General features: G+C 55.1%; 59 protein-coding genes, 1 tRNA gene and 1 pseudogene (2 of these 61 only partly in view). 24 read left to right on the top strand and 37 right to left on the bottom strand.

What is annotated here, in order from left to right; translation table 11 throughout:
- Positions 1-894 carry the 3' portion of a CPBP family intramembrane glutamic endopeptidase gene (locus tag SYN7336_RS26195; protein WP_051039824.1) on the top strand. The gene continues 15 nt to the left of window position 1, outside the view, so 894 of the gene's 909 nt are visible here — the last part of the coding sequence; its start codon lies beyond the left edge, outside the window; it ends in the stop codon at positions 892-894.
- A 5-nt stretch (positions 895-899) separates the two neighbouring features.
- Here the strand turns inward: SYN7336_RS26195 and SYN7336_RS26190 are convergent, their stop codons facing one another.
- Complete coding sequence (locus SYN7336_RS26190) at positions 900-1,151, bottom strand: hypothetical protein (protein ID WP_017326877.1); 252 nt, start codon at positions 1,149-1,151, stop codon at positions 900-902.
- Between the two features lie 243 nt (positions 1,152-1,394).
- Between SYN7336_RS26190 and SYN7336_RS15555 the strand changes: the two genes are divergently transcribed.
- The 4 genes and pseudogenes from SYN7336_RS15555 to SYN7336_RS15535 all read left to right on the top strand — a co-directional run.
- On the top strand, positions 1,395-2,279 hold the full coding sequence (locus SYN7336_RS15555) for an oxygenase MpaB family protein (RefSeq protein WP_017326876.1): 885 nt from the start codon (positions 1,395-1,397) through the stop codon (positions 2,277-2,279).
- Between the two features lie 292 nt (positions 2,280-2,571).
- Positions 2,572-2,712: a hypothetical protein gene (locus SYN7336_RS31005; RefSeq protein ID WP_156820171.1), complete on the top strand. Its 141-nt coding sequence runs from the start codon at positions 2,572-2,574 to the stop codon at positions 2,710-2,712.
- A gap of 38 nt (positions 2,713-2,750) precedes the next feature.
- Entirely contained in the window at positions 2,751-2,966 is a 216-nt protein-coding gene (locus tag SYN7336_RS15540) for a type II toxin-antitoxin system HicB family antitoxin (RefSeq protein ID WP_017326874.1), read from the top strand.
- A gap of 995 nt (positions 2,967-3,961) precedes the next feature.
- Positions 3,962-4,132 (top strand): annotated as a pseudogene (locus SYN7336_RS15535) (Uma2 family endonuclease); the annotation flags it as partial.
- A 35-nt stretch (positions 4,133-4,167) separates the two neighbouring features.
- Here SYN7336_RS15535 and SYN7336_RS15530 read toward each other — a convergent pair.
- Positions 4,168-4,587, bottom strand: a complete 420-nt coding sequence (locus tag SYN7336_RS15530; protein ID WP_017326872.1) for a heavy metal-responsive transcriptional regulator — start codon at positions 4,585-4,587, stop codon at positions 4,168-4,170.
- 40 nt (positions 4,588-4,627) lie between these two features.
- A complete protein-coding gene (gene ilvA, locus SYN7336_RS15525; protein ID WP_017326871.1) occupies positions 4,628-6,139 on the bottom strand; it encodes a threonine ammonia-lyase, biosynthetic in 1,512 nt (503 codons plus the stop codon).
- A gap of 326 nt (positions 6,140-6,465) precedes the next feature.
- On the opposite strand from ilvA, the gene SYN7336_RS15520 reads away from it, so the two are divergent.
- Positions 6,466-6,927: a hypothetical protein gene (locus SYN7336_RS15520; RefSeq protein WP_162139114.1), complete on the top strand. Its 462-nt coding sequence runs from the start codon at positions 6,466-6,468 to the stop codon at positions 6,925-6,927.
- A gap of 119 nt (positions 6,928-7,046) precedes the next feature.
- On the opposite strand, the gene SYN7336_RS15515 is transcribed toward SYN7336_RS15520, so the two are convergent.
- The 4 genes from SYN7336_RS15515 to SYN7336_RS26175 form a co-directional block, all read right to left on the bottom strand.
- Positions 7,047-7,340 carry a YggT family protein gene (locus tag SYN7336_RS15515; RefSeq protein ID WP_017326869.1) on the bottom strand — a complete coding sequence of 98 codons (294 nt, stop codon included), beginning with the start codon at positions 7,338-7,340 and terminating at the stop codon, positions 7,047-7,049.
- A gap of 172 nt (positions 7,341-7,512) precedes the next feature.
- Positions 7,513-7,830 carry an addiction module antidote protein gene (locus SYN7336_RS15510; RefSeq protein WP_017326868.1) on the bottom strand — a complete coding sequence of 106 codons (318 nt, stop codon included), beginning with the start codon at positions 7,828-7,830 and terminating at the stop codon, positions 7,513-7,515.
- Positions 7,823-7,966, bottom strand: a complete 144-nt coding sequence (locus SYN7336_RS32355; RefSeq protein ID WP_017326867.1) for a type II toxin-antitoxin system RelE/ParE family toxin — start codon at positions 7,964-7,966, stop codon at positions 7,823-7,825. Before SYN7336_RS32355 ends, SYN7336_RS15510 begins: the two co-directional genes overlap by 8 nt.
- 370 nt (positions 7,967-8,336) lie before the next feature.
- The gene (locus SYN7336_RS26175) at positions 8,337-10,274 is read right to left on the bottom strand and encodes a glycosyltransferase family 39 protein (protein ID WP_202951111.1); all 1,938 of its coding nucleotides are present in this window, start codon (positions 10,272-10,274) and stop codon (positions 8,337-8,339) included.
- A 442-nt stretch (positions 10,275-10,716) separates the two neighbouring features.
- On the opposite strand from SYN7336_RS26175, the gene dut reads away from it, so the two are divergent.
- Both dut and SYN7336_RS28130 read left to right on the top strand, forming a co-directional pair.
- Positions 10,717-11,145, top strand: a complete 429-nt coding sequence (dut, locus tag SYN7336_RS15495; RefSeq protein ID WP_038026028.1) for a dUTP diphosphatase — start codon at positions 10,717-10,719, stop codon at positions 11,143-11,145.
- A gap of 84 nt (positions 11,146-11,229) precedes the next feature.
- The gene (locus SYN7336_RS28130) at positions 11,230-14,568 is read left to right on the top strand and encodes an intein-containing ribonucleotide reductase (RefSeq protein WP_017326864.1); all 3,339 of its coding nucleotides are present in this window, start codon (positions 11,230-11,232) and stop codon (positions 14,566-14,568) included.
- An 18-nt stretch (positions 14,569-14,586) separates the two neighbouring features.
- Here the strand turns inward: SYN7336_RS28130 and SYN7336_RS15485 are convergent, their stop codons facing one another.
- The 5 genes from SYN7336_RS15485 to SYN7336_RS32350 form a co-directional block, all read right to left on the bottom strand.
- A complete protein-coding gene (locus tag SYN7336_RS15485; protein ID WP_017326863.1) occupies positions 14,587-15,174 on the bottom strand; it encodes a Uma2 family endonuclease in 588 nt (195 codons plus the stop codon).
- 117 nt (positions 15,175-15,291) lie between these two features.
- Positions 15,292-16,392, bottom strand: a complete 1,101-nt coding sequence (locus SYN7336_RS15480) for an ArsA family ATPase (protein WP_017326862.1) — start codon at positions 16,390-16,392, stop codon at positions 15,292-15,294.
- A gap of 64 nt (positions 16,393-16,456) precedes the next feature.
- Positions 16,457-16,810 carry an HU family DNA-binding protein gene (locus SYN7336_RS26165; RefSeq protein WP_017326861.1) on the bottom strand — a complete coding sequence of 118 codons (354 nt, stop codon included), beginning with the start codon at positions 16,808-16,810 and terminating at the stop codon, positions 16,457-16,459.
- 67 nt (positions 16,811-16,877) lie between these two features.
- Positions 16,878-17,072 (bottom strand): cytochrome b6f subunit family protein, encoded by a 195-nt coding sequence (locus SYN7336_RS15470; protein WP_017326860.1) that lies wholly within the window; start codon positions 17,070-17,072, stop codon positions 16,878-16,880.
- 155 nt (positions 17,073-17,227) lie between these two features.
- A complete protein-coding gene (locus SYN7336_RS32350; protein WP_227498520.1) occupies positions 17,228-17,398 on the bottom strand; it encodes a hypothetical protein in 171 nt (56 codons plus the stop codon).
- Here SYN7336_RS32350 and SYN7336_RS29025 point away from each other — a divergent pair.
- On the top strand, positions 17,351-17,947 hold the full coding sequence (locus SYN7336_RS29025; protein WP_227498681.1) for a type III pantothenate kinase: 597 nt from the start codon (positions 17,351-17,353) through the stop codon (positions 17,945-17,947). The genes SYN7336_RS32350 and SYN7336_RS29025 overlap by 48 nt on opposite strands.
- Here the strand turns inward: SYN7336_RS29025 and SYN7336_RS15465 are convergent.
- Positions 17,904-17,990 (bottom strand) — tRNA-Ser (locus tag SYN7336_RS15465). The genes SYN7336_RS29025 and SYN7336_RS15465 overlap by 44 nt on opposite strands.
- Positions 17,991-18,127: 137 nt before the next feature.
- A complete protein-coding gene (locus SYN7336_RS15460) occupies positions 18,128-18,769 on the bottom strand; it encodes a 1-acyl-sn-glycerol-3-phosphate acyltransferase (protein WP_017326859.1) in 642 nt (213 codons plus the stop codon).
- 300 nt (positions 18,770-19,069) lie between these two features.
- Between SYN7336_RS15460 and phoU the strand changes: the two genes are divergently transcribed.
- Both phoU and SYN7336_RS15450 read left to right on the top strand, forming a co-directional pair.
- Positions 19,070-19,711: a phosphate signaling complex protein PhoU gene (gene phoU / locus SYN7336_RS15455; protein ID WP_017326858.1), complete on the top strand. Its 642-nt coding sequence runs from the start codon at positions 19,070-19,072 to the stop codon at positions 19,709-19,711.
- A gap of 88 nt (positions 19,712-19,799) precedes the next feature.
- Entirely contained in the window at positions 19,800-22,109 is a 2,310-nt protein-coding gene (locus SYN7336_RS15450) for a ribonuclease R family protein (protein WP_026101049.1), read from the top strand.
- A 71-nt stretch (positions 22,110-22,180) separates the two neighbouring features.
- On the opposite strand, the gene SYN7336_RS15445 is transcribed toward SYN7336_RS15450, so the two are convergent.
- Positions 22,181-22,960, bottom strand: a complete 780-nt coding sequence (locus SYN7336_RS15445; protein ID WP_017326856.1) for a DUF3318 domain-containing protein — start codon at positions 22,958-22,960, stop codon at positions 22,181-22,183.
- 382 nt (positions 22,961-23,342) lie between these two features.
- Between SYN7336_RS15445 and SYN7336_RS15435 the strand changes: the two genes are divergently transcribed.
- The gene (locus SYN7336_RS15435; protein ID WP_017326854.1) at positions 23,343-24,014 is read left to right on the top strand and encodes a response regulator transcription factor; all 672 of its coding nucleotides are present in this window, start codon (positions 23,343-23,345) and stop codon (positions 24,012-24,014) included.
- 171 nt (positions 24,015-24,185) lie between these two features.
- On the opposite strand, the gene SYN7336_RS15430 is transcribed toward SYN7336_RS15435, so the two are convergent.
- Entirely contained in the window at positions 24,186-25,325 is a 1,140-nt protein-coding gene (locus SYN7336_RS15430) for a citrate synthase (protein WP_017326853.1), read from the bottom strand.
- Between the two features lie 291 nt (positions 25,326-25,616).
- Here SYN7336_RS15430 and SYN7336_RS15425 point away from each other — a divergent pair, with 291 nt between their 5' ends.
- Both SYN7336_RS15425 and SYN7336_RS15420 read left to right on the top strand, forming a co-directional pair.
- Positions 25,617-27,320 (top strand): DUF3352 domain-containing protein, encoded by a 1,704-nt coding sequence (locus tag SYN7336_RS15425; RefSeq protein ID WP_017326852.1) that lies wholly within the window; start codon positions 25,617-25,619, stop codon positions 27,318-27,320.
- A gap of 82 nt (positions 27,321-27,402) precedes the next feature.
- Positions 27,403-27,582: a PCP reductase family protein gene (locus tag SYN7336_RS15420; protein ID WP_017326851.1), complete on the top strand. Its 180-nt coding sequence runs from the start codon at positions 27,403-27,405 to the stop codon at positions 27,580-27,582.
- A 140-nt stretch (positions 27,583-27,722) separates the two neighbouring features.
- On the opposite strand, the gene SYN7336_RS15415 is transcribed toward SYN7336_RS15420, so the two are convergent.
- Entirely contained in the window at positions 27,723-28,451 is a 729-nt protein-coding gene (locus SYN7336_RS15415) for a heme oxygenase (biliverdin-producing) (protein ID WP_017326850.1), read from the bottom strand.
- A gap of 370 nt (positions 28,452-28,821) precedes the next feature.
- Positions 28,822-29,112, bottom strand: coding sequence for a DUF2470 domain-containing protein (locus tag SYN7336_RS15410; protein WP_017326849.1), 291 nt, complete (start codon positions 29,110-29,112; stop codon positions 28,822-28,824).
- A gap of 105 nt (positions 29,113-29,217) precedes the next feature.
- On the opposite strand from SYN7336_RS15410, the gene SYN7336_RS15405 reads away from it, so the two are divergent.
- Complete coding sequence (locus tag SYN7336_RS15405; protein ID WP_017326848.1) at positions 29,218-30,798, top strand: glucose-6-phosphate isomerase; 1,581 nt, start codon at positions 29,218-29,220, stop codon at positions 30,796-30,798.
- A gap of 310 nt (positions 30,799-31,108) precedes the next feature.
- Here the strand turns inward: SYN7336_RS15405 and SYN7336_RS30995 are convergent, their stop codons facing one another.
- Both SYN7336_RS30995 and SYN7336_RS32345 read right to left on the bottom strand, forming a co-directional pair.
- Positions 31,109-31,300, bottom strand: a complete 192-nt coding sequence (locus tag SYN7336_RS30995) for a hypothetical protein (protein ID WP_017326847.1) — start codon at positions 31,298-31,300, stop codon at positions 31,109-31,111.
- A complete protein-coding gene (locus SYN7336_RS32345) occupies positions 31,276-31,635 on the bottom strand; it encodes a helix-turn-helix domain-containing protein (RefSeq protein ID WP_369791861.1) in 360 nt (119 codons plus the stop codon). Before SYN7336_RS32345 ends, SYN7336_RS30995 begins: the two co-directional genes overlap by 25 nt.
- 134 nt (positions 31,636-31,769) lie before the next feature.
- Here SYN7336_RS32345 and SYN7336_RS15395 point away from each other — a divergent pair, with 134 nt between their 5' ends.
- Positions 31,770-32,297: an adenylate kinase gene (locus tag SYN7336_RS15395; protein WP_026101048.1), complete on the top strand. Its 528-nt coding sequence runs from the start codon at positions 31,770-31,772 to the stop codon at positions 32,295-32,297.
- 24 nt (positions 32,298-32,321) lie between these two features.
- On the opposite strand, the gene SYN7336_RS15390 is transcribed toward SYN7336_RS15395, so the two are convergent.
- A complete protein-coding gene (locus tag SYN7336_RS15390; protein WP_017326845.1) occupies positions 32,322-32,963 on the bottom strand; it encodes a microcompartments protein in 642 nt (213 codons plus the stop codon).
- Between the two features lie 149 nt (positions 32,964-33,112).
- On the opposite strand from SYN7336_RS15390, the gene SYN7336_RS15385 reads away from it, so the two are divergent.
- Together SYN7336_RS15385 and SYN7336_RS15380 are read left to right on the top strand one after the other, a co-directional pair.
- Complete coding sequence (locus SYN7336_RS15385; RefSeq protein ID WP_017326844.1) at positions 33,113-33,709, top strand: Uma2 family endonuclease; 597 nt, start codon at positions 33,113-33,115, stop codon at positions 33,707-33,709.
- A gap of 264 nt (positions 33,710-33,973) precedes the next feature.
- Positions 33,974-35,257: an S-layer homology domain-containing protein gene (locus SYN7336_RS15380; RefSeq protein WP_038027161.1), complete on the top strand. Its 1,284-nt coding sequence runs from the start codon at positions 33,974-33,976 to the stop codon at positions 35,255-35,257.
- 77 nt (positions 35,258-35,334) lie between these two features.
- On the opposite strand, the gene SYN7336_RS15375 is transcribed toward SYN7336_RS15380, so the two are convergent.
- From SYN7336_RS15375 to pcrA, 7 genes are all read right to left on the bottom strand, one after another.
- Positions 35,335-35,556 (bottom strand): hypothetical protein, encoded by a 222-nt coding sequence (locus tag SYN7336_RS15375; protein WP_051039823.1) that lies wholly within the window; start codon positions 35,554-35,556, stop codon positions 35,335-35,337.
- Between the two features lie 295 nt (positions 35,557-35,851).
- A complete protein-coding gene (locus tag SYN7336_RS15370) occupies positions 35,852-36,223 on the bottom strand; it encodes a septal ring lytic transglycosylase RlpA family protein (protein ID WP_017326841.1) in 372 nt (123 codons plus the stop codon).
- Positions 36,224-36,337: 114 nt separating this feature from the next.
- Positions 36,338-36,727: a RidA family protein gene (locus SYN7336_RS15365; RefSeq protein ID WP_017326840.1), complete on the bottom strand. Its 390-nt coding sequence runs from the start codon at positions 36,725-36,727 to the stop codon at positions 36,338-36,340.
- A 6-nt stretch (positions 36,728-36,733) separates the two neighbouring features.
- Entirely contained in the window at positions 36,734-37,927 is a 1,194-nt protein-coding gene (locus tag SYN7336_RS15360; RefSeq protein WP_017326839.1) for an amino acid ABC transporter permease, read from the bottom strand.
- Between the two features lie 3 nt (positions 37,928-37,930).
- A complete protein-coding gene (locus SYN7336_RS15355; protein ID WP_017326838.1) occupies positions 37,931-39,103 on the bottom strand; it encodes an amino acid ABC transporter permease in 1,173 nt (390 codons plus the stop codon).
- A gap of 13 nt (positions 39,104-39,116) precedes the next feature.
- Positions 39,117-39,260, bottom strand: a complete 144-nt coding sequence (locus SYN7336_RS30990; protein ID WP_017326837.1) for a hypothetical protein — start codon at positions 39,258-39,260, stop codon at positions 39,117-39,119.
- Positions 39,261-39,299: 39 nt separating this feature from the next.
- On the bottom strand, positions 39,300-41,672 hold the full coding sequence (gene pcrA, locus SYN7336_RS15345) for a DNA helicase PcrA (RefSeq protein WP_017326836.1): 2,373 nt from the start codon (positions 41,670-41,672) through the stop codon (positions 39,300-39,302).
- Between the two features lie 169 nt (positions 41,673-41,841).
- Here pcrA and SYN7336_RS15340 point away from each other — a divergent pair, with 169 nt between their 5' ends.
- Positions 41,842-42,552: a hypothetical protein gene (locus tag SYN7336_RS15340; protein WP_017326835.1), complete on the top strand. Its 711-nt coding sequence runs from the start codon at positions 41,842-41,844 to the stop codon at positions 42,550-42,552.
- On the opposite strand, the gene SYN7336_RS26160 is transcribed toward SYN7336_RS15340, so the two are convergent.
- From SYN7336_RS26160 to SYN7336_RS15315, 5 genes are all read right to left on the bottom strand, one after another.
- Complete coding sequence (locus SYN7336_RS26160) at positions 42,528-43,151, bottom strand: Uma2 family endonuclease (RefSeq protein ID WP_017326834.1); 624 nt, start codon at positions 43,149-43,151, stop codon at positions 42,528-42,530. The genes SYN7336_RS15340 and SYN7336_RS26160 overlap by 25 nt on opposite strands.
- Before the next feature lie 11 nt (positions 43,152-43,162).
- Positions 43,163-45,091: an NACHT domain-containing NTPase gene (locus SYN7336_RS15330; protein ID WP_017326833.1), complete on the bottom strand. Its 1,929-nt coding sequence runs from the start codon at positions 45,089-45,091 to the stop codon at positions 43,163-43,165.
- 303 nt (positions 45,092-45,394) lie between these two features.
- The gene (locus SYN7336_RS15325; RefSeq protein ID WP_017326832.1) at positions 45,395-45,967 is read right to left on the bottom strand and encodes a pentapeptide repeat-containing protein; all 573 of its coding nucleotides are present in this window, start codon (positions 45,965-45,967) and stop codon (positions 45,395-45,397) included.
- Between the two features lie 30 nt (positions 45,968-45,997).
- Positions 45,998-46,129 (bottom strand): hypothetical protein, encoded by a 132-nt coding sequence (locus tag SYN7336_RS32710; RefSeq protein ID WP_255346675.1) that lies wholly within the window; start codon positions 46,127-46,129, stop codon positions 45,998-46,000.
- Positions 46,130-46,152: 23 nt separating this feature from the next.
- Positions 46,153-46,500, bottom strand: a complete 348-nt coding sequence (locus tag SYN7336_RS15315) for a 4a-hydroxytetrahydrobiopterin dehydratase (protein WP_017326830.1) — start codon at positions 46,498-46,500, stop codon at positions 46,153-46,155.
- A 258-nt stretch (positions 46,501-46,758) separates the two neighbouring features.
- Between SYN7336_RS15315 and SYN7336_RS30985 the strand changes: the two genes are divergently transcribed.
- Positions 46,759-46,896 carry a hypothetical protein gene (locus tag SYN7336_RS30985; RefSeq protein ID WP_156820169.1) on the top strand — a complete coding sequence of 46 codons (138 nt, stop codon included), beginning with the start codon at positions 46,759-46,761 and terminating at the stop codon, positions 46,894-46,896.
- Between the two features lie 52 nt (positions 46,897-46,948).
- A complete protein-coding gene (locus SYN7336_RS15310; RefSeq protein ID WP_017326829.1) occupies positions 46,949-47,320 on the top strand; it encodes a 2Fe-2S iron-sulfur cluster-binding protein in 372 nt (123 codons plus the stop codon).
- 160 nt (positions 47,321-47,480) lie between these two features.
- Here SYN7336_RS15310 and psbM read toward each other — a convergent pair whose 3' ends face one another.
- Entirely contained in the window at positions 47,481-47,585 is a 105-nt protein-coding gene (gene psbM / locus SYN7336_RS15305) for a photosystem II reaction center protein PsbM (protein WP_017326828.1), read from the bottom strand.
- 292 nt (positions 47,586-47,877) lie between these two features.
- Between psbM and gap the strand changes: the two genes are divergently transcribed.
- The 3 genes from gap to SYN7336_RS28125 all read left to right on the top strand — a co-directional run bounded on the left by gap (position 47,878) and on the right by SYN7336_RS28125 (position 51,569).
- On the top strand, positions 47,878-48,903 hold the full coding sequence (gene gap / locus SYN7336_RS15295; RefSeq protein ID WP_017326827.1) for a type I glyceraldehyde-3-phosphate dehydrogenase: 1,026 nt from the start codon (positions 47,878-47,880) through the stop codon (positions 48,901-48,903).
- Positions 48,904-49,099: 196 nt separating this feature from the next.
- Positions 49,100-49,585: a Tic20 family protein gene (locus SYN7336_RS26155; protein ID WP_017326826.1), complete on the top strand. Its 486-nt coding sequence runs from the start codon at positions 49,100-49,102 to the stop codon at positions 49,583-49,585.
- Positions 49,586-49,886: 301 nt separating this feature from the next.
- Complete coding sequence (locus tag SYN7336_RS28125; protein WP_162139113.1) at positions 49,887-51,569, top strand: HAMP domain-containing sensor histidine kinase; 1,683 nt, start codon at positions 49,887-49,889, stop codon at positions 51,567-51,569.
- Positions 51,570-51,612: 43 nt separating this feature from the next.
- Here the strand turns inward: SYN7336_RS28125 and SYN7336_RS15275 are convergent, their stop codons facing one another.
- The 3 genes from SYN7336_RS15275 to SYN7336_RS15265 form a co-directional block, all read right to left on the bottom strand.
- Positions 51,613-53,373, bottom strand: a complete 1,761-nt coding sequence (locus tag SYN7336_RS15275) for a HAMP domain-containing sensor histidine kinase (RefSeq protein WP_017326823.1) — start codon at positions 53,371-53,373, stop codon at positions 51,613-51,615.
- A 272-nt stretch (positions 53,374-53,645) separates the two neighbouring features.
- On the bottom strand, positions 53,646-54,248 hold the full coding sequence (locus tag SYN7336_RS15270; RefSeq protein WP_017326822.1) for a TetR/AcrR family transcriptional regulator: 603 nt from the start codon (positions 54,246-54,248) through the stop codon (positions 53,646-53,648).
- Between the two features lie 72 nt (positions 54,249-54,320).
- Positions 54,321-55,147, bottom strand: the 3' portion of a protein-coding gene (locus SYN7336_RS15265; protein WP_017326821.1) for a toll/interleukin-1 receptor domain-containing protein. Its footprint extends 1,303 nt past the window's final position; 827 of the gene's 2,130 nt are visible here — the last part of the coding sequence; its start codon lies beyond the right edge, outside the window — the gene reads right to left on this strand; it ends in the stop codon at positions 54,321-54,323.

Genomic DNA, 55,147 nt, shown 5'->3' with positions numbered 1-55,147 from the left:
GACAATCTGCCATCCGATCGCGATCGCAATCCATTTAACCATCATTTTTCTGCACGCTTGCTGGTGCTGTGGTTTCTCGGCATCTCGCTCGTGCTGGGAATGATACTTGGGATTGTGGCGCAGGTATTCCAGCTGGAGATTGCCGACGCTAGCCTGATTCTGCCGCTGAATGCACTCGTGTGGCTACTGCTGTGTGCATTGCTGTTGCTGCAGATGAGAGTTTTGCGGGTCAGTCCAGCAGCACTCGTGGGCCGGTGGCCGCGCGATCGCAGTTGGGTGTTTTCGTTACTATTGGTCTTGCCGGTGCTACTGTTCTCGGTCGGCTCCGGTCAACTGTTCTTCTATTTTTTGGCACAACTCAATCCCGATTTCGTACTCTCCCTGCTGTCCCGCCAAGTCCCGCTTCCGGCAGCAGGGGGTTCATTCGTGCAAGGAATTGTGGCGTTGGTGGCGATCGTGGTGGTGGCTCCCATCACTGAAGAATTTGTCTTTCGGGGGGTATTACTCCACCGCTGGGCTGCCAAGTGGGGGGTGCAGCCCGCCATTGTTCTCTCATCGCTGGTATTTGGCCTATTGCACGCCAATATTGTGGGGCTAACGATTTTTGGGGCGATCGTGGCGCTGGTTTACCTCAAGACGGGCTCGTTGTGGGTGGCGATCGCCTGCCATGCCTGCAACAATGCCCTTGCCGTCACCTTCAGCCTGCTGTCGGGTTCCAACGCCCCTGCCTCTCCCGAACAGATGCTAGAGCAATTTGCCTCAGATTGGCTGTTGGGGTTTGTTTGCCTCGTGCTATCGGCCCCCTGGCTGGCGTTTTTCATCGCAAGGAATTGGCCTCCAAAAGGCGCAAAATTGCCCTACGCCCTCAATGCCCCCTTTGCGTCGCGGCGATGAGGCCCTCAGTGCCAATTCATGGGGCAAAATTCCCCGATATGCAGCACGGCCTCGCCATAGTCTGGAATCCAGGCCACCCACTCATCCTCGGACAACTGACACAAGAGTAGGGCTTCGTGATAGCTATATTCGCTGGGTAAGTCCAGTAATTTTATCCAACTGGAGGGGCGCACCATATCCAAGTAAGGACGAGTCAGATGACTCGGGACATAGGTGGGCGATTGAACGGGAACGCAAGCCTCTAGCAATGGGGTCATCGGTCGTCCTCCAAGGATTGGAAAAGGAACGGAAGGATCGCTATTTTTGTCCGTTTGTAGAACGGCTGGCGATCGCCAATGCAAAGCTCTAAAAAGAGCATTGAAATATATTTCTGTATCCTAGAATACGAAATTAGCAGTTTTCTGTCAGGAAATTGTGGGATAAATTAACGATCTCGACAGATCTCGCCACGGGAGAGTTCGCTTACAGTGAATGGGATGCCGTATTCTAGAAGTTGTCCGGTGGCGAAGCGATATTCCACTCTCCAACGCATTCAACAGCTCGATCCAGAGCGGGATTGCCAGCAGATTTGCCATCTGATTGCGGGCTACGAATTTGCTTGGGATGTGACGAGATCGCTAGAGTTGGCACTGCTCAAAACTTTTTGCATTCCCAGCATTAGCCAACTGCTCGATCGCACGGGGGAATTTATCCATCGTCCCCAAAAGCGCTATGACGACACCGGTCTAATTGTGTCGGAGTTGGTCAAATATGGCTACGACAGCGATCGCGGCTCGGCTGCTCTAGCACGGATGAACCGCATTCACGGCCATTTCGACATCAGTCATCGAGATTATCTCTACGTGCTGTCCACTTTTATCTACGAGCCGATTCGCTGGATGGATCGATTTGGCTGGCGACCGATGTGCGAAACGGAACGGCTGGCTTGCTTTCACTTTTGGCGAGAGATCGGCGATCGCATGGGTATCCGGGGGATGCCTGCAAGCTATAGCGATTTCGAGCAATTCAATCTCGACTTCGAACGGGAGCACTTTCACTACTCTCTCTCCAACCAGCACATCGGCGAGTCCACCCGCACCATGTTCCTCAGTTGGTTCCCTGCTCCATTGCGACCCTTGGTTCGCCCGGGCGTTCATGCGTTTCTAGACGATGCCATGTTGGGGGCTTTAGGGTTTCCGAGGGCATCTGCCCCACTGCGATGGGCGATCGCCAATTGTCTGAAATTGCGAGGTCGCTTGGTGCGCCAACTCCCCCCGAGGGAAACCGGACACTTTTATGTGGATGCCTCCCACCGTACTTATCCCGAGGGATACTCGCTAGAGAACCTGGGACCGCCTCATATGCTGGAGGAATTGAACCGGGGGAGCTCGCCTGCAGAGAACTGAAGGTTAAGCGATAAAAATTTGTTCGACATAGGCCAGATATTGCTCGAAGGTGAAAATCTTTGATTGGGGGGCAGTGGTTTGAGTCACGATCGCGTCCGCGAATAGACTTGGGGCGGGTTCTCTCTGCAAATGGGGTCGTGGCAAAATTATAGCTATAAGGGTACAAACCAGTTCCTGCAAGAGGATTTGGGCGATCGCATGGTATCTGGACTTTACGATGTCTCAGTAAGGACTCATCTTGGCCCGCTAGGCGCGCAACAAACTGGACCGCTTGCAACCGCTGAGTGGCAAATTGGACATCCTCCAATACCAAACGCGGCTCCTGCTCGACTTCGAGCTTATCGAGCTAAAGCGCTATGAGTATGCCAGTGGCCTCATCGACGAATTAGGCCGCCAGTTGAGCGGCTGGGTCGGCCAGCAGAAAGCCAGCTAATGATAGATTGAGCAAAACGCGAAAGGCCAGCGATCGACGTGACCGAGAAAGCGCAGGAATTCTACGTGCTGATTGAGCGGGACGAAGACGGCTATTACGTCGGCGAAGTCCCGCAACTGAACGCCTGTTACAGCCAGGGAGAGATCCTCGGCGAGTTGCTCGATAACATTCGCGAAGTCATTGCCCTGTGCCTCGAAGATGAAGGCCCAGAAAGCAGCTCAGAGTTTGTCGGCATCCAAAAAATAGTCATTTAACGATGCCACCACAACCAAACGTAACGGGAAAGCAGCTCATCCGAGCTCTGGAATAACCTGAGTTGTGTGGCTCTGCATTGCACTCACCCCCGGCCCCTCTCCCTGGGGAGAGGGGAGAAACAGCCACGAGTGTCTTGATAGGCGTGGATTCCCGTGTTCCCAAAGTTGGTGGGAAAGCGAGCCACTGACATTTACCAAATGGCCAATGTTGCCGAATATGAATTTTGCCAGCAGTGTCAATGTTGGGGGAAGGAGAACAAAGCTCAAGCTCCTCAAACTCCCCTAGCTCCTCAAGCTCCCCTAGCTCCTCAACCCCCCCTAGCTCCTCAAGCTCCCCTCTCCCTGGGGAGAGGGGTTGGGGGTGAGGGCCAGATCGTCGCAGCATTAAGCATTAATAAGAATGACTATGAGCAGCTTCGATCGCTTCGTCAAAAACCCCCTAGCGCCTCAAGCAGTTGGAAGCCGACTACACCAGCGGCAGGCGTTCCGAGCACGACGTTGTCCAAAGTCTACAAAGCTGGAATGCCCACCTCGCCCACGGCGATACTTGGCGACTGCGGTAGAAAATCTTTGCGGAACTCGGCTTGCCAAATCCGCTAGAGTTACAGCGGGGCGGGCAATGAAGCTGCTGCGGAGCGGTTCGTGGAACAACAATCCAGAGAATTGCCGGTCTGCTTCTCGCAACAACAATACGCGCGACAACTTCAACAACAATGTTGGTTTTCGTGTCGTGTGCGAGTCTCCGTTCGCGAAGCGACTCCGAAGGAGTTGTACTCTTCAAGGTCAGAACTGACTGGTGAGAATCAGTTGGGAGTGCGCGAAGAGTCCAGACCCATTCTGGCGATGCACAAGCATCCAAAAATCCCTTGTGGCTGAATAGCTTGGTAGGAACCTCCGAAGAGTCATTCAGCCACACCCTTTTTTTCTAGATTGTGGCTAGCTGAGCAGCGCTCAGCCTACGACAGATGCCAGATGGCCCTCCTGGCAAGCGAGTTCTTAATTGGTACGACCGCGAGAGGAATCGACTGACAGCTCCTGCAGAGGTCGCAGAGCGGGAAAGCCAGCGGGCCGAACGAGAACGACAGTTGCGCCAGCAGGAACGACAGTTGCGCGAACAACTATTGGAGAAACTTCGACAGAGGGGAATCGATCCAAATACGCTCTAGCTCGCGAAAACACCTATCCCAAAATAATCGCCCCGTCAACTATCCAGCTGAATAATCGGGCAAATAATACCCTGCTTGCGAGCAGGGGAATCTTCAGAAATATCGACCAGCGATCGCAACTCCGCTTTCAAAGTCTGTAACTGCTCGATTTGGCGATCGAGAGCGGCAATTTTAGTTTCGAGACCGCTTTTAACCTCGCGACAGGGCAGTTCGCCGCGATCGTGGATCTGCAAAATGTGGTGAATCTCCTGCAACTTGAAGCCCAAGTGCTGAGCCCGTTTGATAAACGCCAGACGGGGTACCACTGCCGGTGAAAACAGCCGGAACCCTCCAGCGGTGCGCTTGACAGCTCGAATCAGTCCCAGTTCTTCGTAGTAGCGCAGCGTTTTGACCGGCAAACCCGTTTCAGTTTTTAACTCGCCAATGCGCAAGAGCTGCGATTCTCGAACTCGCATTGCGGTTCTCCAGACGTTGCCTCCATCTTAAGAATTTTCTCTAAGCCAAAAACAGCTTGTAGGCCGGATTGTTATTCTCATCCCAATACCGATATCCCAACGTATCCAAAAACGCCTGCCATTCCTGCATCTCCTCCGGCGGCACCTGCATCCCCACCACAATGCGACCGTAATCTGCCCCATGATTGCGATAGTGGAACAAACTGATATTCCAATTCGGACTCATCGCCCCCACAAACTTCATCAAGGCCCCCGGACGCTCGGGAAATTCAAACCGGTAGAGCAACTCGTTATGGGCCAACGGCGATCGCCCCCCCACCATATGGCGAATGTGCATCTTCGCCAGCTCGTCATCCGTCAGATCCACCGTCTCGAACTCATTCCGCTCGAACGTTTCCTGCATCTGAGCCGCATCGGCCCGATCTTGAATTTGCAACCCCACAAAAATATGGGCAACAGTGCGATCGGCAATGCGATAGTTAAACTCCGTCAAATTGCGCCTGCCAATACACTCGCAAAACCGGCGCAAACTTCCCGGCTGCTCGGGAATCGTCACCGCAAAAATCGCCTCCCGCCGTTCCCCCAACTCCGCCCGCTCGGCAACAAAGCGGAGGCGATCGAAATTCATATTGGCCCCGCAAGCCAGCGCCACTAGCGTCTCCCCCTCAATTCCCGTCCGTTCCACATAAGCTTTTGCCCCGGCGATCGCCAGCGCCCCCGCAGGCTCCACAATCGATCGCGTGTCTTCAAACACATCCTTAATCGCCGCACAGGTGTCGTCGGTTCCCACCAACACAACCTCGTCCACATATTCCCGACACAACCGGAACGTTTCCTTTCCCACCTGACGCACCGCCACGCCATCTGCAAACAGGCCCACCTGCTCCAACCGCACCCGCTTGCCTGCCGCCAGCGATCGCGACATCGCATCCGCATCCACTGGCTCCACCCCAATCACGGCAATCTCGGGCCGCACCTGTTTGACATAGGCCGCAATTCCTGCAATTAGCCCGCCGCCGCCGATCGCCACAAAAATCGCGTGAATGGGCTGCTGGCACTGCCGCAAAATTTCCATCCCAATCGTCCCCTGACCGGCAATCACATCCGGGTCGTCAAAGGGATGCACGAACGTCAGTCCTTTGTCCCGCTCCAGTTGGCGGGCGTAAGTATAGGCATCGTCATAGGTATCGCCAAACAACACCACCTCGCCCCCTCGCGCCTTGACTGCTTCAACCTTCATTGATGGAGTCGTTACTGGCATGACAATAATCGCCCGCGTACCCAACCGGCTGGCCGCTAAAGCCACCCCTTGCGCGTGGTTGCCCGCCGAAGCGGCGATCGCCCCCCGCTGCAGCCGTTCGGGAGGCAAATGAGCCATTTTGTTGTAGGCTCCCCGCAACTTAAACGAGAACACGGACTGCAAATCTTCCCGTTTGAGCAACACTTTGTTGTGCAGGCGGGCGGAGAGATTGGGGGCCAGTTCCAGCGGCGATTCTTGCGCTACGTCATAGACGCGGGCAGTCAAAATGCGGGTGAGGTAGTCGGAGGGCATGAAGGGGGAGAAGGGAACGATGGGGGTCTATTTTACGCTACTGTCTCTCACCAGTGGAGCAAAGATGAAATTTCTGAGGACAAACACCTGCGATCGCACAAACGCAATCAAACTTTAAGTAAGCCGATCGACGATGGGTTGCATGAAAGTACAACAAAGTATTTCAAGCAGAAAGACATCGTCATTGAATAGAAGTTCCAGAAATGACACCAATTAAACTGACATTCTCAATATCTGAAAGCAACTCAACATTTTAGTAGGTTGTGACTCTACCATCCTTACTATAAGGTTACCAATCTCTATCCAATTTTATGGAGGAAGACCAAATGGTATCGATCGACAACCTCAAAGGGGCATGGGATTATCAAAGCTTTTTAGTCTTGCCGACAGCAGAACAATTTAGCAAGCCGCCAAAGACTCCAATACCATGCGAAAAATGGGCAATGGGTCAACTGATTGTGCCTGAGGACAGCAAGCCAGAGTTCCGAGGAGAGTTGGTTTTTGCACCTGGTGTTACGCTCGAGGTTATAGGTAAAATTATACCTGCCGATGGCTCAGTCCCTGCATCTATCAATGCTAAAGGGGAAGGATTTGAAGGATCGACTGAGGGTGCAGTTTACATCATCAATGGATGGGTTGTTCCCACTTCGCCAAAGACGGGAGAATCGGTCACTTTTCGGGGCTCAGTCTTAAGCATCCGAGGTCCTAATAGCGACCCAACAGTAGAGCTTGGCGGAAGTCCAGCCGGTACGGTGGGTGCGTTTATCTTAACTGCACGTAACGAATAAGATGTCAGAGATGTCAATCTCATTCGTTATCCGAGAGTCAGTTGAGAATGAAGACCGCACAGGGGGCGTGATGGGTGACGTAGCTGCAAAGCGATCGCCCACATCCCGATTCAAAAACGCTAGTGAACTTGGGCAGCCATTGTCAGCAACCCTTGCTGCCCCAACAGAATTTCCCGCACAAACGACACGATCCCAACCCAGACGACTGGGGTCATATCCACCCCACCCATTGTCGGAATCACTTTGCGGGTCAGCTTTAAAACACCCTCTGTAGGTGCGATCGCCAAAATGTACGGAAAGCGGGAGGTGTCAATTTGGGGATACCAAGATAGGGGAATGCGCAGGATAAATAACAGGATATATAGGGCTAGCAGGGGATTGAGAATCCAGATGGCAAGGGTGAGTGTATCCATAAGTAGGAGTTCGATGGAAGGGGAACGGAAGGATCGACTGACTTGATTGTAAGGCGAGGTCTAGAGAGGCGATCGCTCGATTAGATACAATATAGTGACATTATAGTGTATCAAAAATTTCGCCAACGAAGGTTGTACCGCCGAGGAAATAAAAGGGTATAGAAGCGTCGTCTCACTCCATATGCATATCCATCTTCTGCGGCATCAGATAATAGCCCATCGTCTGCATAATTGAATTGATGGTATCCAGGCGTGGATTGCCCTTTTCTGATAAGGCTTTCTGCAAGCCCTGGCGGGTAATACCCGCCTCCTCTGCAATGGCAGATATGCCTCGAACGCGGGCAATAATACGCAGTTGCGAGAGTAAAGCCGTCCCGTCGCCATCGCGCGCGTATTCAGCAAAGCTCTCGGTTAGAAACGCCTCAATTTCCTCGGGATGCTCCCGAAAATACTCCTCGGTAAATTCTTCCAGAGTTCTATAATCACTCATTGCGTCGATGCTCCTTCCAGTAGGCTTTTGCCCGCTCAATATCGCTGCTCTGGGTTGACTTATCGCCCCCACACAGGAGAACAACAATTTCGTCTCCCTCTTCAGCAAAATACACTCGGTATCCAGGGCCAAACATCAATCGAAGCTCGAAGATACCCTTCTCCAACGACTTACAGTCGCCATAATTAATCGAAGCTTGAAGATACCCTCCTCTAACGACTTACAGTCGCCATAATGACCTGTTTGGATACGAAACACCCGTTGTAAAATACGTCGTCTAGTCTTCGGATCGCGGAGAGCCTCGAACCATCGGCTGAAGGACTCCTTCCCTGCAGAGTCTCGATAGAAAATAAGCCGCTTTGGGTGAATATCTTTTGCCACGTAAGATCGTAGCCTATCACTGCAAACTATAGTTTGCAGTTTTTCTAAGGTACGCCAGCGGGCCGCACTCTCGTTCTGATAAACTACGATTCCCCCCTATCGGGAACCTCCAAATTGCCGATCGGTCATTTGGCTAGAGACCCCAGTATATCGGCCACATCCACTCGCACCAATTGATAGGCACCAATCTTACCGAGCCTATCGCGGCGATCGTTGGGCTTGAGACCTAGCTCGGCAAACTCGCCGATCGCCCCCAGCACCAAAGCTGTAGGTTGACCGTTCGTTTGAATCTCAGTCAAAGTTTCGCCGAGCCGCTGGCGACTGTCGGTGTAATACACTGTCTGGCGCATGTAGAAGGTAATGCTGGGCTTGGCAAAGCCGATGGAAAGCGTAGGTTCCGACGGACGTTGCTCCTCCACCGCTAGCAAGGCCAATTCGCGGATCGGTTGTTGCCGTTGATTATCGAGCAGGGGCAAGACGACTGACACCGCAAGGGCAATAAATGCGATCGCCGCCACCACATTCACTGCCCCCAGCCAGCGATCGCGCCCGGTCAGCAGCAACAAAACGGCTAAGACTGCAGCGATCGCCCACACCAGCACCCCCATCAGCGGCAATTGCGCCCGCACAATTGCTGCGGGCAAATCTGGGGCAGCGCTATCCGGTCCCAACAGTCGCGGCAGCAGACCGCAAGCGGTGGCTAACAGCCCGAAAAAGACCACATTCAGCCAGCCCGTTACCTGGGCTCCGAGGGGCGATCGCCCTTTCGAACCCGCCAGTGCTTCTGTCAAAAACTCGCTCCACATCAGCGCCACCAACACTGCCGCCGCAGGCATCAGGGGCAGGACGTAGCTGGGCAGTTTGGTGACGGCAATGGAGAAGAAGCCAAAGATTGCCACAAACCAGCAGAGCGCAAAGGGAGCGAGGTGGGCCGAGCGGGGTTGCTGGCGCCATTGCTGAATGCGCCACGGGCGCAGGCGGGCGATCGCCAAGGGCAAGTGAATGGAAAACGGCAAGAACCCCAGCAGCACGATCGCAAAATAGAAATACCAGGGTGCCGAGTGGCGATTGACTACGCTCGTGAAGCGCTCGAAGTTGTGATAGCCAAAAAACGAGTCGATATATGCCGATCCGTTAGCCAGAGTAACCAGCACAAACCAAGGGACGGCGATCGCCCCCATCAAAAGCAGGCCCCACAAGAGCCGCGCTTCGCGCAAGACTGGCCAAAATCGGTTCGTGTAGAGCAAAAATAGCCCAATCCCCAACCCCGGCAGCACGAGCGCCACCGGTCCTTTAGCCAAAATCCCCAAGCCGATGCAGGTATAAAAGGCCAAATACCAGCGGGTTTTTGCAGCGGATGCCTCCGCCGCATAGGCAGCAAAAAAGCAAAACATGCCGCTGCCAATACAGCCTGTCAGCAGCATGTCGGAAACCCCCGTGCGACCCCACGCCACCATCAAAGGGGTGAGGCCCATCAGGGCGATCGCCAAGGCCGCAGCGAGCCATCTTTGAATGTGGCGATCGCCAGCAGATTCTTGCCCCGGTCCTAACGTCGAGATCCCGTATCGCCTCACGACCGGTAAAGAGATCGCCATCAAACCGATCGCCGAGAGGGCCGACGGCAGCCGCGCCCCCCATTCGTTTACCCCCACAATGCGGTAGGCGATCGCCATCAGCCAGTAAATTAACGGCGGTTTATCGAACCGAGTTTCGCCATTGAAATAGGGGGTAATCCAATCCCCCGTCACCACCATCTGGCGGGCAGCCTCGGCAAATAATGGCTCGGTTTCATCCACCAGGCCAAACTGCCCCAGTTTCCACAAAAATGCCAGCCCGCCGATCGCAGCCAGTACAACCCCCAGCAATCCCCAACTCAACAGCGGTCGGTCTTTCAAAAAATAGGCAAGTGGCAGATCGAGGCGATCGCGATCGACAGGGATACTCATGCAGCTAGGGAAGGTATGCGGGCGATCGACGCCAGCCGGACGGAATGCAAACGTTGCTCTCGTAGCATAGTTCACTGTCAGCTTGTGGGGATCGATCTGAGTTCGATAGCTCTGCATGGCCCTCTCCCTGGGGAGAGGGGCTGGGGGAGAGGGCCAAACTCAGATTGTTCTACGCTGTCGGAGGCGAGCTCCCCAGCAATTCCCCCCCCCGCCTCCGGCCGATCCCCATCCCTAGTTGACTTTGGCTCAATTTGCCACCACAGCCTCCACGAATAGTGTGACGAGACATTGCAGTCACCCAAAAATCTTAATAGTTCTCTCCAAATCGGGAGCAAACGAAATTCCCATGCGCCTTCGAGGGGATTGCCCCCCCAGACAAAGGTAGCCATCGGGCAAATCTCGAACCGGAATGTCGTGATATAGTGCTCGCCATAGCTTTTAGACTCTACGGGTAGTGTTAGCCCGCAGAGAAATTGTTGAATCGATCCGGATCGTTTTCAAGCTTCGATCGCCCCTATTGCGGTGTATTTGAGTTTTGATGTGTTTGAGGCCAGCGCCCGTGTTATCTGTCAAGATTCAACGATTGAATACCTGTTATGCTTTGCCTTCCCGCCGCGATCGCCAAGATGCTGGCTGGGATTGCTACGCTGCAGGAGATAGCCTGCTGCTACCCCGCACGATCGGCAAAGTGTCGCTGGGCTTTTCGCTAGAGATTCCCCCACAGTGGGCGGTGATGCTGTTGCCGCGATCGGGGCTGGCCTCGCGCGGCATTACCTTGAGCAATTCTCCCGGCCTGATCGATGCCTCCTACCGGGGGCCGGTCTGCGCCTTGGTTTCCAATTTGAGTGACGAACCCTTTACGATCCGTCGCGGCGATCGCATCTGCCAGCTCGTCTTTTTACCCGTTCCCGAGGTTCACTGGCAGCAAGCCGAGGAACTGTCTGTCACCGCTCGCGGCGCGGGTGGGTTTGGCAGCACGGGGGTTTAGCAACCGACATTCGAGACTTCGAGAACGCACGTTCGCCACTTTCGCCTATCCTGGTTAACCCGCTTGCATTTTTTTGGGGCTCATATGGAATTCATCACACCAGAGCAGATCGATCGCGCCAGCCAAACCCCCGTTCCTTACGGTCCATTGGGGGCTGTGGTAGACACGCGCACCTACCTGCGCTACTTGCCCGAGCAGCAGCGCCGCGAAACCCCTTGGGAGCGCAATGCGCGGGTGACCAACTACAACATCAGCTTGGCGATCGGAATGCAGTCGGAGGGGGAGTTACAGGCGGAAGCCGAGCTCATGTTCGATCGCTTCAATCAACTCAAGGCTTGGGCCTCGGGTCGCGTCGCTTGGATCGGCGGCACCAAAATTACCGATACGGTGCCAGAAGCCTGTTTTAACTGCAGTGCGCTGGCGGTGGACCGCTTGGCCTCGTTTACCGAAGCTTTTCACCTGCTGATGTTGGGCTGTGGTGTGGGCTTCCGCGTTCTGCCAACCGATGTGGAACAATTGCCCCAATTCCGTCAGGACTTTAAGGTTGAGTCGCTGCCAGTCGAGCTGCGTCCGGCAGCAGAGCGTCAGGAGAGCACCACGCTGGAATTGGACGGTCCCGTGGCTCGCGTGACTGTGGGAGATTCCCGTCAGGGGTGGGTAGATGCTTTAGGCTTATTGCTCGAGCTTGCCAGCGAGAACAGCGAGTTCGAATCGATTGAATATAACTTCAATCACGTACGACCCTATGGCGATCGTATCAAGGGCTTTGGCGGCACTGCCAGCGGCTACACTCCCTTACAAAAAATGCTGCTGGAGGCGAGCAATATCATCTGCAGCGCCCCCAGTCCGCAACTGCGACCGATCGACGCTATGGATATCATGTGCTGTATTGGCAATTGCGTGGTGGCGGGTAATGTGCGGCGCAGTGCCGAGATTTGCCTGTTCGACCCCAGCGACACTGAAACGGCTAATGCCAAGCGCGGTTTGTGGACGGATGAGAAGTTGGCCCACAAGCGCTATCGGTCGATGTCGAATAATTCTGGCGTCTATTTCGAGCGGCCCGAGAAGAGTTTTTTGCGGGAACTGTTCCAGGTGATTCGCTACGAAGGGGAACCTGGATTCATTAACGGTGCAGGTCACAAGAGCCGCCGTCTGGCAGCGGCACAGCAATGGCGTCCTGACGAGCCTGCTTCAAACTACGTCGATAACGCCGGCCTCACCAACCCTTGTGTGACCGCCGATACTTGGATTCATACCGGCGAGGGACCGCGTCAAGTGCGCGATCTGATTGGCGTCCAACACAGTACTTATGTCAATGGAGAGCTGTTCAGCACAACATCGCAAGGCTTCTGGCAGACAGGAACGAAGCCAGTCCTCGCCCTCAAAACGGAAGAGGGATACGAGCTGCGGCTGACGGACAATCACCAAGTTCTCAAGGTCGCCGCTCAAACGCGATCGCATCAATACACTGAATGGGTAGAGGCCGGTCAGTTGCAGCCGGGCGATCGCATTGCGCTGCACAACCATCGCGGGCTTCAGCCTTGGGATGGTTCCGGCACGTTCGAGGAAGGCTGGCTGCTGGGCAATTTGGTGGGTGATGGAACCTTCTCTCACGATGTTCAATCCAGTCCCAACAAAGCTCCGCTAGCTCACTTGCGCTATTGGGGGGAGGATCGCGATCGCGTTAGCCAACAGGCATTGACGATGGTGAAAGCCACTGTCAAACACCGATCCGATTTGGGCACGGTTGAGAATGCGGCTAACGGATATACGAGTATTGCTTCCAAGGGACTGGCGGAATTAGCTGCCGACTTTGGCATTCGTGCGGGCCACAAGACGATTGCACCAGAAGTGGAACAATCCTCCTACGACTTTCATCGAGGCTTCTTGCGAGGACTGTTCGATGCGGATGGCAGCGTGCAGGGCAGCCAGGAAAAAGGGGTCAGCGTTCGCTTGACCCAGGCCAACTTGCCACTGCTGAAGGCAGCCCAGCGGATGTTGGCTCGGTTGGGGATTGCTTCGCAGATTTATTGCGATCGCCATCCGGCGGGAGAGCGCCGCTTGCCTGACGGGAAAGGGGGTTATGCGCTGTTTGAGTGTCGCGCTACCCACGAGTTGGTCATTGCCAAAGATAATTTGCAGGAATATGCTGCTGCGGTTGGCTTCCAAGAGCCTGCAAAGGCAGATAAGCTGACGCAACTGCTGTCGAACTATCGCAGAACTCCCTATCGCGAGCGGTTTACCGCAACGGTGGCGGAGGTGGTTCCCGCTGGCGTTGAGGCGGTGTACGACTGTACGGTCCCCGGCCCCGCTCGCTTTGATGCCAATGGCATCGTGGTCCACAACTGCGCGGAAATTCTGCTCAGCTCTGGCTATGGGGGCGAGAAAGCTGGCTCCTTCTGCAACCTGACAGCACTGCCCCTACCAGTATTTGTGAAGGAGAAGGCTGAGGGGGGTTGCGAGGTCGATTATGAAGAACTGGAAATTTCGCTGCGGCTGATTACTCGGATTGGCCTGCGCCAAACTTGTGTGGAGATCAGTCTGCCGCTATGGGATATGACCCAGAAGCAAGAGCGTTTGCTGGGGGTGGATTGCTGCGGTTGGGTGGAATTGTTCGACAAGCTCGGTTGGGGTGTAGATTCGGACGAAGCCAACTGGTTGCGCAAGTGGTGCCACGACATTGCCAACGACGAGGCGACTCGCTATGCCGAAGTGCTGGGGGTACCGCGCCCGCTGTTGGTGACCACCAACAAGCCCAACGGCACTTATGCGCAACTCAATACGATCGCCTCGGGGCTGCACTGGCCTTATGCTCCTTTCTACCTGCGCCGGGTGCGCATGAGTCGTACCGATGCTCTGGCTCTGACTTTACGGGATAAGGGAGTGCCGATTTATCCCGAGTCGTTTGTGTTGGATGGGCTGCCCGAGGCTCGGGGGGAGACTATTTGGGAGAAGTTGGACTGGTATCGCAATCTTCCGGCTGAAGCGCGCGATCGCGTTTTGGAGAAGTCCGATACTTGGGTGTTGGAGTTTCCGGTGAAGACGGCGGCGCGGCGCAAAAGTAGCGATGTGTCCGCGATCGAGCAGTTGGAGAACTATCGCTGCACGGCGAAATACTATTGCGACCACAATGCCAGCGTGACGATTACGGTGGCGGATGACGAGTGGGACGATGTGGTGGATTGGGTGTACGACAACTGGGAGGATTTTGTCGGCATTTCTTTCTTGCCCAAGTCGGCAGACGATGTCTATCCACTATTGCCCTATCAGGCGATCTCGGAGGCTGAGTACGAGCAGCGGGCCAGGAGTGCGGTGTTTTCGGTGGACTTCGATCGCCTTGCCTTTTACGAGCGCCTGATGGACGACCCCGATGCGGTGGATCTAGAGGCGGATTGTGTTGGCGGGGCTTGTCCCGTTCGGTAGCGATTTAATCTAAGACTGCTAGAGTTTTGCAGCCAGAATGCGATCGGCTGTCAGGCTTAGAGATGGAAAAATCTGGGAGCGAATCGCTGTCGCTCCTTTAAAGACTGTGTCATCGTAGCGCCCAGCCTGGAGTAGGCAAATTGTTACCTGTTGCCGGATGGGATCCACAATCCAATACTCTGGGATTTCCAAAACGCTGTATTCACTGTGCTTAGCACGATAGTCAGTCGATACGGTCGATTCGCTGACGACTTCTACCACAAGTAGGGGGGGTGGGTCGTGCAGTTTAATAATGGCTGCTTGCGTCTGCATTGCTTCCCACTGTTCAGTTGGGAGCACCACGATATCTGGAATGCGGGAGGTATCCCATCTGGTACTGCGGGGAGACCGAATACCAATGCGCATGTCTTTTGCCGTCTGGGGTTGGCCGGTCTGCTGTGCCGCTGCTTTGAATTGGTCATTAAGGCATTCAGCGATCGCACCGTGCAGTCCTGTCCCAATACCCATTGCTACGAGCTCTCCGTCTACCAGCTCGAAGCGATTTCCAGTATTGTCGTCATAAGCTAAGTATTCCTCGAAGGTGAATTTTCGGGTGGTGACGGTCATGATGATGACCTCTGGAGCGATAGAGGATGTAAATCCAGTGTAAGGGCTGTCCTTGGCGCATCGTCTAACCGGTCTAAGGAACCGAGACTGAGTCTAAATCCCAGTAAATCATTCAGGCTAAGCCAGTCGAACCGTGAGGAAGGGTTCTTCAAACTTGGCTCCCGTCACCTGCCGACCGGCCAAGCCGTCCGGCAGAAATAAATTGCGTCGCTGATCGCCTGCCGTGACCGTCAATTCGGGACCGGACTGGCTCAGCCCAATTTGCTCCCTGCTAAAGCCGGGAATAAACAGGCGGACGGTCCGAGCGCCAATGTCGATCGCGAGGGGAGGGGGCACGTCAGGGGTCTGAAGCACGGGCGCGATCGCCTCTACTATTGCCGACCACTGACCCGGCTGGAATAGAGGGAGCTCGATCGCGGGCAGCGGTGCGAATTGAAGTTCTGCGGTATTAGCATTGCCGTGGGGCGCTATCAGTGCGCCGCCCACCGTCAGCCCCACCATCTGAGCGCTGCCCCACAAAAACCGCGCAGTGGCGATCGCCGCTTTGTCCTGAGTGGTGACAACATAAGCCCGCACGCGACCCGGATCGGCGATCGCCTGTTTGCCCTCCCCCAGTAGATCGCTGCCGCGCTCTCGCCACTCGGCTGCCAACTGGTCGGACGAGGGAGAGCCGGGCATCACCGCTTGCAAGAGCGGGTCGACAAACGGCTTCAAGGTTTTGTATAAATCCGATTCGAGAAATGCTTTGGAGGTGCGGCGCTGGTACCAACCGCCCACCTCGGGGATGCCGAAGGTGCGTAGGGTGGCGAGATCTCCCGCACCGTCATAGATTAAAACGTCATAATCGCCACTGGCATCAAAACTGCGCAGGGCCGACAGCAGCAGCCCCGCTTCCATTCCGGGCAGGATGGGAATTTCCTGGGCGTAGATTTCTTTGAAAAAAGGCGTGCGAATGTACTGGGCTTCCAACTCCTTCACCATTGCCCAGCCGTCTTTCACCATTTGGGTGCCCCGAAACTGCATCGCCCAGAGGTTGTCGGCGATCGCCGTTGGCTCGGAGGCAATGGGCATGCCCAACAACAGTTCCAGGGCCAGACCCTCCTGCTGCCCCACCAACAACGTGCGCTGTCCCTGCTGGGCAGAGGCTTTAGCAGCGGCGATCGCGGCAATGGTTTTGCCCGTGCCGCCTTTACCCAAAAATGTAAGGATTTGACTCATAGTGCAATTGCAGATTGGAGATCGCTACCTTATCCTGTCACCGGCTCGAACGGTTGTCGCAGGGCTAGCAGGGGCCATCGGCGCGATCGCTCTCCCCAGAGCTTTCGCCCCGCTCTTCTGAGGGCAACTGCGAGAGCAGTGCCTGCTTCACCCGCTGCTGCAACTCGGTACTGGGCACGAAGCTGGGCACGAATGCCGCCGGGATGATGACGGGTTGGCGGGTGCGAGGATGCCAGGTTTGGCGAGGGTTGCGATAGCGGGTTTTGAAGGTGCCGAAACCGCTCAGGGTGACGGACTCGTTGTCGGCCAGAGCAGCGGCGATCGCTTCGCAGGCCGCATCCACAGCCGCTGACGCCAGCCGAATGGATAAGCCATCCACCTGCTCGGCCACTTGACGAGCCAATGTACGTCGGTTCATAGCTAGGCCAGGAATGGGCGAATGGAGACGAACGAGATTGCTGGCAATGGGGGTGAGAAGCGAGGCGCTAGACTGCGGCAAGCTCTTTGGCAAAGAACCAAGCCACGGTTTTGTCGTCGAACTCTACTAGATAGCCAATGTCGCTACCGTCCACAATGCGGTTGCCCTTGACAATGCCGATGGCACCCACCCGATCGGCAACTTCCGATTCACCGGGATCTGCAAGGGAGTTGACTTTGACTTTATCCCCAACACGGATCATATGAATGCTTCCCTTGACGATGATTAAATTTTGAGAGCGGCAGAAGTCCTGTAGGAGCAACCGCAGCACTGCTTTTGAGATATTACGGCAAAATGTCTGCACCCAGAACCCCTTTTTCTTCTGTCGATCGCCCTCAACAATGGCTGGCGCTGGCGTTAGGCAATAGCCGCTGTCTGTGGGGCCAATTTTTGGGCCTTAGCCTGCAGCAGTGGCAGTGGTGTGCGCTGGATGAATTCCCCAGTTGGGCTACGGCGAATACGGAACTGTGGCTGGCGGTTGTGGGACAAAGCGATCGCCTTCAGAATCGGCAGAGATGCCAAGTCCATCACCTGACGCTGGCAGAGGTGCCACTGGCAGGCACCTACGAAACCCTCGGCCTCGATCGCGCCTTGGCCTTGGTGGGGGCAGCTCGACGGGTGGGATGGCCGGTGTTGGCGGTGGATGGGGGAACTGCTTTAACGATCTCTGCTGCCGATGCGGCAGGTAGGTTTGCAGGGGGAGCCATCTGGCCCGGTTTGAGCCTGCAGGGGCGATCGCTCCATCAAGCTACGGCTGCACTGCCGCTAGTGACGTTTGAGCACAGTCAGTTGCCCTTGCCCGAGCGCTGGGCGACCTCCACTGGGGATGCGATTTGCAGCGGCATTCTCTACTCGGCGATCGCGGCAGTGCGAGACTATTGTCTCGACTGGCGGCTGCGCTATCCCAATAGTCCGATTGCGTTCTTGGGGGGAGACGGTCAGCTTCTCCAGCAGGCATTGGCGTTGGGCAATAGTTATTGCGACCCCACCCTCGTGCTGCAAGGAATCGCAGCTTGTCGAGAGCTGAATCGAACGGAGAGGGGGGGATTCGAACCCCCGAACGGTTTAACCCGTTAACGGTTTTCGAGACCGCCGCATTCAACCACTCTGCCACCTCTCCACCAAGGTGCAACTATAGCTGACCAACTCAGCTCTGAAATTCAGCGCTGAATCCATCGCGGACAAGCAGTGGTCCTGCCCCGCTATTGTAAGACAGATATCGGCAATCGCGTCCCTCGACTGTCTGTAGGGGGGCCATCAGCGCCCCAGATCCAGTAGTGCGTGAATGGCGTCGGTACAGGCTTGCGCGGTCGCCTGCAAATCTGCCCGATCGCCCGATGCTGGCGGCGGCAAAACGCGCCCAATTCTCACCGTCACGGGGGTACAGCCGCGTGGCAGACGCTTGCCCTGCGGCAAAATATTCTGGGTACCCCACAAGGCAACGGGCAGCATAGGGACGCGAGCCTTGGCCGCGATCGCCGCAGCCCCCAAATAAGGCTTGTGGATGCGTCCGTCGGTGCTGCGGGTGCCGTTCAAAAATATCCCTACTGCCCAACCATTATCTAATGCTTGTCGGGCTGCGAGCAAAGCCCTGCGATCCGCCCCTCCCCGTCTGACCGGGTAGGCTCCATAGAGGCGGATGGCTTGCTTGAGAACCGGCACGTTAAAGAGTTCTGCTTTGGCCATAAATGCCACGGGACGCCCGACGCAATTCGAGAGAAATGGCGGGTCGAAGAGGCTGGCGTGGTTGCTCACGACCACTAGCGGTCCCTGTTTGGGGACGCGATCGGCACCGTAGATCCTGCCGCGATAGATAATATGCAAGGTGGGGCTTACCACCAGCCACTTAAACAAGTGGTAGAGCACTAAATTGTGGAACGGTTCGCGCTGTCGAGGCATGGGTCTGATGGGTAAAAAATAGCAGCATCGAGCCAATCCCGGTCTGGAAGCGATATAGAATCGAGAAACTGGGAAGGTTACCGCAGACAGTGTACTGTGCCGAGGGATAGCGAGGCGATCGCCAGACGGCAAGATACTCGACATTGAACCGCTGAAAGCCATGGCTAAATAGTTCGATGATTTCTTGCGAGCTGTGACATTATGTGGCACATCTAAGGCTGGCTAGTGGCCTTGTACTTCCCTCCTATCCAGACCTGCACGCGCACCCAGTTCCAACCGCATTCGCTCTGGGGGGCTACTATGTCCCGACTTGACTTCGACTTGCAACTCAAGCAACTGCAACAGGACGTACTGCGCATGGGGGCACTCGTCGAATCGTCTGTGTTACTGGCCTACCAAGGATTATTCGAAGATAACTTGGCTGCAGCAGCACAGATTGCAGTCCAAGATAAAGAAATCGATCGCTACTACCGTCAAATCGAAGTGGACTGCATTCGAGTAATTGCACTACAGTCTCCCGTAGCGCAGGATCTGCGGTTGGTGAGTACTCTCATGCAAGCGATCCGAGATTTGGAGCGCATTGGCGACTATGCTAAAGATCTAGGCGAGTTAGCAATGCGGTTAGCTGCCTATCCCCCTTTAGAGGATCTGGACCGCGTTCAGGTGATGACCCAGCGATGTCGGCTCATGCTCAGCCACAGTCTGGCAGCCCTGACCAACCTCGATGCCGAGTTGGGCTTGCAGATTAAAGAGCAGGACGATGCAGTGGATGACGACTACGACAGCCTCTATACTTCGCTGGCCCAACGGTCGGATGTCCGAGGCCCCCTCGAACCCTATATGCTCGTGCTATTGATGATTCGCCATCTGGAAAGAATGGCCGATCACGCCACGAACATCGGTCAGCGGGTCGCTTACGTTGTGACTGGATCTCGCCAGTAAGCCTTCGTAGGACTTTCGCTAACGCAATTTGGTCTTGTCTCCGCTCCCGATCCAAATCCTCTCTCCCACCCATTCGACGATTGCCTTCATGGAATTTTCTGTTGCTCAACTGTTCGCGCAATTTCAACCGATTCCTGACGACGCGACCCCTCCCCTTCTGACCCGCAGCGACCTCGATCGCGCCCTCGACATCGCCACTCCCGCTCAAGCTGAGGAATTGGATATTGCCCTCAATGCGCTGATGCGGATTGGCTACATCGAGAGTAAGGCTGGAGACGCCACAACCTATTGCCTCAGCAATAATGACAAGCTGGTGGAGGGACAGTTGCGCTGCTCCAGTAAGGGGTTTTGTTTTGCCATCCGCAACGAACCGGGGGGCGACGATGTTTACATTCACGGCAGCAATCTGAATGGGGCCTGGAATGGCGATCGCGTCCTGGCCCGAGTGATTAAAGACGGCAACCGCCGCCGCAGCCCCGAAGGCCAAGTTGCTGCGGTGATCGAGCGGGTCAATCCCACCGTTGTGGCTCAGTTGAAACAGACGGAGAAGGGGTTTAAAGGGGTCCCTCTCGACGATCGCCTCCTGTTCGAATTGGATTTGACCTTTCCCCCCCCCGAACCGGCGACAGAGGCTGCCGAGACCTCCTCTAGTACCCACCTACCGCCAGAAGCAGAAGCGGGCAAGTTTGTCTATGTAGAAGTCGAACGCTATCCCCTGGCGCAAATCCCCCCCCTCGGTCTAGTGCGAAAAGTGCTGGGGAGCGAGAGCGGCACGTCGATGGATATCGATTTGGTTTGCTGCAAGCACGATTTGCCGCAGGAGTTTCCCGAATCGCTTGAAACGGCAGCAGTCAAAGTGAAGGGCAAGCTCACTAAAACCGATCTAAAAAAACGGCAAGATTGCCGCAACTGGTACATGCTTGCCCTCAGTGGGGACGGAGAACCCGCCCAAATGGCCCTGAGTTTAGATCAGAAAATCAATTCCACTTGGCGGCTGGGCATTCACATTACTGATGTGGCCCACGCCCTGCTAGCAGATCACCCAGTCGACTTAGAAGCTCAGGAACGCGGTCTGGCCACCCACCTAGAAGAGACCACCCTTCCTTTATTTCCCAGTCGCGTCCTGCAACAATGCAGTTTTGCCGCTGGGACCGAGCGCCCAGCGATCTCCGCTATCTATAACATTGCAGCCGACGGAACGATTAAATCATTTGAGATTCGCCTCACTTCAGTAAATTGTGACACTCGGCTGACCTACGGTCAGGCTCAATCGCTACTGGAGGCCGCCGACGAATCGTCAATGTCGGATGCGGCGCGCTTGCTCAAACAGCTTTTAGCCTTGCAGCCTGTGTTAAGGCAGCAGCGTCACGAGAAAGGGGGCTGGGATGTGGCCTTGTCTAGCTCTCGAATAACAGCAGATGAAGGGAATGGCTCGGTCTTGGGACTCGATCCGCAGCAGCCACTAGAGGTCTTAGCGAGCGAGCTGCAAGTGTTGGCCAACCACACCATCGCCTGCCATCTGAAAGAATTGGGGGTTCCGGCCCTTTTTCGTACCTGTGCGGCTCCAAGCCCCGAAGCCATGCTGTCTTTCTTGCGGCTGGCAGAGAATATGGGACTGGGCTTAGAATTAGCCGACCCCGAAACGGTAACGGTGGCAGATTTGCAACGGTTTGCCGATCGCATCAGTGCTGCCGATATTGCTGACCAAAACTGCATCCCCCACCTGGCTCAACAACTCACTGCCACCCTCCCCGTCTCCACCGAACAAGCAGAGCCTGTCCTCCATGCCGGATTGGGGCTGCAGCCCTACTGTCACGCGACTGCCCCCCTAGTGCGCTACGTGGATTTGATGAATCAGCGGTTGCTGCATGACGTCTTGACTCGCGGACGCGATCGCCGTTCTTCTCGGGTCAAAACGGGGGTGGATATTGGCAGCAGCACCTGTCACGGTCAGATTAACTGGAATGTGTTAACCCCTAAACGCCAGAAAGAGTGGGCAGACTTGGTGGAGTACAGTGTAGAGCATTTGAACGATCGCCAAGCCCTGGTGCGAGAAGCAGAAACCGAATTGGCCGGTCTGAAACGTTCGGGGTATATGCAAAAGCATATTGGCGAGACGGTTTCGGGTCTAATTGTCGGAGTACAGAACTACGGCATCTTCGTGTTGACCGATCCGGTTTTAGCGGAAGGGTTAGTTCACGTCAGTTCCCTCAAGGATGATTGGTACGAATATCGCAATCGCCAGCAGGCATTGGTCGGACGCAAGAGTCGCCAGCAGTTTCAGCTGGGCGATCGGATTGAGGTTGAAGTCAAAGGGGTGGATTATTACCGCCGCCAGATCGATCTCGGCGTTGTGGGGGGCGGCAAAGTGTATGAGGAGGAAGAGGAGCAGTCTTAACGCACCCCAAGATCTGCCGAGAATGCCCGTTTGCAGCCACAATTCTGCTGTTGAACTGCAATCCCAGCTTGCTAGCGGCGATCGCCGTATTGACCTTCGTCGTAGCGCCGACCGTATTGGCGATCGCCGTGGCGCCGCTCTTCATTGGGCCGATCGTCATAGCGATCGTAAGTGCCGTAATTGCGATTGGGAGGCTGCGGAGTCGTTTCCCGGACACTCGACTTATCCTGCGGTCCAATCGCAGACAGCGCCGAAGACGATAGCCCTTTCGCACCGACATATTCCAAATTGCGCTGGCGAATGGTGGTGTCGTAATTGATTTTAGTGCGGCCTTCCAATTGACGGACCTTTTGCCAAGCATCTAGCAACAGCGATGCCGCCTGCTGCTCGGTATAGCCATTTTGGGAAGCGTGCCGAATGGCATATTCGTCGGCTGCCACCTGTGCTTTCTGGCCTTTCTCGGAGCGACGCAACAGTAGGAAGGCCAGCACTGCTAGAGCACCGGCCAAGCCAATGCCCAAGCCATCAGACATCTGCATTTCCACCAACAAACCCGTCGTCCCTGCCCCCAACAGTGCGGGATAGAGCAACAGGGCTGCCCAGTTATTGCCCATAGCTGCTTCAGTCGCCAAACTGGCTTCCCGCAGAAAATACAGTTTTTGCTGATCGCCAGAGAGCTGACGCCAGCGAGCTAAATCGATCGCAAACCGAGATTGGTCTTGCCAAGGAAATCGCCACAATGGCTGTAATACCCGGCTTTGCTCTTCAGTGCCCACTTCGAGCGCGACATCGGGCCGGATTTCGTACGGCAAAAAGTTGACCAGGCGATCGAAATTGTCGAGTTCGTACATTCCAGTGTTGCAGTGTAGGGGGGCAGTTTCAAATGGCGCTTAGCAGTTAGAGGCTAGGATACAGCGGATTGCCAAAGCTACAATGTCTTCTCTGTTATAGCTCGATCCTGCGATCGCTTTGCTTGCCCGAGGCGCGATCGCTGTCAGCGCAGCCAAAGCACTGCTGTGGCGGAGGGGTTGCTGCGTATCACTTTTATAGATTTGTTGACATCTTGCAGGTAGCGGTACAAGTAGAACTACTATGAACGCTACACACTCTTGTTGAATCGCAGCCTTTTGCACTTGCACGATTGCAACCGCTGGCAGAACATCGTTTCGAGCTCGATCGCGAGATTGAATCTGCGGGCGGCAGTCAATTTCACTCATCTATTTGGGTGCAACAGTGGCCATCGATGTTCTGATTCTGGAAGCCCATCCCCTCGTTCAGTTGGGGTTGGTTCGCATGTTAGAAGAACAAGCACAATTTCAGATTTGGGCTGTGGCAGACTCGGCGAATATGGCGCTGGCTTTATTGCAGCGGGGCCTGTTTGAAGATCGCTTGCCGGATGTGTTGCTCATGAGTCCGGCGATACCGGATATTGGCCGCAGTCTCAATTTTGTCCGTCAATTGCAACAGTCCAATACGCGCGTACGCATCTTGGCATTATTGGACGTAGGCGATGCTGCCCGCTCGCAGGCGGCTGCTTTGGTGAACAGCGGCGTGCAGGGATGCTGTCTCAAATCCAAGCCTGTCTCCCATATTTTGCAAGCACTCTCTGCGATCGCCTCCAACACCTGTTGGATGGATCTAGAACTCAATGATGCTCAACCGAGTTGGGGCGATCGCTACCGCCAAGCGGCTCCGACCTTTCCCCATCGCTCGCTGCAACTGTCCAATCGCGAGCGCCAAGTGCTGCGGGAGTTAACTGCGGGCAAGAGCAATCGCGAAATTGCCACCACTCTAGCGGTCGCTGAAAGCACGATTAAGTCTCATATTGTGCGCATTCTGCGCAAAATGGGCGTCCGCGATCGCACTCAGGCAGCCGTGTGTGCAATGCGAGAAGGATTGGTTTGAGTTACTTGGCCACTGCTGCCTGCAAAACGTCAGTTCGACAAGTGTCTGGCCCTCAGGCTGCAAACGGAGCAAATACCTGCAAACGGCGCAAATACCTGCAAACGGCGCAAATACCTGCAAACGGCGCAAAGATCGAGCCTTAATTCAGCACCGCCAAGACAAACTCAACCCTCATTCCCCCCGTTCGGATAGCGGTACGTAATCGACATTGCGTTCGCCCGTGTATTCCTGCGTGGGGCGGAATAAGCGGTTGTTTGAAAGCTGTTCGCGCCAGTGAGCCAGCCAACCCGCCACCCTCGCGATCGCGAAGACGGGGGTGAAAACATCTTCGGGAATGCCTAATTTGGTGTAGACCAAGCCGGAATAGAAGTCCACATTGGGGTAGATGCCTTTGGCTCCCAATAACTCTTCGCAAACCGCTTCCACCTCAATGGCAATGTCGTAAGTTTTGTCGTGGCCGAGGCGATCGAACAAGTCTTCGGCTAGCTTGTGCAAGACCTCGGCACGCGGATCTTTGATCTTGTAGACGCGGTGCCCCACCCCCATAATGCGCTCTTTGCGGGCTAGACTTTCTTCCACATAGGGGCGGGCGTTTGCCACGGTGCCAATCTTACGCAGCATTTGCATCACCTGTTCGTTGGCACCGCCGTGCAGAGAACCGGAAAGAGTTCCGACGGCAGCGGCGATCGCCGTGTAGGGATCGGCCAGCGTCGAAGAGGTCACCAACGTAGAGAATGTAGACGCATTGACCGTATGTTCGGCGTGCAGAATCAGGCAGACATCGAAGATGCGGGCTTCCCAAGGTTTGGGGACGCGACCGGTCATCATATAGAGAAAATTACTGGCATGGTCGAGATCGTCGCGGGGGTCGATGGGATCGTTCCCCTGCCGCATTTGGTGAAACGCCGCCACCAGGGTGGGGAATTTAGCCAAGAGGCGCACAACCGTGCCGTGAACGTAGTCGTCGTTAAAATCGCTGATGGGGTAGAACAATCCCAATCCGGCCACGCAGGTTTGCAGGGCATCCATCGGGTGCCCCGACTCGGGAAAGCACTTGATCATGTCGCGGATGCGATATTTAACTCGGCGGTGAATGCGGATGGTTTCGTCAAACTCTTTCAGCTCTGAGGCTGTGGGCAATGCGCCAAAGATCAGCAGATAAGCTGTTTCAATAAATGTGCTGTGGGCGGTGAGCTGCTCGATGCCGATGCCGCGATATTCGAGAATGCCCTGATTCCCGTCAATAAAGCTAATGTTGGAGCGAGTTGCGGGAACGCCTTCTAAACCGGGTTTGTAAGCGCCTTCTGACATGATTGCTCCCTGTGTGTGGACAAAGTGGCTGCACGGCAGGGCCTTTATGCTGTCGGTTGCCAACGCTATCCGATGGAAATCCAACTGCGACGATCGGATTCTATGCCTACCGCACGGGAATCCACTAGTGCATGTTAAGCCTAGCGTTGTCCTGGCAAAAGTCTCAAGCGGGTAACTCCGCCGTATGCTGTGCGAGATGAGCCGAATGCTAAGAACGATGAGCGGGAGCCGAGGGAACTGCGGCCTGACAGGTAAGATTGTCACGAGTTCTTCACTGGTATAGAGGCGCCGATGCAGCCCCGATCGCTCCTGAAAGGTTTTGCCGCAGCGAGTACCGCTGTGGTGGTGCTGCTGACCGTTGCTGCAATCTGGTTGTTGCGTTTGAGCCCCTTGGGATTGCTGCACCAGTCAGCCACCCTGCCCGAGATCGTGCAGTTGGTCCCCCGTCAGTCGATCGGGTTTGTAGCCCTGGCTGCGCCGCTGCCGCGTTTGGAGCGATTGCGCCGGTTTGCCACCCCTTTGGGCGATCGCCGTCGCGCCCGTCGCGAATGGCAGCGCTACTTCTCCGCTGCAGGCCAGGGACCACTGGCTGAATTTTTGCAGGCGGCGCAGGTGGATTTCGATCGCGAAATTCTGCCTTGGCTCGGAGATGAATCGTTAGTCATGGGACTTGAGGCTAGCTCGGAGCGCCCTGACTATGCGATCGCCCTGTCCACCCGGGATCTCGATCGGTCCAATTTCCTGCTCAATCTCCTATGGCAGCGCCAATATCTCCAACGGGCAACGGACCCGATTGAAACTTATAAGGGCGTTCAGATCTTGACGGTGACTGACGGAGACCGGTCGTGGGCAGTCGCCGCAGTGGGCGATCGCTATGTACTATTTGCCACTTCAGCTCGGGGGGTGCGCGAGGCGATCGACAGTTGGCAAGTGCCCCGTTTATCCATTGTCAGTAACCCTCAATATCGAGCCACCGTGGCCCAGTTAGAGGGCGATCGGGTGGGGTTGGCCTATCTCAACCTAGCGGCGATCGCCCAAGCCACCGATTTCTGGCCCGCATGGAATACGCCGAATGGCCCACTGAGCGGATTGGCCTTGGGGCTGGGTATCGAACGGCAAGGGCTAGTTCTCGAAACCTCCCTTCACGCTACAGTTCCAAAGACAATTGCGCCTCGCGACAAAACCGAGAACTCCTCGCTCTCGACATTTTCGGCCTTGCCCGACAATACTCTGGCTGCTGTAATCGGATACGACTTACAACAGGCTTGGCGATCGCTGCAATACAGTTTTGACGCTAGCCCCCTGCCCAATCCTCTGGTCCAGAGTCTTGCCCCTCTAGAAGCCGAGACCCAGCTCGATTGGCAGCAGGATCTGTTTAGCTGGATGCGTCAAGCGTTTGCGATCGCCCTTTTACCCAGCGGCAACCATTACACCTGGCTGCTCGCCGCCGATATCGATCGGGCCAACCCTGCCGCGATCGCGGCCTTCGAGGCAAAATTGCGCGATTTGGGCATTCAGCCGATCTCTGTACCGCTGAGCAACTCCAAATGGGGAGAGGCGATCGCCTGGGTACCCGTGCCAGATTTCGAGGGAGAGTCCGACTCATCCTCTAGAGAGGCAACGTCGAATGCCGCAACTGCGATCGCCTATCGCTTGCAGCGGGGCAATACGGTCTATCTCTCGCCATCCCTCAGCGCGATCGAGCAGGCCCTCTCTCGCCCTTCTTTAAGCCGCAGCCCCGAATTTAAATCATTGGCTCGCAGCCTTCCCCGCAGCGATCGCGGCTATCTCTACGCTCGCGGGGCGGAGCTGGCTAGACAGAAACCGAACTGGGAAGAGGCGATCGCGCCGATTCCCTTTACCGATCGCCTAGAAGCGGTGCTGCTGGCTCTGGCCGAAACGGCGATCGCTCCCGAAGCCTCGGAGGTTGTTCCCCTCAAAACGGGTGCTGTGCCAGTTGTGCAAAATGCCAAAATAGTTATAAAACCGAACTAAGCTCCTTACCGGCGTGGGGGGGGTTGGGGTCAATGCTGCAGGTGGAGAGAGTGACAGACGGCGATCGTGCGAGGACCGACCATTGAGCGAATTTGACGACCTCCTAGAGTGGACGGACGAAGCCCAGGAAAAGTTTCGGAAAATCCCCTTTTTCGTGCGCACTCAAGCGCGGCAGCGCATTGAAGCCCTCGCCCGCAAGCGCGATGTGGATATTGTCACCGCCGAGCTCGTGGAAGAAGCGCGTCAAGAATCTGGGCAATAAAACCGTTGGGGATGCTGCCAGTTTGCCGAGCGTCGAGCTCGACCCACAGCTCTCAACCTGTCCCAATAGAAGAAGCCTCGGGCACGCCCGAGGCTTCTTTCGTCAATATGGCGGCGGACAACTACCTGCCCCAGAACGCCCTAGCTCGCTTGAGACGCAGGCTTGCTCTTCTTCGCAAACATCCCTTGCAGACGACTCACCAGAGTGCTCCAGGTGATGCGCAGGAGGCTGAGGAACCAGTTCCCCTCGAGCTCTTTAAACAGCTTCATGTTGAGGTGGAAGCTGTGGTTGGCTTCAGCCACAATTTTCTGGGCCATTGCCTCGCTGACCGGCAAACTATCCATTGCCGCACGGTACTTGTTCTTAAACGGACCGGGATTGGGAATCGCCTCAAACTCGTAGAAATTCAAGCCGCGTCCATCTTCCAAACCCATGGCGCGCTTGGCAATATTTTTGAGGATCTGACCGCCAGACAAATCGCCCAGATAGCGAGTGTAAGCGTGAGCCACTAGCAATTCGGGCTGCTCGTCCGACACTTTCTTAATGCAGTCTAGATACTCGACGCAAGCGGGAGAAGGCTTGACTTCGTCGCGCCAGTTTTGGCCGTAGTAGAAGGCCAAATCTTCTTCCAAGGTGCCTTCTCGCCACAGCTCGGGAAAGTAGAGCTTACTGAGGACGGGGTGATCGCGATGGCGCTCGAATTCAGCCTCGATCGCGGCGTAAATGAAATAAAAATTCCCAACCAGCTTGCGATAAGATCTTTTCTCGACAACGCCAGCTAAAAAACTCTTGATAAATCCGACGTTTTCCGCCATCGTATGGGACTCCTTCGTCCCTTCCCGCAAGAGGGTTGCTAGTTGATGACTCACTCGGCCTCCTAATCTCTTCTAATTCAGATGCAATGAAAAACAGGTGTTGATTCAGGCTTGAAGAATGGTAAATAAAATAACCTTAAAAAATGTATACGTCCTGCCACAAGTAGCTTTGAGGGACATATTGCTCTGACTCCTACATAGAATAATGGGGCTAAACGCGACCGTACATTAATAATCTTAAACTTTCGTTATCTGCTTTCCATGACAGGAACCCCGCTTGCCGGTAGTCTCCCGCACAACTTGTCCCTGCACGGCGATCGCTTGAATTGAACCATATCCCTGCATCCTTAATGAGAATAATTTGCAGTATACCGCAAATCATTCACGCCAATGTGGAGCGGCTCCCCGCCAGAAGCTGGCGGAATTACCCAGCAGTTCCTTGCGTTCTGGCTTGACGCACCATCGCAATCAGAGTTTGGTGGGCGTCTTCAGAGTCTTTCAACTGGCGATCGAACGCCACCCGTACTGAGGTGGCCCTGCCGTTGACGGTGGCGGTGATGTCCATCCCCTGAGGATCGATCGCCTCTAAGTGGGCGGCACTCACATTAGCAACACCGCCGTAGACGGTGGCGTAGAGGGCGATCGCCTCGGCGTGATCGTCGTTCATGTGTTGGCAGATGCGATCGCTAATTGCGGGGGTGATGGGGTCGGCCATAGATCGAGAAACCTTAAATGCAAGACTCATCTTTAGTTTTAACGTCCCATTCACACTTTTGCGGTAGCCTGTTCGAGAAGTTGTGGCGGAGATTCGCGACAGTCTATGACGGCAGCACAACTGTGGCAGCGCTATCGAGAGTGGCTCTATTTCCATCCTGGCTTGGGGCTTTATCTAGATATCAGTCGGGTGCGCTTTACTGACGAATTCATGGCTTCGATCGCCCCCAAACTGGTCGTTGCCTATGACGAGATGGACCAGTTGGAGGGGGGGGCGATCGCCAACCCCGACGAGCAACGCATGGTGGGCCATTACTGGTTGCGGGCTCCCGAGCTGGCCCCCACGCAAGAGATCGCCGCCGGCATCGAGCAAACCATCGCCGATATCGAAGCTTTTGTCGAACGGGTTCATAGCGGCCAGATCTTTCCCCCTACGGGCGGCAAGTTTACAGATTTACTCGCGATCGGGATTGGCGGTTCTGCCCTCGGCCCTCAATTCGTCTCAGTGGCTCTGGCTCCCGATCGCCCTCCTCTCGCTATTCATTTCATCGACAACAGCGACCCCGATGGCATCGATCGCGTCTTGAACCAATTAGACAATCGTCTGAGCACCACCCTCGTGACGGTCACCTCCAAGTCCGGCGGCACCCCCGAGCCCCGCAACGGCATGAAAGAGGTCAAGGCCGCGTTTGCCAATGTCGGTTTGGACTTCGCCGCCCATGCAGTTGCCATTACGGGCGAAAACAGCAAGCTAGAACAATTGGCCCAGGCTGAAGGGTGGTTGGCCACCTTCCCGATGGATGATTGGGTGGGGGGACGCACCTCTGAGTTTTCGGCAGTGGGTCTGGTGCCGGCGGCGCTGCAGGGGGTCGAGATTCGGGCCATGCTGGCAGGGGCCAAAGAAATGGACGAGGCCACCCGCAGTCGCGAGTTAAAGCAGAATCCAGCAGCGTTGTTAGCGGCCTGTTGGTATTGGACGGGGGACGGCAAGGGTCAGAAGGACATGGTGGTATTGCCCTACAAAGATCGTCTGATGCTGTTTAGCCGTTACTTGCAGCAGCTAATTATGGAGTCGCTGGGCAAGGAACTGGATCGAGCGGGCAATGTTGTCAATCAAGGGATTGCCGTTTATGGCAATAAGGGCTCGACCGACCAGCATGCTTACGTGCAGCAGTTGCGGGAGGGGGTGAATAACTTTTTTGCCACCTTCATCGAGGTACTGGAGGATCGCAGCCAGCCTGCGGTGGAGTTGGAGCCAGGGATCACTTCGGGAGATTATTTGACAGGCTTTTTGTTAGGCACCCGCAAAGCACTGCACGACAAGCATCGCGATTCCATTACAATCGCCATTCCTCGTGCCGATGCTCGCAGGGTGGGAGCTCTGATTGCCCTCTACGAGCGGGCGGTGGGGTTCTATGCCTCGTTGATCAATATCAATGCCTACCACCAGCCGGGTGTGGAGGCGGGGAAAAAGGCGGCGGCGACGGTGTTGGAGTTGCAGCAGCAGGTGATGCAGGCGCTGGCTGGCAGTGACGGGATGAGTTTGGAGCAGTTGGCGGCGGCTGTGGGTGGGGATGAGGCGATCGAAACTTGCTATCAGATTTTGCGGCACTTGGCTGCGAACGATCGCGTCCGAGTGTTGGCGGGCGATTGGGGGCAGCCGGAGAGTTTAAAGCTGTCGGTGTAGGGGAATCGTCCTCGGCATACACGGCACACAACGAGCTGGATGTTGATAAACCGAGTCTAGTCTGAAACCCGTAGTTTTGATAAGACATCTATTAGTCCCTCTCACTAGCGCTGTCGATCGCTGCATTCGCCCCCTAAATCCCCCATTCTGGGGGACTTGGCGACAGTGCTAGCTGGGATTGGGAGACGAGGAAGACGAACCGGCGAATCAGCGGTCATTAAAGTTGTAGAACGAAGCCAATAGCCTCTCACAAGTCCCCCACTGGTGGGGGATTTAGGGGGCCGAGTGCAACATTTCAGAAACTCCAGTCTCAATGTGGACGCGGTTGAGATTTTCCCGATCGCGTTTCTGCAGCGGGGGGTTTGCCTTCGCCATAGACGAGGGACTGGAAGCGGGGGTGCGATCGCAAATCTTCAAAAGCAGCATTATTGCTTGCCCATTCACAAATCATTTTGGGTTCAAGCTGGATTGCTTTTTCTAGACTGACTGTCGAGAGCAGCATCGGGGTTTGATAGTTGAATAAACGTCAGTTCGACAACTGTCTGGCCCCCATCCCCTAACCCCTCCCCCCCCCCCGCCGAAGCGTGGCGTCAGCCGTAATTTTGGGGGAAGGGGAACAGAACGGTAGATGAAGGACTTGAGGCCGTTTCTCCCCTCTCCCAAATTTGGGAGAGGGGCTGGGGGTGAGGGCAATGCAGAGTCATCGAACTCAGGTTCCTTGGGTGTCATACCTGTAAATTGTCGGAACTGCTTGCTCAAATGGCTGTGACTGTTAAACCCACAATCCAAAGCAACTGCCACAATGCGGCGATCGGTTTGTTTTAACAACCGCTTCATCGCGGTAATAAATCCGTGGTTTATGGCAGCTTTTTTAGGACCCGCTGCGGCTAGTCTGTTGCTTGCAGTTGTTGGTCTGAAGGGACGAAGCGCCACCCATCAACTCACTAGCTTGGAGGCTAGAGGAAACACCTGTGAAAAAAGTCGCTGTATTTGGCAATTCTGGAGGAGGAAAGTCGACTCTGAGCAAGCGTTTGGCGACAATGACAGGATTGCCTTTGATTGCTTTAGACCTGCTGAAGTACAGGCCCGGCGGTGGAGAAGTTCCCGACGAAGAGTATAAGGTAGCCCACAACGAACTCCTCCAGCAAGAGCGATGGATTGTTGATGGATACGGGTCATTAGAGACAGTCTGGACGCGACTAGACGTTGCAGATACCCTCATCTATCTAGATATGCCAGTTCTCCGACATTATTGGTGGGTCACTAAGCGATGCTTGAAAGGTCTGGTTGTTCCGCCCGAAGGTTGGCCCGAGCATAGCCCGCTGTTGCAAGGCACGCTAAATAGTTATTACACCGTTTGGCTGTGCCACAAGAAACTAACTCCTAAATACCGCGAGTATGTGAATACAGCAAAGCAAACGAAGAGGGTCTATCACCTTCAATCTCCTCGCGATGTGGAAGAGTTTTTCCAAACTGTTGAAGCGGAGATCGCACCTTGAATTTTGGAACTTATGCAGAATCTGTTATTCGAAGCGGCGCTCGCTAAAGGTCGATCGCCCCGATTGGTTTTCAATGGCGTCCACAGTGGCTCGCGAGGCCGCAACAATTTCTCGTTCGGGGCCGCCCAGGTAAAGACGACCGAAGCTACCGACAGCGGAGACCTGCAGGATGTTGATGGAAGCGGCTTTTTCGGCTTCATTGGCCGCTAAGGCGGCGTAAGCGGCGGGTTCCACTTCCATCACATAGAGGGCTTGACCGGTCAGTAACATATTGCCTCGGCGGGTGCGATTGACCAGTTGGGCGTGGTGGGGATCGACGTTGCGGATGATTTGGCTGGAGACGAGGCGGGGTTTGAGGCAGTCTTGGCGGCGGACGCCGAGAGCATTGAGGATGGCTTCTCCGGCGACGCGCACTTCTGCCTGACTGCTGGCATGGATTTCGAGCAGGCCGTAGAGGCGTTCTACCACTTGGATGCCGGGGCGAACGACGGCGGCTTTGACAGCTACATCGGTAATGCGATTGATTTCGATGCCGGGGGAGATTTCGATCCAGAGGGAGGTGTCGCCTGGAAGGGGCAAGAAACCAACGGAGACGGTGCCCATATAGGCGGCATGTTGCGATTGCAGACTGTCAATGTAGACGTAGCTGCGCAGTTCAATTCCCAATGTGGTGGCTCCGTTCGGTCAGTTGCGAAATGTAAACGCCACCTGAGTGTACCGTGTCGTCGGAGGGTGGGAGAGAGAGGGCGATCTCGCAGAAGTAACGAAAATGGCGATCGCGATAAACTATTGCTGAAGCGTCGCAACTCTCCGATATGAACGCTCTCACCGTGAATCTCAAGCCCGTTTTAGAACTGTCAGACGATCAGTTCTACGATCTCTGTCGGGCGAATCCAGATATCAAGTTCGAGCGCAATCCCCAAGGAGAACTGATTATCATGCCGCCAACGGGTGGAGAAACCGGCAAGGTCAACATTGAAATTGCTGCTGACTTCGTCATCTGGAATCGTCAAGCGAAACTCGGCACGCTCTTCGACTCTTCCACAGGTTTCAAACTGCCCAATGGTGCAGACCGCTCCCCCGACGTAGCCTGGGTCTGTCAGGAGCGTTGGGATGCACTGACCCCCCAACAGCGAGAAAAATTCCCTCCCCTTGCCCCAGACTTCGTCTTAGAACTGCTCTCGCCCAGCGATCGCCTCCCAACCATTCGAGCCAAACTGCAAGAGTATATCGACAGCGGCGTGCAACTGGGCTGGCTGCTCGATCGCCACAGTCGCACTGTGGAAATCTATCGCCCCGATCGTGCAGTTGAGGTTTTGCAATCTCCCGATCGGCTTTCTGGTGAAGATATTTTGCCGGGTTTCGTCCTGAATTTAGACTGGGTCTGGTCGCGAGATCCCTGCAATGACTGATAGGCACACCCGGTTAGAGGGATGGTAGGACTCAGACATTGGGGTGGTTCGAAGGGGAACTGCGCTCGTTGGAGGTGGCTGCTATAGCGTTCGCGTAGAGGCGATCGCGCCTGCGGGCGAGACCGGATGCGAGGGCGAGCAAAGATCGGGGTGTAAGACTGAAAAACTATGTTTTTCAAGGGGTTGAGCCCTTTTCAAGCAAGGGCGATCGCGGCCAAGATGGGCCTGCAAACCAACGATAAGTTGTTTAGCAGGGTACTTCTTATGAACTCTGTATTCCCACTTCGACGCTCCACCTTATTGGGTACGGCCCTCGCCCTCGGAGCACTGGCCTGCAGTACTGGCGAAGTTGCGGCGATCGACTTTCGCGATACCAGCGGCCACTGGGCCGAGCCCTACATCGATATCCTGTCCGATATGGGTATTCTGGGGGGCTTTCCCGATGGCACGTTTCGACCGAACGAGCGGGTGACGCGGGCCCAATTTGCCACGATCGCCAACCAAGTGTTTCAACGACAGGCGGCTGCAGGCTCTGTTCCCTCGAGCGCGGCTCCCTTTCTAGATGTGCCCCGCAGCCACTGGGCGAGCGCCAATATTGCTGCCGCCAACGCCAGCGGACTGGTGGCAGGCTTTCCCGATGGCAGCTTTCAACCCGATCTCAACGTGACGCGGGCTCAGTCGCTAGTCGTTATGGTGAATGGCCTGCAAGTGCCGACCGTGCCCGTTGCCGAAACCAATGGTCTGTTGAGTCAATATCGCGACGGTGCTGTCGTCCCGGCCTGGGCAGCGAGTTCCCTCGCCACCGCCGCCCAGTTGAATTTGCCCGCCAACTATCCCGATCCCGCCCTACTGGCCCCCAACCGATCGGCCTCCCGCGCAGAAGTGGCGGCCTTTGCCTATCAGACGCTGGTCAGCCAAGGGGCGATCGCCCCCCTCGCCAGTTTCGCCCCTACTGGGCCAACAGCCGTCGCACAGCTCCCCCCTCGTGCAAACAGTCCCCAGTCCCGCTCCAACAATCCTCAATTCGATCTACAAGTGTCTTCGGGACTGGCGGCAGGTACCCGTTTCCCCAGTGCCACGCTGGCAGCAGAGCGCCTCTTCCTCGATCCTGACGAAACCCGTCCCTTCTCCATCTTTGCCTTCGATAGCGTGCGCAACGATCGCAGCGAGATTGCCATTCCCTACGGGGCTCGCATTGACGGTCGGTTCGAGTCAGCCCCTGGCGGCGTGAGGTTTGTGGCCGAGACGATCGCGATCGATAACCAGATTTATCCCTTTGCGGCTCAATCCAGCATCCTGCACGATGTCAAAGACCCGCGTCAAACCGGCACAGTGCAGGTGGTTCAAGATGCTGCCATTGGTGCTGCGGTGGGAGCGGTCCTGGCGGGGGTGGCGGGCGATCGCGCCATTGCCACCGAAGAAGTGTTGGCGGGGGGAGTTGCCGGAGCGGCGATCGGCAACATTACTGCTCCCCGCGTGGTGGTCATCGATCCCGAAGACCCCATCGAGTTGCGTCTCACGCAAGGGTTTGAGGGCGCATTTCAATAGTGCATGGGGTGTTCGGCGCAGGCATCCGTTCGCGGTTGCAGCGCCGGACCTATCCGCTCAATTTCTGCTGGAGTTGGTTAGTCTTCGTCGCCGCGATTGGCAGTATCGAGCACTTCGCAGGCGATATCGACGGCACAGGCCTTATGTTCCCAAACATCGCGAGCGGGCTGTTCTTGAATTGCCCCAGCCAGTCGGGCTTGGGTGTCGGCATAGCGATAGAGGGCAAACAAAATCTCTTCGAGATTGTGCTCTTCCAACAGTTCCAGCAGACTGGCTTCGAGTTGAGGATTGTCTGACATCGGTCCAACCATTCCAAGGAAACTAGATTCTGGAGTGCAGATAAGAATCGCTGTGCCGCAAGGAGGTGTATCGGACACCACTTAGCATCTTCATTCGGGGAAAAATATAACCAAATCGGCAAGGCAGTGGAGGGAGATTGCTGCAACTACCCTCCTTATATGCGAGGTTAGTGTTCCCATGTGAAAGCTTTGTGAATCAGGCAAAGGCGATTGTGGAGGTTGGAGAGATGAGCGCTTGTGCGGAGCTGTGCAAGCAAACAGCGATCGCCTTTTGAGAATTCCAGTACGAGGGTTGCTAGTCCAGTAGTTCGAGCTGGACAGGACCGAGGCCGGCGCGAAGGATACCAATCGCTTCGGCAGCGGCTCTAGAGAGGTCGATGATGCGATCGCTGTGGGGGGGCATGCGATCGTTGATGCGAACTTCGATCGCCTGTCCGGTTTGTTGGTGGGTGACTTTGACTTCGCTACCGAAGGGGAGTTGGGGATGGGCGGCAGTGAGGGCGTTGGGGTTGAAGGGTTCGCCGCTGGCGGTGGGGCGACCGCTGTATTGTGTGCCATACCAGGAGGCTGTGCCCTGTTGGATGGGGGTCGCTGTCGCTGAGGGGATTAGAGTCGCGAGCAGGGCGATCGCAAGGGTGGCGAGGCCGATGGGATGGAGGCGAGTCATGGATGGGTGTCTCGTAGGCTTGAAGTTAGAGTAGCCGAGAGAATGGGGTAAGGGGATTTGAGGGATGCGATCGCGAGTGGGACGCAAGTCTGGCTTCCCGATTGGGATGCAGCTCTACTCGCCGCAATAGACAATCAGGTCGATTTCGACATTGCCCTGCCCCGCTAAGCCCAGCACTCCAACCGTGGTGCGGCAGGGCAAGCGACCGGGCTCGAAATAGGAGGCATACACCTGATTTGCCACATCGTAATCGCGAAAATCCGTCAGAAAGATTCGCACCATCACCACTTTGTCAAACCCCGTTCCCGCATGTTCTAAAACGAGGCGGAGGTTTTCCATCACCCGTCGGGTTTGCGCGGCGATCGCCCCCAATGCCATCTCCCCTGTCTCGGGCACTTCCGAGAGCTGCCCCGTCACAAACAGAAACTCTCCAGCCCGGACGGCATGGGAGTAAGGGGCAACCGGGGGTAGCTGCCCCTGCGGCAAGGTGATGTATTCCAACACGATCGGCTAGCGCTCCCCGAGACTCAACGATTGTTCCACTCGCTTGGCGGCAAAGGCCATGCCGTAGCAAAACACAAAATAAATAATGGCCGCAAACACCAGTGCTTCCTGCTGCGTGCCCAGCCACTCGGGCTGGTTGTATACCAAACGGGTTGCCCCCAACAGCTCCACCATCCCCACAATGAAAACGAGTGAAGTGTCTTTAAACAGGGTGAGAAACTCGTTCACAATCGCCGGTAGCGCCGCCCGCAACGCCTGCGGCAAAATCACTAACATCGTAATTTGAAATGGGTTGAGGCCCAATGCCCGCGCTGCTTCCACCTGTCCGCGAGAGATGGACTGCAAGCCGCCGCGAATGTCTTCCGCCACGTAGACAGCCGTAAACAGGATAAAACCAATGATGGCGCGGATGAGCAGGTCTACCGAAATTCCCGCCAAAAAAATCGGCACCATCAGCCAAGCCGCAAACAGGAGAATCGTGAGAGGAATCCCTCGAATCAGTTCGATCGCCAGCGTGCAAAACCACTTCACCACTGGCAAGTCATCATTATTGCGCCCCAAGGCCAGCAAGACGCCGATGGGAAACGCCGAAACCAAGGAAGCTGCGGCCAAAATCAAGGTCAACAACAAACCCGTGATGACCTGTGTATTCAGCGGTTGCAACCCCCACAATCCACTCACGAGGATGAGAAAGACAAGCGGCAATACCGCCAGCCAACTGGCCAAAGAGGCAATTTGCAGCCAACTGCGCTTCCATCCCAGGATTAAGCCTGCAAACGTAGCGCCGCAGACCGCAGCCAACAGCGGCTGTGCCGCCCCGAAGGGAACAAAGGCCAGTAGCCCCAAAAATCCCCCCGTGCAAGCGACATAGACCATCAACAGCCCCTGCCACGCCCCGCCAGCAATGCCCAGCACCGCCATCACGAGGCCAAAGACCAACCACACCCGCCACAGTTGGTCGGCAGGATAAGTGCCGCTGGCAAACAGTTTGAAATTAGCGGAAATGACGCCCCAGCGGGTTTGTTCGTCAAACGCCCAATGCCAAAATCCCCACACGACCCACACCACGATCGCCACCGACAGCAGGGTCAGGATAGTGTTGAACCAAGAATCAAATAGATTCTGCCGCAGCCACTCGGCAGGGCTGAGTTTGCGCTCGGGAGGTTTGGCTGTCTCGGGATTGGATGCAATGGTCGTCATACCTTAACGCTCCACCAGTTTGACGCGATTGTTGAGCCAGTTCATGAAATAGGACACCCCTAGGTTCATCGACAAATAAGACACCATAACAATGGCAAATACCTCCACGGATCGCCCCGATTGGTTAATCACTGTGCTGCCGATGTTGAACAGATCGGAGTAACCCACGGCGATCGCCAAGCTGGAATTCTTAATTAGCGTCAGAAACTGCGTGTTTAAAGATGGCAACATAATCCGCAATGCCTGCGGCACAATCACCAGCCGAAAAGTATTCAATTCTGACAAGCCAATCGCGCGCGAAGCTTCCCACTGACCGCGCGGCACCGCCAAAAATGCCCCCCGCACCACTTCCGCAATATAAGCTCCCGTATAGGTCACCAGCCCCATCATCACCGCCAGAAACTCCACAGAGAATTTCCATCCCCCCCGATAGTTAAAGCCCCCCAGCACGGGCACATCCACCGCCAGCGGCGTCTCGGGAGCAAAGTTCCAAAACCCCGCACAGACTAGGACAAACCCAAGCCAGCCCGCCAGCACGGGTATACCGATCGTCGGGAAATTGGGACGATCTTTCAACAGCTTGGGGACAGCCCAGAGCACTGCTGCCGCCACAATCAGGGTGGGAATCAGCCACAAGCTGGGGGTCAAGCTGGGAAAGTTGAGGCCGCGATTGCTCAAAAACACCACATCGAACAGCGAAATACTGCTGCGCACTCGGGGCAACTGCAGCAACACCCCCTGATACCAAAAAATGATAATCAGCAGGACGGGAATGTTGCGAAACACCTCCGTCACCACCCCGGCTAGCTTCTCGGCCAACCAATTGCTGGAGAGGCGGGCCATGCCCAGCAACAGTCCCATAACTGTGGCTAGCAGAATGCTAAAAAATGACACCCACATCGTATTGATCGCGCCCACCAGTATCGCCTTGAGATAGCTGTCGGAGGGGGTGTAGGGAATGCCTTCGCCAATACCAAAGTTAGCGGTGTTGCTCAAAAACTGAAAGCCAAAGCTGAGGCCCAATTCATCCAGGCCAATCCGCATATTGCGGTACAGCACCCCTGCCACAAGGGCGATCGCGATGATAAACAGGACTTGCAAGACCACTTTAAGGGTCTGTTCGTCTCGCCACCAAGGGGGACGGGCGTGGGTTTCTGCCTGCAATTGCGATGCCATGACTGTGTCCGAGCTACAGGGTTACGATAGCCGCCATTATTTCACTCAGCAGTAACTTTGCCTGCACAATTTCGTCGGATCTACTGAATGCCTTGCTCTCAATCGTAGTTTTGGCCTGATTCTGGAGGCGATCGAAGGAATCAGGCAGTTCGGACACTGCTGCACTCTCGCCTCAGCCTGTTGCAAGCAATCTAATCTACAACTTTTCAATCGGAGCCAAGCGGGGATCGAGAATCTTTTGCTGGCCCAAACCAATAAATTTGACCGCAATGGAGACCTTATTCCCCACACCAAAGACGTGGGTGATTTGCCCTTGACCGAATTGACTGTGTTCCAGGCGATCGCCCACTTTCCAATTCGCCACCGTCTGAGTTTTTACCCGAGGGGTAGGCTTCTGTTGCTCGGCATCGCGAATACTCTTGCGCATCAGTGCCGGTTCTTTCTTTTGAGTCGGCAGGGCGGAGTCAGACAGGGGCAGTAAGGCAGCTTGGGGCAATTCAGTCAGGAAGGGGGACGGCAAGGCCAACTCGCGGCGACCGTAGAGGCGGCGGGCTTCGGCATGGGTGATGTAGAGCTGTTCTTCAGCGCGGGTGATGCCGACATAGCAGAGGCGGCGCTCCTCTTCCATTGCTTCGGCATCGTCCTGCGAGCGGAAATGGGGGAACAGTCCCTGTTCCAGGCCCACTAAGAACACGACTGGGAATTCCAAACCTTTGGCACTGTGCAGCGTCATCAGAGAGATGCTCTTTTCTTCCTTCTGTAAGTCTTCGAGGTTGCTGCTGAGGGAGGCTTGGGAGAGGTAAGCCGATAGGGTGGGATCGTCGCTTTCTTCTTGAAATTGTTGAACGGCGTTGAACAGTTCTTGAATGTTTTCCAGGCGACTTTCCGATTCATCGTTATTTTGCAATTTCAACTCTCGCACGTAGCCCGATTCGTCTGCCACAATTTCCAGCAGCCTCAGAACGGTGAGGGTTTCGGCTTGCGATCGCCAATTATCTACCATTTGGGCAAACTGAATCACCTTGCTACTGCTGCGACCGACCAAGCTTTTGACCGAGGTTTCGTCCGACAGAATCTCCCACAGGGGCATACCCAACTGCTGCGCTGCATCCTGTAATTTGGCAACGGTGGAAGAGCCGATGCCGCGCCGGGGAGTGTTGATAATGCGAGTAATGCTGAGGGTGTCGGCGGAGTTGTGGATGACTTTGAGATAGGCCAGGATATCTTTGATTTCTTTGCGATCGTAAAAGCGCAGGCCCCCCACAACAGTGTAGGGCAAGCCCCAACGCAACAGTTGGTCTTCGAAGGGGCGGGATTGGGCGTTGGTGCGGTAGAGAATGGCGAAATCGCCGTAGGAGCGCGATATCTCGTCTTGTTGCATCAGGGCGCGGATTTGACCGATCGCAAAATTGGCTTCGTCCTGCTCGTGTTCGGCCCGATAGTAGCGAATGGCGTCCCCTTCGGGGCGGGTGGGGCGCAAGACTTTATCGATGCGTTCGGTGTTGCGTTGGATTAGGGCGTTGGCCACTTGCAAAATATTGGCGCTGGAGCGGTAATTTTCCTCTAACTTCACCAGGGTTTGGGTGCGATCGTCGGGCTGCCCGTCGCCAAAGTTGTCTTGAAAGCCCATCAGAATGCGATAGTCGGCACCGCGAAAGGCGTAGATGGATTGGTCGCCGTCGCCGACGGCAAAGACAGAGCGATCGCGCCAGTCCCAATCGGTGCGGAGGCGATCGTTGGTGGTCAGCAGTCGTACCAGTTCGTATTGGGTGTGGTTGGTGTCTTGGTATTCGTCCACGAGAATGTGGCGGAACTGGCGGTGCCAGTAATCGAGCACGGCTTCGTTTTGCTTGAACAGCAGCATGGGCACCCAAATCAGGTCGTCGAAGTCGAGGGCGTTGTTTTGGGCCAAGACATCTTGATAGCGGCGGTAGACTTCGGCGATATTGCGTCCGCGAAAGTTGGGTTCCTGTTGTTCAAATTGGGAGGGGGTGAGCCCTTGGTTTTTGGCGTTACTGATGGCGTAGCGGACGGAGCGGGGGTTGAATTTGCGATCGTCTAGTTCCAGATCCCTGACGACGATCTTTTTGACGGCATCGTTCGAGTCGGAATCGTCAAAAATGGAGAAATTGCGCTGCCACTGTCGTCCGCGTTCGTCTTTAAATTTCTCGATGTCGAAGCGCAAGATGCGCGAGCACAAGCTGTGGAAGGTGCCGATCCACATGGGCTTGATGAGGTTTTTGTAGACTTGCGATCGCAAGCGGGTCTGTTCCAGTGGCGCGAGGTCTTGAAAGGCTTTGCCAAACTGCTCTTCTGCTCGGCGATCGGCAAAGAGCTGCTCGATGCGCTGCTTCATTTCCCGCGCGGCTTTGTTCGTAAAGGTGACCGCCAGGATGTGTTCGGGGTTGACCCGATGGTTGAGGACGAGGCTGGCAATGCGATAGGTGAGGGTGCGTGTTTTGCCCGAACCTGCCCCTGCCACCACCAGCAACGGTCCTTCGTAATGGGCGGCAGCCCGCCGCTGAGCGTCGTTTAGGTGACTTAAGTCCAGGCTGGAGGTAATGGGCATGGAAACCAATGAGGAATACAGATCTCTTGCACTATAGTATGTGCGGTTTCTGAAATCGTTGTGGCGTAATGGGATTGTTGGATTGTGGGTTGACCGATCGCCGCTCCCTAAAGTTGAGGCAAAATAGTCGCTGTCTCCCCCAGCCTCAAGCGCGGCTTTGAGCGTTGCCATGACTCACTCCAAGTTTTATGTCTTCATGTTTGTGGGGCTGTTCGGCGCTCTGGTGTTGGCTTGGCTGGTGGAGACGGGGCTGGCGTTGCTGCTATTTGGGGCGATCGCGCTGGCGGTTGGGTGGATTGCGGTGCGCTGCGACGGTGTCAACCGCCGCTTAAAAGCGGTGAAGCAGGGGCGCGAGTACTTTCGCCAAAGTTTTGAAGGGCGGATCGAGTTGGCCGATCGCCTCTTCGAGGTGGCGATTCAGTATGACGATTTGGGCCAGCTTGCCGAGGTGGTGCCTTCGTTTGCAGAGGAAGCGCCTTTATACGCAGCTTCGATTCTGATGGTCGATCGCCTATCGAGAGAGGCGATCGCGATTTTGGAGGAACAGCCGGATTTTAGAGATCTGCCCGTCTATTTGCAATTGAAGCAACAGGTGAACAATGCCCGCGATCGCCTGCATCGCGAGTGCAAAAGCTTTAACGAGGTTGCCAAAGTCTATAACTCCAGTCTGGAGGAAAGCCCCATTTCTTGCCTGAAGCGTCGGTTGACTTATCCCGCAGCGCCTACGATTGCGTTGAGTGAAAGGCAGGTTTTAGAGACGTTGGACGAGTTTGACAGTGCTGAAAGTCCGCTGTTGCGGGATCTGTTGAGTGGTTTGGGGTGGTTGTTGATGAGGTGGCGTCCAGGCGATCGCCCTCAGTCAGTCGAGCTGGAGTCTTGAGAGCGCGGTTCTGTCGGGGCGATCGCGGGGTCTTGTGATGGCAATTGGACGTTTTCGTAGATGAGGGCGATCGGGCAACTGAAGTCCAGGCTTTCGAGGGCGATCGTGTCTCCGGGGCCGTAGGCTTGGAAGAGCCAGAGGTTGCCGTTGGTGCGGCGGAAGCATTCGACGCCGATGCGTTCGGATTGGATGAGGACGTATTCTTGCAGGGAGGGGAGTTTGCGGTAGTGGGAGAATTTTTCGCCTCGGTCGTAGGCTTCTGTGCTGGGGGAAAGGACTTCGACGATGAGTTTGGGGAATTGGACGAATTGGGTGGCGGTTTTGTCGCGATCGTCGCAGCTTGCCATTAGGTCGGGGTAGAAGTAGGGGCCTTGAGGACCGAGTTGGCATTTAACATCTGACGTGTAGGCGTAGCAGCCCCGTTGGTTGAGGTGGGGGTAGAGGGCTCGGTAGAAGTTGAGGTAGATGAAGTTGTGGGGGATGGAGCCGCCGGTCATGGCGATGATGTCGCCGTCGATGTATTCGTGGCGCAGTTCTTGGCGGGCTTCCCAGTCTAGGTATTCTGCGGCAGTTAGCTTGGGGGATTGGAGGGCAACCATGACAGTGTTCTCTAGCTGGTTCTATTATCTACGGGTGGCTCGTAGGTGGCAAAATGCTCGCGGAGTAAGTCGTGCATAAAGCGGTATTGACCGCCAATGCGCTGCATGAATCTGAGTTGGGTTGCATAGTTGAGAAAGCGGGCATAGTTCCAGGGCACAGAACCATTGAGCCAAAGGAATAGACGCAGCAATACATGTTGGATAACGGGAGCACCACTAAAGATAACTCCAAACATCAGACTGACTCCAAATCCTGCCATAATAAGATTCACCCATCTAAAAGCCAATTCCTCTTGATAGGGAAAACCAAAAATGAGTATAATTAGCAAGCCAAAAGGCCAGGAAAACAGAGAAATATACAGTATATTTTTAGCCGAATTAAAAACTCCTTGATTAGAACTAGTTCGATATTCAATTAATGACTCCAACCCCAAAATCATCCCTATAACCAGTCCAAAGCTTAGTCCTAAGCTCAATAACAGTATCGATCTTGGAAACAGGCCCCACTCCGATCCTGTCGTGAATCCTAAAAACAGCTCCAAGAGCAGCGCCAATGAAATTCCTAGAGTCAGTCCGAAGCCTAGCTTCTTCCAAAATAAACTTTTTCTAAAATTAATCTTACTGAGATGAAGTGATTCTAGAGGTCTGATGTTTAGCTGTTTAGATAGTCCCCAAATTGATCCTCCAATTAGTCCAGTAGCTAGCATCCAGTTTTGACTTCCAGCGAGTGCTACAACGAGTGCTCCGAGCGGTGCTAGAATTAACACCAAGAAGAACCCAAAGATCAGTCTGTAAAGAAGTTTTATCCTGGCGCTTTTTAGCCAAAGGTTGGGTTGCATCTGTTCGATCAAAAATGAAGTTTTTGACTCATATCTAAGTTGTCGAGCCAAACGAGCCAACCACAATCGAGTCTGCTCTCGACCGGGAGCTTCACCGCCTGAATACCCACTATCTTTTAAATCTCGGTCAAACTGTACGTCAATATAAGCTTCAAACAGCTCCTGACGATTTCGAATGGGCTTTCCTCGATAAGACGCCACCATAATCGTCAGCAAAAATGGAGCCCTTGCCAGCGCCATCAACTCGCGATCGCCCTCCAACAAAGGCCACAGCCCCGATCGCTCCAAAACCCCTAAATAATCCCGAATCTGCCGATCCGACAGCGGCTGCAAATAAATCGCCCCATTCAACCGAGCCAGCGTTACCCCACCCCGATCGAACTCCTCCTTGCGACAGCACACCACCCCCTGCCGCCGCACATCCTCTTGCAAAAACTCATTAATCGCCGCCACACACTCCACCTGCCGCTCCATCCCCAACTCATCCAACCCATCCAACAGCGGCAAAATCGCATTCTGCTTTACCCACATCCCCCCCTTCTGCACCGGCAAGTTGTAGAGTCCCTTCAACTGCCCCACCAACCAAGCCGCAATTGTTTGGTTACTATCCTTCCAAGCCGACAATTCAAAAATTACTGGTACCGGATCGCCATCGCTTGTCGCCGCCCGCTCCAACAAATCTTTCGCCAACTCCAGCAACATCGTGGTCTTACCCGACCCCGGCTGTCCCAAAATCAACAACCGCCCCTTCACATCCACGCGATCGAACACCTCAACAACCGTTTCCCTTGCCTCTAACGCCACCTCAGGGCGATCGCGCACTTGCAAACGGCGATCGGGCACAATCTCCAGCGGCTTGCGTCGCCCCACCGCCTCATTATTCGCCGCAAACTCAACCGGAATCAGCTCTTCATGGTGCAAAGAATCCTGCCACCGCTGCGTCACCTCCACCGTCACTGCATCCAACAAAGCCTTGCGAGCCTGCTGCAACTCCTCCGGTGTCGGAGACAACAACCCACCTAACTCCCGCCAGCTTCTGACGATATTCACAAGACCTTTGAGCAGCTTTTCTGCAGCCTCCACCCACTTCACAAGACCCATCCATCAACACCCCCCGATCGCCAAAACTGAGCTGAATGCCACCAACCGCTATTCCCAACTCAATACGAGTCAGCATAGCGACATTTCCAGGAGCAATCGCATATTAGCTTCGCAGTTATATTTATGCATTATTGAGTCAATGTATATTCCGGTACGCCATTTGCTTCGCATCAGGATTGCTTGCAGCCAGAGAAGAGATAACAAATGGACCGGAAGAGTTTCGGTCGCTGTGGAAGAACAAACTAGACCGAGTCCGCAGTGAACCCGGTCTAGTGTCAAAGGAGGGGAAAAGTCCCAAGTCGCTTAAACGGTAGCCGACGAGCCCGAAACTTCGCCCCGATCGCCTGCCCAAGTGACCCAACAATGGCTGGCGACATGAGGATTTTCAGGAATCTCGCCGGGTTTTAAGTCGCTGCCCGCAATATCGGCTCCAGTCAAGTCTGCCCCCGCTAAGTCTGCCCCCTCAAACTTGGTGTTTCTGAGGTTGGCCCGTTGGAGGCTGACCCCCTCTAGATCGGCATTCTTGAAGTTGACCCCTTCTAAATTCGCCCCTTGAAGCTGGGCGCAGCGCAGATCTCCCCGGCTCAGATCGACCCCGGCCAAATTGGCCTCAGATAATTCCGCTCCAATCAGGTTAATATCCACTAGATTTGCTCCAGCTAAATTGGCCCAACTCAAATCGGCGTTAGTCAAATTGGCATGTTCCAGTCGGGCATCCCTCAAATCGGCATAGCTCAGATCGGCATGGCTCAGATCGGCACGGCTCAAATCGATGGGCGACAGACTGGCTCCTTTTAAATCGGCGGCATGCAGTCTGATGCCGACATACTTCCTTTGGCCGTGACTGTAATGGTTCAAAAATTCGCGCACGTTCATATTCAACCTCCCAAATGATTCATCTCGTCCTCACATCAAGTTGTTGTCGTTGCCAATGGCAGGATTTGATGGGCGCAGTCTTCCCTCCCACCCAGGGCAGAAGGGGATAATGCTCAATTCGACGCTGGCGGTTTTGAGGCGATCGCCCGCTGCCACTGACAAGCTCTCTTCAAACCCGAGTTGTGCTAGCTAAACGCTCGGGCGATTTCATCAGTGCGGGCCGCCATAATAAAATCATTGCGATGTAACCCGTGGATGGCATGGGTCCACCAGGTCACCGTAACCTTGCCCCACTCCGTCAGAATGGCGGGATGATGGCCGACTCGGTCTGCTGCTTCGCCCACCCGCTGGCTAAATGCTAGAGCAGATTTGAAATCGGCAAAGAGATAAGTGCGCTCGAGACGATCTTCGCCATTGGATTTGACGATGTTCCAGTCGGGAACTTGAGGGGCGAGTGCGGCAATCTCTGCCGCGCTCGCAGGGGGCATATCCCCTCGGCAAGGAATGCAAGTTTGCTGTGCCAGTACTGCCATTGCTCTATCTCCTGTGCGAGCAACAGACGATATAACTGCTATTTAGATGTAACTGCTATTTAGATGTAACTGTTATTCAGATGTAACTGTTATTCAGATGTAGCCTTTATTCAATGTCGCTGGAGTCACAACCGAACGACACGCTCCGATTTGCTGAATCGCGTTGGTCCGATCTTAACGACCGCGATTGAAGAACCGCAACCCCAATACTGTCATACCTGAGGGCCAGACACCCGTCGAACTGACGTTGTCATAGGCTTGACGGAACTTGAAGCGCTTGCGGCTGGAGCGATCGCCTCAGTGAAGCCGGAGAAAAATTTTGCACCCGCAACGGATTCAGCAGTAGCGATCGAGAGCGATCGATGCAATTACAGCGTATCTGCCGACTTAGCTTAGGCTGAATAAGGTCACTATGCCGCAATTGCCGCCACCTCTGGGGTTTTCCAACATGTCTGCCGATACCCATACCGTCCGCATTTACCATCGCCAAACCGATCGCCATTACACCGTTGAAGTGCCGCGCGATCGCTATATTTTGCAGACTGCAGAGGAGCAAGGGGCAGAACTGCCCTTTTCCTGTCGGAATGGAGCCTGTACCGCCTGTGCTGTGCGCATTCAGTCTGGAGAAGTATTTCAGCCAGAAGCAATGGGACTCTCCCGCGACTTAAAGGCGCAGGGATACGCGCTACTCTGCGTCAGCTATGCGCGCTCCGAGCTGGAGGTGGAAACCCAGGCTGAAGACGAAGTCTACGAACTGCAATTCGGGCGCTATTTCGGCAAAGGTAGAGTGCGAGCGGGGTTACCCCTCGACGAGGAATAGAGCGCAGGCGAGATTGAGTCCTGACAAAGCATACAGTAGTCGATCGCGATTGAACCCGGCGATCGCCCCAACAAAAAAGCAGCCTCTCCAGCGGGGGAGACTGCTTTTTCAACACAAGTCTAGACGCGAGGGATGTCTGAGGGCATGTGCCCGAGACAGTCTACTTGCCCTGACTTGCAGTTTGGACGTAGAGAATGACTAAGAAAATGGCGGGCACGAAGACTACCAAGATAAACCCCAGCAGGCCCAGATAATTGGTTTCCATAAATCCGCTTTTGAGAACGCACAACGAACGTGCCTATAGGCTATCACTCCAGAGGCTCCCATTCTCGACAGCCTAAGTAATTTTAAGAAATATAAAGAGGGCGCTCGGGATGTATCGATCCCGCAGCATGAATATAGAATCACCTTTAAGCTTGGGGCTCTCCCCTGAAGCTGGCGCAATCGTGTTGAGGAGTGCGATCGATCGCCGATCGGCGATCGATGCCGAGATTCATCCTCAAGACTCATCCCAAATAACAAAGATATGCCCGAGTGCAAGTAGAAAGGAGGAAGCCATGACGACTCGAGTTGCCATCAATGGATTTGGCCGCATTGGCCGCATGTTTTTACGCAGTGTGCTACAAGCGCCAGGGGATCTAGAAGTGGTGGCTATTAACGATTTGGCTGACAAAGAAAACTTGGCCTACCTGCTTGCCTACGACTCGTCTCAAGGGGCGCTGGGGACAGATGTATCGGTGAATGACGCAGGCTTTGAGATTGCGGGCAAGCAAATACGGGTTTTGGCCGAGCGCGACCCTGCCGCCCTACCTTGGCAGGACATGAATGTAGACATTGCGATCGAAGCGACAGGCTTTTTCACCCAGCGGGTGGGGGCGGCCAAACACCTACAGGCGGGGGCCAAGAAGGCGATCGTTTCGGCTCCCTCTAAAGATGCCGATCTGACGCTAGTGATGGGGGTGAATGACGGAGACTACGACCCCGAGCGGCACGACATTATTTCGAATGCCTCCTGTACCACGAACTGCCTAGCCCCCGTAGCCAAAGTAATTCTAGATACCTTTGGCATCGAGACGGGATTTTTGACCACGACTCATGCCTTTACGGCAACCCAGGGCCTAATCGATCGCCCGGACAAAAAAGATTTCCGTCGCGGTCGCGCTGCTTCACTGTCGATTGTGCCCTCCAGCACGGGGGCCGCGACGGCTGTGGCCAAGGTGATTCCCGAATTGCAGGGCAAGCTGGATGGGATGGCGTTACGGGTGCCGACCCCGACTGGTTCAGTGGTGGATTTTGTGGTGCGCACGGAGAAGCCAGTGACGGTTGCCTCCCTCAATGCTGCGTTTCGGTCTGCAGCTGAAGGGTCGATGGCTGGGATCTTGGGGATTGCCCACCCTCATGCAGTCTCGACAGATATGATTGGCAATCCTCTCTCGTCGATTGTGGACCTAAACTCCACGATGGTACTGGGAGAGTACACAGCGAAGATTTTGTCTTGGTATGACAACGAGGTCGGATATGCCTCGCGGGTGAAGGATTTGGCCCAGAAGATCGGAGCTAAGCTGCCGGTATTGGTGGCATAACCCATCGCGATAAATGAGTTCGAGATCCTGCGGTTGCTGTAGTCGCTTCAATTCAAGTGACTGGGGGACGCCACCCTCAAATTCCGTTGCTGTTTCTGCAGGCATCGATCGCCAGCGACCCTAGCACTGCTTGTGGCAGAGCTAGAATGGCAAAATCGGCATTACAACCTATTGATTCGAGACGAGGGGACACAGCATGGTTGTCAATCGAGCAACTTCGGCAAAAGATAGAGTGCTAGCTGGCTTGCCCTACCTATTGCCAATGCTGCTGGCTTTTCGATTTGGAATAGCGCTATATTTGGCCGCGATCGAATGGTTTCCAGATGCTTATCGAGGGTCTGTGGCGATCGCGATCAGTCGGTTAATTGGCCTATCGGGGAGCTTTTGGCCCTCGATTGGCCTGTTCGCGATTTTTTTCTTCGTGGTGCGCAATCGCCGCTATGCATACTTCCTGCGATTTAACGCTGCTCAAGCCCTGGCTATTGGGATTGGGATTCACCTCCTTTTGGCTGTGCTCAGCCTATTAAATATCGTGGTGACGAGTAGCGGAAACTCTGCGATCTTCATGGCAATCTACTTAGCTACTTACGGGCTATGCCTGGTTTCCCTATTTCAGGTTGCCCGAGGTCGCCTGCCTGAATTTAACTACGTCTCCGATGCGGCAAAAGCGCTTTCGGCTTGAAACGACTCTACCCGGGGGACGCAACTGCTAGCCTCAATTGCGACCTCTTTCCATTCATACTCTGTCTGCAAATCGACCATCGAGCGGGCGTTTGTTGAGTTCGTTATGTTTGAGCGCGAGTGGCATATATAACAAGAAGCTGCTATTCAGCAGATCTAACTAGAAGCTGCCATAATAAAACAACATCAGTGGGCCAGAGGTTAAGAAGTAAAGTCTATACTTTTTATAGATTTTTGTTGCCCTCCCAATGCCATTCTTGGGTAGCCTGAGGTTGTCTGGATGTTCTATCTTTCGTTCGCGAGTGACCTCTACTCCTCTTCTACCCTTAATTCTCCAACACTCCAGCATGAAGCTACCGATCGCCAGACAGCAGGGCCGATTTATCAGTCTGCGGTTCAAGTTGCTGATTGCCTTCAGCATTGTGTTTACCGCGATCTTTGCAATGGTATTCATTCGCTCCTATCGGTATTCGACCGATAAAGCAATGGAGCGCCTGAGGGAGGATATGGAGGTTACATTGCTGGGGGCAGCGGCGGGGGTCGATGTAGAAGAGTTGATGGACTTATATGCTGAAGGAGAACCCAATAGCGAGCAATTTTCGGACGATCCGCGCTTTGAAAATCAGTTGGACTGGTTAGAATTGGTCCAAAGCATCGAACCCCGTGCTTGGCTGTATACCTACATTCCCGGCAATCGGGAGAGCGTTCGTCGCATTGGCGAGCCGGCGACGGGTTACGAAGTCATCTTTTTAGTGGATCTGTGGGCCGAGCGGGAAGCGGAGAAAGCGGCCAAATTTTTGGAATCCTATTCCGCAAGCCGCTGGATGGCCCAGAGCCTGGAAACCGGACAATTGATGCAGCGCCCGGAGCCCTACACCGATTTTTGGGGCAACTGGATCAGTGCTTATGCTCCCCTATTTGACAGTGCGGGCAATGTGGTGGCTGGCATTGGTATTGATATTGAGATGGACTATGTCCGAACGGTCCAGCAGGGAATTTTAGTGGGAACGCTGCGCTGGTTTACCGCAGCCTATGGTTCGCTGTTTCTGCTGATTTATTGGCTCTCGGGGGTGCTCACGAGCAAACTCACCCATTTGACGCGCTCGGCTCGCCTGATCGGGACTGGCAATTACGATATTGATGTGGGATTCGATCGCCCCAGTAGCTTTCCCGACGAACTGGATACACTGGCGGAGGTGTTTGATACCACCATCGATCGCATTCGCACCCGCGAGCAATTAATCCGCGAGGTCAAACAAACCGAAGACGAGATGCGCCATGCCTTAGAAGAAGAGCGCGAACTCAACGAGCTCACCTCCCGCTTTGTGTCGATGGTTTCCCACGAACTGCGCACGCCGCTGACAGTGGTACGAACTTCAACTGAATTATTGGAACATTATAGCGATCGCCTGTCAGAGGCAAAGCAAGAGGAATATTACCAGCGCATTCGGGGAGCCATTCAGAATATGGCGCAACTGATTGACGATGTCTTGGTGGCGGGAAAAGCCGAAGCTGGCAAATTAGATTTCGAACCGGTGCCGCTCGAGCTAGCCAAATATTGCCGAGAGTTGATTGAAGAGATTCGCGTCAACGTTCAGTCCAATCATACCCTTACCTTCGCATGGCACGGAGGAGGCGAAGAAACTGTGATGGACCCGAAATTACTGCGCATTATTTTGAGCAATCTCTTGTTTAATGCAATTAAATATTCGCCTGCCGGATCCACCGTCGAGATCGAACTGTTTTGCATCGATCTGATGGCAGTTTTCGAAATTCGCGATCGCGGTATTGGAATTCCCGTGGCCGACCAGCCGCATTTATTCAAGTCATTCCACCGCGCCCGCAATGTGGGAGCCATTCGCGGCACGGGATTGGGGTTGGCGATCGTCAAGCATTGCGTCAACCACCATCACGGACAGGTGACATTTGTGAGTCAAGAGGGGCAGGGGACGACATTTGTGGTCAAGTTGCCCTTAAAGCCGTAGCATTCGAGCTTTTGAGTTTTTCGAGCTGTTCGCCAGTTCCCAGTTACTCTCCGTTGGCACGGGAGATGGGTCGAGTCTCCGAGATCGAACGAGCAATAATAGGAATTGACACAGTGAAGCTGGTGCCCTGTCCGTATTGGCTGTAAATGGATAGTTCGCCATTCTGCAGGGCGATCGCTCGCTTGGCGATCGCTAGCCCCATGCCGGCACCGGGAGTGCTGATGGCATTGCTGCCGCGTACGAAGGGCTCGCAAATGGAATGCATCTCGTTTTCGGGAATGCCGATGCCCATATCGCGGACGATAAACTGGATCCGCTCGGCACAGCGACAATCTACATCGAATTGGATCGGGAGCAGTTCGGGGTGAGCGGTGGAATATTTGATGGCGTTGAGCAGGATGGGCCGTAGGGTGAGGGCAACCAGATGGCTATCGAGATAGACGGTGCCGCAAGGACCGCGAAAATTCAATTCGATCGTCCGTTGAGAAGCTGCTGTACAGTCCTCGATCAGATCGACACACAACTGCGGCAGATCCACAGGGGCGGGATGGAGTTCGAGTTGACATTCTGCATTGCGCAGACTGACGATTCGATCCAGGGTCAATCCCAAGCGGCGAACCGCCTGCTGCATGGCATCGAGATAGTGTCGTTTTTGTTCCTTTCGAGCAGCTTCGCCAAAGTCTCGCATCAGGGCCAAGCCCTGCTGTAAGGTGCTCAAAGGGCCTTCCATCTGATGGGACACGGTTTCGATCGTGGTTTGTTGCAGAGCCGCTAGCTGCTGCCCCTTCTCTAGTAGGTGGCGGTGCAGTTCGCTCAATTCGCGCTCCTGTTTGAGGGCCTGCCGCTGGGTCCAGATGGATCGGGCCAGCAGTGCCACAGAGGCAAAAACGGCTAATCCCATCCACCCCGCCAGCCACTCTAGTTCCCGCAGGGGGCGTTCGAATTCGGTCTGAGGGATAGCGATCGCCAGCGACCAATTGGGCGCTTCTTCGAGGGAGGCAGAAACAATATAGACAGCAGGCTCCCCCTTCCTCCGCAGCAATTGCACCGATCCATCGATCGCTGAAGCGGCGATCGCCTCCAGTTGAGAGCCGGAGCGATCTACCGCAATACCCTCTGCAGCGATCCCTGCTGGAGTCGCGGTCAGTGCGAGCGAGGGTTGTTGCGGGTGGAGCAATAGCAGACTGCTGAACTGGCCCATTAAGTCGGGATTCAGGGTATCGGCCAAGCGGCGAAACGAGACGGAACCCGCTAAGACTCCGGCAGGGTAGGGAGCTTGGGCTGGATCTACCTGTTCCATTTGCAATCTCTCCAGACTGATTTGGCGGGTTTGCAGGTGTTCGGGAGAGCGAAATTCAGCATGGTTGAGGGGTGGCCAAGACCAGACTGGAGCTGCGATCGCCACTCGCCACACCTCTCCTCCAGTCGTTCGCGATGGGTACGACACATAAACATTCCCCCGCATCGCGGGCTGCCAATACTCTAACGGGGGTATTCCCCGAGGCGCGATTTCCGCTCCCATCGTTTGGGTCACTCGAGCAGAGCCGTCTAGGTGGGTGAGGGAAAATTGTTCGAACTCGGGCATTGAGTCGAGCGAGAGTTGCAGGTGGGGTTCCGCCTGCTCCCATTGGAGCGATCGCACCGCAGGGTTGAGAGCCAAGGCCGCAATTTCAGCTTTACGAACCGCCAGCCAACTATCCACTTGTAAGGCTGTCTCGCGAGCGAGCCCTCGGGCACGATCGTCCAAGCCCAACCGCACTGTCTTCGAGAGGGTGCGATAGCTACCCGCTGCTGCGAACGCCACAGCAGCGACGATCGCAGCAGCGAGTAAATGCCTTGATTGATTTCTAGTAACTTTTTTTACTCTAGTCTGGGAAAAAGGCCAGACAAATTGAAGCTTGCGATTGAAATCCATCCGCCACACACACTGAATAGAAAATATTACTCTTGCATCTCTTTATATGAGAATAAAACTACAGATCCTAGTAACAGGTTAACAGAAAATTTCGCTGAGAATACTATTAAATAGCGATCGCCATCGATCGAGCTCGAGGAAGGTTGGTCGAGTCAGGTGAGTCAGGTCGATCGAGGCTTAGCAGCACTTCCCCTAGTCAGCCTCAAAATTTGCTCGATGCTGTCTCGATACTGTTCGATGCCGCCGTCCGCGCGGGCCACGATCTGTCCTCCTTCGAGAAAGGCGAAGATCGCGGTTGCCATAGCAGTGACACTCCCCACAAACTGAAACTCGCCCGCCCCCAGACCCTGCTCGAGAATCTGCTCCAAGCGCTGTAGATTGCCGCGATAAAACGCCTGGACCAATTGGGCAGAGATCGGATCGAGAGTCGTGAGAGCAGCCCCTAACATGCCGCACAGACAGGCTTTATCGCGATCGCCGCTGCCGAGGGTGGCCGCATATAGATCGCAATACCGACGCAGTTTGACTTCGGGGGCTACAGAGGTGGCCAGCGTGCGATCCAGCAAGTCAAAGAAGCTGCTACTGTAGCGCTGCAGCACTGCGACCACCAGATCGGCTTTATGGGGGAAGTAATAGTGAATACTGGCTTTGCGAATCCCGACTGCGGCGCTGATATCGGCATAACTCACAGCATTCACGCCTCGCCGCTGCATGAGTTCTTGAGCGATGTCGAGAATTTGAGTTTTGGTGCTCGCAGATGTCATCGGACAATGACTCACTACTGTCTATCGGGATGGATCTCCCCTTAGAGAAACAATCCCGTTGAAGTTGTAGAACTACCCGATCGACCCAGACCATTCAGCAGTGGAGGGGGGGTCTGCAGGCACTGGCTCAGTATCGGTACTGTCGCGGTCGAGTTGGGCCAAATCGGCCAGAGACCGATCGGAAATCAGCTTGCGCAATTGCTCTATCGCTGTCCGAGCTGGGGCAAAGTCGGGATCGAGCTCTAAGACCCGACTGTAATCGGCGATCGCCTCATCTACCCGATCGGAGCCCGCTCGAGCGGTACCCAGCGTGTGCCAAAAACTGGGGGTGTCGGGGGCGAGTTCGGTGGCTTTCAGGGCAAAGGTTTCTGCTTCGGCATATCGCTCCAGACGGCATAACACCCAGGCTCGATTGTTGAGGGCGATCGGGTCTTGGGGGGCGAGTTGAAGGACGCGATCGTAGCTGTCGAGAGCTTCCTCTAATTGGCCTGCATCGCTTTGGGCAATGGCGAGGCCAAACCAGGCCAAGGGCACTTTGTCATCGATTTCCAGCATGCGTCGGGCGGTGGCGATCGCCTCTTTCCATTTACCCAGACGGCGCAGGGCAGCAGCTTTGCCGTACAGTGCCGTGCCGTTTTTAGGTTGCTGCTGCAAGAAGCGATCGAAGCCTTTGACGGCAGTTCCGAACTTGCCCGCTTCACTCAGTGCAACGGCTTGGGCGTAAAGGGCAGGAGCGTAATCCGGCTGGATGCGCAGAGCTTCTTCGTAGTGAACTGCGGCATCGTTCCACAACCCCAATGCTTGAAAAGCCATCCCGCGCGCGTGCCAAGTTTTGTGGCTGTCGGGGTGAATTCGATAGGCGCGATCGAAGCTATTGACCGCATCGCGATAGCGGCGCA

Origin of the sequence: Synechococcus sp. PCC 7336 (assembly GCF_000332275.1) — a bacterium.
Lineage (GTDB): Bacteria > Cyanobacteriota > Cyanobacteriia > Thermostichales > PCC-7336 > PCC-7336.
This window is presented reverse-complemented; position numbering and strand designations above follow the sequence as displayed.

What these genes read in the sequence shown, in the direction of transcription:
- SYN7336_RS26190 (WP_017326877.1), bottom strand. Translation starts at nt 1,151, where the DNA reads ATGACCCCATTGCTAGAGGCTTGCGTTCCCGTTCAATCGCCCACCTAT.
- SYN7336_RS15530 (WP_017326872.1), bottom strand. Translation starts at nt 4,587, where the DNA reads ATGCGAGTTCGAGAATCGCAGCTCTTGCGCATTGGCGAGTTAAAAACT.
- ilvA (WP_017326871.1), bottom strand. Translation starts at nt 6,139, where the DNA reads ATGCCCTCCGACTACCTCACCCGCATTTTGACTGCCCGCGTCTATGAC.
- SYN7336_RS15520 (WP_162139114.1), top strand. Translation starts at nt 6,466, where the DNA reads ATGGTATCGATCGACAACCTCAAAGGGGCATGGGATTATCAAAGCTTT.
- SYN7336_RS15515 (WP_017326869.1), bottom strand. Translation starts at nt 7,340, where the DNA reads ATGGATACACTCACCCTTGCCATCTGGATTCTCAATCCCCTGCTAGCC.
- SYN7336_RS15510 (WP_017326868.1), bottom strand. Translation starts at nt 7,830, where the DNA reads ATGAGTGATTATAGAACTCTGGAAGAATTTACCGAGGAGTATTTTCGG.
- SYN7336_RS32355 (WP_017326867.1), bottom strand. Translation starts at nt 7,966, where the DNA reads ATGTTTGGCCCTGGATACCGAGTGTATTTTGCTGAAGAGGGAGACGAA.
- SYN7336_RS26175 (WP_202951111.1), bottom strand. Translation starts at nt 10,274, where the DNA reads ATGCAGAGCTATCGAACTCAGATCGATCCCCACAAGCTGACAGTGAAC.
- SYN7336_RS28130 (WP_017326864.1), top strand. Translation starts at nt 11,230, where the DNA reads ATGGAATTCATCACACCAGAGCAGATCGATCGCGCCAGCCAAACCCCC.
- SYN7336_RS15485 (WP_017326863.1), bottom strand. Translation starts at nt 15,174, where the DNA reads ATGACCGTCACCACCCGAAAATTCACCTTCGAGGAATACTTAGCTTAT.
- SYN7336_RS15480 (WP_017326862.1), bottom strand. Translation starts at nt 16,392, where the DNA reads ATGAGTCAAATCCTTACATTTTTGGGTAAAGGCGGCACGGGCAAAACC.
- SYN7336_RS26165 (WP_017326861.1), bottom strand. Translation starts at nt 16,810, where the DNA reads ATGAACCGACGTACATTGGCTCGTCAAGTGGCCGAGCAGGTGGATGGC.
- SYN7336_RS15470 (WP_017326860.1), bottom strand. Translation starts at nt 17,072, where the DNA reads ATGATCCGTGTTGGGGATAAAGTCAAAGTCAACTCCCTTGCAGATCCC.
- SYN7336_RS32350 (WP_227498520.1), bottom strand. Translation starts at nt 17,398, where the DNA reads ATGGACTTGGCATCTCTGCCGATTCTGAAGGCGATCGCTTTGTCCCAC.
- SYN7336_RS15460 (WP_017326859.1), bottom strand. Translation starts at nt 18,769, where the DNA reads ATGCCTCGACAGCGCGAACCGTTCCACAATTTAGTGCTCTACCACTTG.
- phoU (WP_017326858.1), top strand. Translation starts at nt 19,070, where the DNA reads ATGTCCCGACTTGACTTCGACTTGCAACTCAAGCAACTGCAACAGGAC.
- SYN7336_RS15450 (WP_026101049.1), top strand. Translation starts at nt 19,800, where the DNA reads ATGGAATTTTCTGTTGCTCAACTGTTCGCGCAATTTCAACCGATTCCT.
- SYN7336_RS15445 (WP_017326856.1), bottom strand. Translation starts at nt 22,960, where the DNA reads ATGTACGAACTCGACAATTTCGATCGCCTGGTCAACTTTTTGCCGTAC.
- SYN7336_RS15430 (WP_017326853.1), bottom strand. Translation starts at nt 25,325, where the DNA reads ATGTCAGAAGGCGCTTACAAACCCGGTTTAGAAGGCGTTCCCGCAACT.
- SYN7336_RS15425 (WP_017326852.1), top strand. Translation starts at nt 25,617, where the DNA reads ATGCAGCCCCGATCGCTCCTGAAAGGTTTTGCCGCAGCGAGTACCGCT.
- SYN7336_RS15410 (WP_017326849.1), bottom strand. Translation starts at nt 29,112, where the DNA reads ATGGCCGACCCCATCACCCCCGCAATTAGCGATCGCATCTGCCAACAC.
- SYN7336_RS15405 (WP_017326848.1), top strand. Translation starts at nt 29,218, where the DNA reads ATGACGGCAGCACAACTGTGGCAGCGCTATCGAGAGTGGCTCTATTTC.
- SYN7336_RS30995 (WP_017326847.1), bottom strand. Translation starts at nt 31,300, where the DNA reads ATGCTGCTCTCGACAGTCAGTCTAGAAAAAGCAATCCAGCTTGAACCC.
- SYN7336_RS32345 (WP_369791861.1), bottom strand. Translation starts at nt 31,635, where the DNA reads ATGAAGCGGTTGTTAAAACAAACCGATCGCCGCATTGTGGCAGTTGCT.
- SYN7336_RS15385 (WP_017326844.1), top strand. Translation starts at nt 33,113, where the DNA reads ATGAACGCTCTCACCGTGAATCTCAAGCCCGTTTTAGAACTGTCAGAC.
- SYN7336_RS15380 (WP_038027161.1), top strand. Translation starts at nt 33,974, where the DNA reads ATGAACTCTGTATTCCCACTTCGACGCTCCACCTTATTGGGTACGGCC.
- SYN7336_RS15375 (WP_051039823.1), bottom strand. Translation starts at nt 35,556, where the DNA reads ATGTCAGACAATCCTCAACTCGAAGCCAGTCTGCTGGAACTGTTGGAA.
- SYN7336_RS15370 (WP_017326841.1), bottom strand. Translation starts at nt 36,223, where the DNA reads ATGACTCGCCTCCATCCCATCGGCCTCGCCACCCTTGCGATCGCCCTG.
- SYN7336_RS15360 (WP_017326839.1), bottom strand. Translation starts at nt 37,927, where the DNA reads ATGACGACCATTGCATCCAATCCCGAGACAGCCAAACCTCCCGAGCGC.
- SYN7336_RS15355 (WP_017326838.1), bottom strand. Translation starts at nt 39,103, where the DNA reads ATGGCATCGCAATTGCAGGCAGAAACCCACGCCCGTCCCCCTTGGTGG.
- pcrA (WP_017326836.1), bottom strand. Translation starts at nt 41,672, where the DNA reads ATGCCCATTACCTCCAGCCTGGACTTAAGTCACCTAAACGACGCTCAG.
- SYN7336_RS15340 (WP_017326835.1), top strand. Translation starts at nt 41,842, where the DNA reads ATGACTCACTCCAAGTTTTATGTCTTCATGTTTGTGGGGCTGTTCGGC.
- SYN7336_RS26160 (WP_017326834.1), bottom strand. Translation starts at nt 43,151, where the DNA reads ATGGTTGCCCTCCAATCCCCCAAGCTAACTGCCGCAGAATACCTAGAC.
- SYN7336_RS15330 (WP_017326833.1), bottom strand. Translation starts at nt 45,091, where the DNA reads ATGGGTCTTGTGAAGTGGGTGGAGGCTGCAGAAAAGCTGCTCAAAGGT.
- SYN7336_RS15325 (WP_017326832.1), bottom strand. Translation starts at nt 45,967, where the DNA reads ATGAACGTGCGCGAATTTTTGAACCATTACAGTCACGGCCAAAGGAAG.
- SYN7336_RS15315 (WP_017326830.1), bottom strand. Translation starts at nt 46,500, where the DNA reads ATGGCAGTACTGGCACAGCAAACTTGCATTCCTTGCCGAGGGGATATG.
- SYN7336_RS15310 (WP_017326829.1), top strand. Translation starts at nt 46,949, where the DNA reads ATGTCTGCCGATACCCATACCGTCCGCATTTACCATCGCCAAACCGAT.
- psbM (WP_017326828.1), bottom strand. Translation starts at nt 47,585, where the DNA reads ATGGAAACCAATTATCTGGGCCTGCTGGGGTTTATCTTGGTAGTCTTC.
- gap (WP_017326827.1), top strand. Translation starts at nt 47,878, where the DNA reads ATGACGACTCGAGTTGCCATCAATGGATTTGGCCGCATTGGCCGCATG.
- SYN7336_RS26155 (WP_017326826.1), top strand. Translation starts at nt 49,100, where the DNA reads ATGGTTGTCAATCGAGCAACTTCGGCAAAAGATAGAGTGCTAGCTGGC.
- SYN7336_RS15270 (WP_017326822.1), bottom strand. Translation starts at nt 54,248, where the DNA reads ATGACATCTGCGAGCACCAAAACTCAAATTCTCGACATCGCTCAAGAA.